Annotated in this window: 57 protein-coding genes and 4 tRNA genes (2 of these 61 running past the window's edge); 23 read left to right on the plus strand and 38 right to left on the minus strand. The window is 62.3% G+C overall.

Going from position 1 to position 54,907, the window contains the following annotated elements; translation table 11 throughout:
* From MRUB_RS05805 to MRUB_RS05820, 4 genes are all read left to right on the plus strand, one after another.
* Positions 1–282: the final stretch of an ABC transporter ATP-binding protein gene (locus tag MRUB_RS05805; RefSeq protein ID WP_013013428.1), read on the plus strand. Its footprint begins 747 nt before the window's first position; the window shows 282 of its 1,029 coding nt (coding positions 748–1,029); its start codon lies off the left edge, out of view; its stop codon occupies positions 280–282.
* Positions 279–1,289 carry an ABC transporter ATP-binding protein gene (locus MRUB_RS05810; RefSeq protein WP_013013429.1) on the plus strand — a complete coding sequence of 337 codons (1,011 nt, stop codon included), beginning with the start codon at positions 279–281 and terminating at the stop codon, positions 1,287–1,289. Before MRUB_RS05805 ends, MRUB_RS05810 begins: the two co-directional genes overlap by 4 nt.
* 104 nt (positions 1,290–1,393) lie before the next feature.
* Positions 1,394–2,620, plus strand: coding sequence for a DUF4139 domain-containing protein (locus MRUB_RS05815; protein WP_013013430.1), 1,227 nt, complete (start codon positions 1,394–1,396; stop codon positions 2,618–2,620).
* 54 nt (positions 2,621–2,674) lie between these two features.
* The gene (locus MRUB_RS05820; protein ID WP_015586505.1) at positions 2,675–4,525 is read left to right on the plus strand and encodes a S9 family peptidase; all 1,851 of its coding nucleotides are present in this window, start codon (positions 2,675–2,677) and stop codon (positions 4,523–4,525) included.
* Positions 4,526–4,717: 192 nt separating this feature from the next.
* On the opposite strand, the gene MRUB_RS05825 is transcribed toward MRUB_RS05820, so the two are convergent.
* The 7 genes from MRUB_RS05825 to MRUB_RS05855 all read right to left on the minus strand — a co-directional run bounded on the left by MRUB_RS05825 (position 4,718) and on the right by MRUB_RS05855 (position 9,962).
* Positions 4,718–5,011 carry a DUF3467 domain-containing protein gene (locus tag MRUB_RS05825; protein ID WP_013013432.1) on the minus strand — a complete coding sequence of 98 codons (294 nt, stop codon included), beginning with the start codon at positions 5,009–5,011 and terminating at the stop codon, positions 4,718–4,720.
* Entirely contained in the window at positions 5,008–5,361 is a 354-nt protein-coding gene (locus MRUB_RS05830) for a roadblock/LC7 domain-containing protein (RefSeq protein ID WP_013013433.1), read from the minus strand. The genes MRUB_RS05825 and MRUB_RS05830 overlap by 4 nt, the downstream gene beginning before the upstream one ends.
* Before the next feature lie 10 nt (positions 5,362–5,371).
* Entirely contained in the window at positions 5,372–5,704 is a 333-nt protein-coding gene (locus tag MRUB_RS05835; RefSeq protein WP_013013434.1) for a roadblock/LC7 domain-containing protein, read from the minus strand.
* Positions 5,705–5,820: 116 nt separating this feature from the next.
* Positions 5,821–6,408, minus strand: a complete 588-nt coding sequence (gene recR / locus MRUB_RS05840; protein WP_013013435.1) for a recombination mediator RecR — start codon at positions 6,406–6,408, stop codon at positions 5,821–5,823.
* A gap of 51 nt (positions 6,409–6,459) precedes the next feature.
* Positions 6,460–6,774 carry a YbaB/EbfC family nucleoid-associated protein gene (locus tag MRUB_RS05845; protein WP_013013436.1) on the minus strand — a complete coding sequence of 105 codons (315 nt, stop codon included), beginning with the start codon at positions 6,772–6,774 and terminating at the stop codon, positions 6,460–6,462.
* A 74-nt stretch (positions 6,775–6,848) separates the two neighbouring features.
* Positions 6,849–8,048 carry an MFS transporter gene (locus MRUB_RS05850; protein ID WP_013013437.1) on the minus strand — a complete coding sequence of 400 codons (1,200 nt, stop codon included), beginning with the start codon at positions 8,046–8,048 and terminating at the stop codon, positions 6,849–6,851.
* Positions 8,049–8,165: 117 nt separating this feature from the next.
* Positions 8,166–9,962 (minus strand): hypothetical protein, encoded by a 1,797-nt coding sequence (locus MRUB_RS05855; RefSeq protein WP_013013438.1) that lies wholly within the window; start codon positions 9,960–9,962, stop codon positions 8,166–8,168.
* A gap of 22 nt (positions 9,963–9,984) precedes the next feature.
* On the opposite strand from MRUB_RS05855, the gene MRUB_RS05860 reads away from it, so the two are divergent.
* The 5 genes from MRUB_RS05860 to MRUB_RS05880 all read left to right on the plus strand — a co-directional run bounded on the left by MRUB_RS05860 (position 9,985) and on the right by MRUB_RS05880 (position 15,384).
* Entirely contained in the window at positions 9,985–10,743 is a 759-nt protein-coding gene (locus MRUB_RS05860; RefSeq protein ID WP_013013439.1) for a PP2C family protein-serine/threonine phosphatase, read from the plus strand.
* Positions 10,740–12,758 carry a protein kinase domain-containing protein gene (locus tag MRUB_RS05865; protein WP_015586507.1) on the plus strand — a complete coding sequence of 673 codons (2,019 nt, stop codon included), beginning with the start codon at positions 10,740–10,742 and terminating at the stop codon, positions 12,756–12,758. Before MRUB_RS05860 ends, MRUB_RS05865 begins: the two co-directional genes overlap by 4 nt.
* A gap of 64 nt (positions 12,759–12,822) precedes the next feature.
* Positions 12,823–13,359 (plus strand): peroxiredoxin, encoded by a 537-nt coding sequence (locus MRUB_RS05870; protein WP_013013441.1) that lies wholly within the window; start codon positions 12,823–12,825, stop codon positions 13,357–13,359.
* 2 nt (positions 13,360–13,361) lie between these two features.
* Positions 13,362–13,859, plus strand: coding sequence for a peroxiredoxin (locus MRUB_RS05875; RefSeq protein ID WP_013013442.1), 498 nt, complete (start codon positions 13,362–13,364; stop codon positions 13,857–13,859).
* Positions 13,860–13,881: 22 nt separating this feature from the next.
* Positions 13,882–15,384 carry a phytoene desaturase family protein gene (locus tag MRUB_RS05880; RefSeq protein ID WP_013013443.1) on the plus strand — a complete coding sequence of 501 codons (1,503 nt, stop codon included), beginning with the start codon at positions 13,882–13,884 and terminating at the stop codon, positions 15,382–15,384.
* A gap of 27 nt (positions 15,385–15,411) precedes the next feature.
* Here MRUB_RS05880 and MRUB_RS05885 read toward each other — a convergent pair whose 3' ends face one another.
* The 5 genes from MRUB_RS05885 to bshA all read right to left on the minus strand — a co-directional run bounded on the left by MRUB_RS05885 (position 15,412) and on the right by bshA (position 20,347).
* A complete protein-coding gene (locus tag MRUB_RS05885) occupies positions 15,412–17,169 on the minus strand; it encodes a penicillin-binding transpeptidase domain-containing protein (RefSeq protein WP_013013444.1) in 1,758 nt (585 codons plus the stop codon).
* Positions 17,170–17,178: 9 nt separating this feature from the next.
* Complete coding sequence (mreD, locus tag MRUB_RS05890) at positions 17,179–17,655, minus strand: rod shape-determining protein MreD (protein ID WP_013013445.1); 477 nt, start codon at positions 17,653–17,655, stop codon at positions 17,179–17,181.
* Positions 17,656–17,701: 46 nt separating this feature from the next.
* Positions 17,702–18,493 (minus strand): rod shape-determining protein MreC, encoded by a 792-nt coding sequence (mreC, locus tag MRUB_RS05895; RefSeq protein ID WP_013013446.1) that lies wholly within the window; start codon positions 18,491–18,493, stop codon positions 17,702–17,704.
* A gap of 296 nt (positions 18,494–18,789) precedes the next feature.
* Positions 18,790–19,158, minus strand: a complete 369-nt coding sequence (mscL, locus tag MRUB_RS05900) for a large conductance mechanosensitive channel protein MscL (protein WP_013013447.1) — start codon at positions 19,156–19,158, stop codon at positions 18,790–18,792.
* 76 nt (positions 19,159–19,234) lie between these two features.
* Complete coding sequence (gene bshA / locus MRUB_RS05905) at positions 19,235–20,347, minus strand: N-acetyl-alpha-D-glucosaminyl L-malate synthase BshA (RefSeq protein ID WP_013013448.1); 1,113 nt, start codon at positions 20,345–20,347, stop codon at positions 19,235–19,237.
* A 97-nt stretch (positions 20,348–20,444) separates the two neighbouring features.
* Between bshA and MRUB_RS05910 the strand changes: the two genes are divergently transcribed.
* The 3 genes from MRUB_RS05910 to hisH are packed head-to-tail and all read left to right on the plus strand — an operon-like array spanning position 20,445 to position 22,691.
* The gene (locus MRUB_RS05910; RefSeq protein WP_013013449.1) at positions 20,445–21,503 is read left to right on the plus strand and encodes a pyridoxal phosphate-dependent aminotransferase; all 1,059 of its coding nucleotides are present in this window, start codon (positions 20,445–20,447) and stop codon (positions 21,501–21,503) included.
* A complete protein-coding gene (gene hisB / locus MRUB_RS05915; RefSeq protein WP_013013450.1) occupies positions 21,496–22,080 on the plus strand; it encodes an imidazoleglycerol-phosphate dehydratase HisB in 585 nt (194 codons plus the stop codon). The genes MRUB_RS05910 and hisB overlap by 8 nt, the downstream gene beginning before the upstream one ends.
* An 11-nt stretch (positions 22,081–22,091) precedes the next feature.
* A complete protein-coding gene (hisH, locus tag MRUB_RS05920) occupies positions 22,092–22,691 on the plus strand; it encodes an imidazole glycerol phosphate synthase subunit HisH (RefSeq protein ID WP_013013451.1) in 600 nt (199 codons plus the stop codon).
* Positions 22,692–22,802: 111 nt separating this feature from the next.
* Here hisH and MRUB_RS05925 read toward each other — a convergent pair whose 3' ends face one another.
* The 4 genes from MRUB_RS05925 to MRUB_RS05940 all read right to left on the minus strand — a co-directional run bounded on the left by MRUB_RS05925 (position 22,803) and on the right by MRUB_RS05940 (position 26,102).
* Positions 22,803–23,720, minus strand: a complete 918-nt coding sequence (locus MRUB_RS05925; protein WP_013013452.1) for a carbohydrate kinase family protein — start codon at positions 23,718–23,720, stop codon at positions 22,803–22,805.
* A gap of 115 nt (positions 23,721–23,835) precedes the next feature.
* Positions 23,836–24,666: a 16S rRNA (adenine(1518)-N(6)/adenine(1519)-N(6))-dimethyltransferase RsmA gene (gene rsmA / locus MRUB_RS05930; protein ID WP_013013453.1), complete on the minus strand. Its 831-nt coding sequence runs from the start codon at positions 24,664–24,666 to the stop codon at positions 23,836–23,838.
* A 22-nt stretch (positions 24,667–24,688) separates the two neighbouring features.
* Entirely contained in the window at positions 24,689–25,450 is a 762-nt protein-coding gene (locus tag MRUB_RS05935; RefSeq protein ID WP_036198401.1) for a metallophosphoesterase, read from the minus strand.
* 16 nt (positions 25,451–25,466) lie between these two features.
* Positions 25,467–26,102 (minus strand): Rad52/Rad22 family DNA repair protein, encoded by a 636-nt coding sequence (locus MRUB_RS05940; RefSeq protein ID WP_013013455.1) that lies wholly within the window; start codon positions 26,100–26,102, stop codon positions 25,467–25,469.
* 291 nt (positions 26,103–26,393) lie between these two features.
* On the opposite strand from MRUB_RS05940, the gene rplJ reads away from it, so the two are divergent.
* Both rplJ and rplL read left to right on the plus strand, forming a co-directional pair.
* Positions 26,394–26,918, plus strand: a complete 525-nt coding sequence (gene rplJ, locus MRUB_RS05945) for a 50S ribosomal protein L10 (RefSeq protein ID WP_013013456.1) — start codon at positions 26,394–26,396, stop codon at positions 26,916–26,918.
* A gap of 40 nt (positions 26,919–26,958) precedes the next feature.
* Positions 26,959–27,339: a 50S ribosomal protein L7/L12 gene (gene rplL / locus MRUB_RS05950; protein WP_013013457.1), complete on the plus strand. Its 381-nt coding sequence runs from the start codon at positions 26,959–26,961 to the stop codon at positions 27,337–27,339.
* 49 nt (positions 27,340–27,388) lie between these two features.
* Here rplL and MRUB_RS05955 read toward each other — a convergent pair whose 3' ends face one another.
* Positions 27,389–28,456: a lipocalin-like domain-containing protein gene (locus MRUB_RS05955; RefSeq protein WP_013013458.1), complete on the minus strand. Its 1,068-nt coding sequence runs from the start codon at positions 28,454–28,456 to the stop codon at positions 27,389–27,391.
* 74 nt (positions 28,457–28,530) lie between these two features.
* Between MRUB_RS05955 and MRUB_RS05960 the strand changes: the two genes are divergently transcribed.
* Entirely contained in the window at positions 28,531–29,301 is a 771-nt protein-coding gene (locus MRUB_RS05960; protein WP_013013459.1) for a TatD family hydrolase, read from the plus strand.
* On the opposite strand, the gene MRUB_RS05965 is transcribed toward MRUB_RS05960, so the two are convergent.
* The 11 genes from MRUB_RS05965 to MRUB_RS06015 all read right to left on the minus strand — a co-directional run bounded on the left by MRUB_RS05965 (position 29,288) and on the right by MRUB_RS06015 (position 34,401).
* Positions 29,288–30,190, minus strand: a complete 903-nt coding sequence (locus MRUB_RS05965; RefSeq protein ID WP_013013460.1) for a cation diffusion facilitator family transporter — start codon at positions 30,188–30,190, stop codon at positions 29,288–29,290. The genes MRUB_RS05960 and MRUB_RS05965 overlap by 14 nt on opposite strands.
* Before the next feature lie 168 nt (positions 30,191–30,358).
* Positions 30,359–31,060, minus strand: a complete 702-nt coding sequence (rplA, locus tag MRUB_RS05970) for a 50S ribosomal protein L1 (protein ID WP_013013461.1) — start codon at positions 31,058–31,060, stop codon at positions 30,359–30,361.
* On the minus strand, positions 31,053–31,487 hold the full coding sequence (rplK, locus tag MRUB_RS05975; protein WP_013013462.1) for a 50S ribosomal protein L11: 435 nt from the start codon (positions 31,485–31,487) through the stop codon (positions 31,053–31,055). The genes rplA and rplK overlap by 8 nt, the downstream gene beginning before the upstream one ends.
* Positions 31,488–31,636: 149 nt before the next feature.
* The gene (nusG, locus tag MRUB_RS05980) at positions 31,637–32,194 is read right to left on the minus strand and encodes a transcription termination/antitermination protein NusG (RefSeq protein WP_013013463.1); all 558 of its coding nucleotides are present in this window, start codon (positions 32,192–32,194) and stop codon (positions 31,637–31,639) included.
* Between the two features lie 16 nt (positions 32,195–32,210).
* Positions 32,211–32,429: a preprotein translocase subunit SecE gene (secE, locus tag MRUB_RS05985; protein ID WP_013013464.1), complete on the minus strand. Its 219-nt coding sequence runs from the start codon at positions 32,427–32,429 to the stop codon at positions 32,211–32,213.
* Between the two features lie 9 nt (positions 32,430–32,438).
* On the minus strand, positions 32,439–32,603 hold the full coding sequence (gene rpmG, locus MRUB_RS05990; protein ID WP_013013465.1) for a 50S ribosomal protein L33: 165 nt from the start codon (positions 32,601–32,603) through the stop codon (positions 32,439–32,441).
* A gap of 77 nt (positions 32,604–32,680) precedes the next feature.
* Entirely contained in the window at positions 32,681–33,898 is a 1,218-nt protein-coding gene (gene tuf / locus MRUB_RS05995; RefSeq protein WP_013013466.1) for an elongation factor Tu, read from the minus strand.
* Between the two features lie 85 nt (positions 33,899–33,983).
* Positions 33,984–34,059: transfer RNA gene (locus MRUB_RS06000), tRNA-Thr, on the minus strand.
* Between the two features lie 29 nt (positions 34,060–34,088).
* Positions 34,089–34,164: transfer RNA gene (locus MRUB_RS06005), tRNA-Gly, on the minus strand.
* 72 nt (positions 34,165–34,236) lie between these two features.
* Positions 34,237–34,322, minus strand: a tRNA-Tyr gene (locus MRUB_RS06010).
* A 3-nt stretch (positions 34,323–34,325) separates the two neighbouring features.
* Positions 34,326–34,401: transfer RNA gene (locus MRUB_RS06015), tRNA-Thr, on the minus strand.
* 148 nt (positions 34,402–34,549) lie between these two features.
* Here MRUB_RS06015 and MRUB_RS06020 point away from each other — a divergent pair.
* The 3 genes from MRUB_RS06020 (at position 34,550) to MRUB_RS06030 (ending at position 38,366) form a co-directional block, all read left to right on the plus strand.
* On the plus strand, positions 34,550–35,893 hold the full coding sequence (locus MRUB_RS06020; RefSeq protein ID WP_013013467.1) for an MBL fold metallo-hydrolase: 1,344 nt from the start codon (positions 34,550–34,552) through the stop codon (positions 35,891–35,893).
* A 22-nt stretch (positions 35,894–35,915) separates the two neighbouring features.
* A complete protein-coding gene (locus MRUB_RS06025; RefSeq protein ID WP_013013468.1) occupies positions 35,916–36,773 on the plus strand; it encodes a hypothetical protein in 858 nt (285 codons plus the stop codon).
* Between the two features lie 102 nt (positions 36,774–36,875).
* On the plus strand, positions 36,876–38,366 hold the full coding sequence (locus tag MRUB_RS06030) for a leucyl aminopeptidase (RefSeq protein WP_013013469.1): 1,491 nt from the start codon (positions 36,876–36,878) through the stop codon (positions 38,364–38,366).
* A gap of 98 nt (positions 38,367–38,464) precedes the next feature.
* Here MRUB_RS06030 and MRUB_RS06035 read toward each other — a convergent pair whose 3' ends face one another.
* A complete protein-coding gene (locus MRUB_RS06035; RefSeq protein ID WP_013013470.1) occupies positions 38,465–38,905 on the minus strand; it encodes a Fur family transcriptional regulator in 441 nt (146 codons plus the stop codon).
* Positions 38,906–39,209: 304 nt separating this feature from the next.
* Here MRUB_RS06035 and MRUB_RS06040 point away from each other — a divergent pair, with 304 nt between their 5' ends.
* From MRUB_RS06040 to MRUB_RS06050, 3 genes are all read left to right on the plus strand, one after another.
* A complete protein-coding gene (locus tag MRUB_RS06040) occupies positions 39,210–39,434 on the plus strand; it encodes a hypothetical protein (protein WP_131455676.1) in 225 nt (74 codons plus the stop codon).
* Between the two features lie 76 nt (positions 39,435–39,510).
* Entirely contained in the window at positions 39,511–39,801 is a 291-nt protein-coding gene (locus MRUB_RS06045; protein WP_013013472.1) for a hypothetical protein, read from the plus strand.
* A 373-nt stretch (positions 39,802–40,174) separates the two neighbouring features.
* Positions 40,175–40,567, plus strand: coding sequence for an inorganic diphosphatase (locus MRUB_RS06050; protein WP_015586517.1), 393 nt, complete (start codon positions 40,175–40,177; stop codon positions 40,565–40,567).
* Between the two features lie 36 nt (positions 40,568–40,603).
* Here MRUB_RS06050 and thrS read toward each other — a convergent pair whose 3' ends face one another.
* From thrS to MRUB_RS06065, 3 genes are all read right to left on the minus strand, one after another.
* Positions 40,604–42,562, minus strand: a complete 1,959-nt coding sequence (gene thrS / locus MRUB_RS06055) for a threonine--tRNA ligase (RefSeq protein ID WP_013013474.1) — start codon at positions 42,560–42,562, stop codon at positions 40,604–40,606.
* A 632-nt stretch (positions 42,563–43,194) separates the two neighbouring features.
* Positions 43,195–44,433, minus strand: coding sequence for an MFS transporter (locus MRUB_RS06060; RefSeq protein WP_013013475.1), 1,239 nt, complete (start codon positions 44,431–44,433; stop codon positions 43,195–43,197).
* Between the two features lie 69 nt (positions 44,434–44,502).
* Positions 44,503–45,720 (minus strand): MFS transporter, encoded by a 1,218-nt coding sequence (locus MRUB_RS06065; protein WP_013013476.1) that lies wholly within the window; start codon positions 45,718–45,720, stop codon positions 44,503–44,505.
* Between MRUB_RS06065 and MRUB_RS06070 the strand changes: the two genes are divergently transcribed.
* A complete protein-coding gene (locus MRUB_RS06070) occupies positions 45,704–46,690 on the plus strand; it encodes a tetratricopeptide repeat protein (protein ID WP_235438172.1) in 987 nt (328 codons plus the stop codon). The genes MRUB_RS06065 and MRUB_RS06070 overlap by 17 nt on opposite strands.
* 107 nt (positions 46,691–46,797) lie before the next feature.
* On the opposite strand, the gene sixA is transcribed toward MRUB_RS06070, so the two are convergent.
* Positions 46,798–47,271: a phosphohistidine phosphatase SixA gene (gene sixA, locus MRUB_RS06075; protein WP_013013478.1), complete on the minus strand. Its 474-nt coding sequence runs from the start codon at positions 47,269–47,271 to the stop codon at positions 46,798–46,800.
* 2 nt (positions 47,272–47,273) lie between these two features.
* Positions 47,274–48,782 carry a Ppx/GppA phosphatase family protein gene (locus MRUB_RS06080; RefSeq protein ID WP_013013479.1) on the minus strand — a complete coding sequence of 503 codons (1,509 nt, stop codon included), beginning with the start codon at positions 48,780–48,782 and terminating at the stop codon, positions 47,274–47,276.
* A gap of 254 nt (positions 48,783–49,036) precedes the next feature.
* Between MRUB_RS06080 and MRUB_RS06085 the strand changes: the two genes are divergently transcribed.
* The gene (locus tag MRUB_RS06085) at positions 49,037–50,923 is read left to right on the plus strand and encodes a polyphosphate kinase (protein ID WP_013013480.1); all 1,887 of its coding nucleotides are present in this window, start codon (positions 49,037–49,039) and stop codon (positions 50,921–50,923) included.
* 4 nt (positions 50,924–50,927) lie between these two features.
* Here the strand turns inward: MRUB_RS06085 and MRUB_RS06090 are convergent, their stop codons facing one another.
* The 4 genes from MRUB_RS06090 to MRUB_RS06105 all read right to left on the minus strand — a co-directional run.
* A complete protein-coding gene (locus MRUB_RS06090) occupies positions 50,928–51,905 on the minus strand; it encodes an ABC transporter ATP-binding protein (RefSeq protein WP_013013481.1) in 978 nt (325 codons plus the stop codon).
* Between the two features lie 39 nt (positions 51,906–51,944).
* Positions 51,945–53,426, minus strand: a complete 1,482-nt coding sequence (locus MRUB_RS06095; RefSeq protein WP_013013482.1) for an ABC transporter permease — start codon at positions 53,424–53,426, stop codon at positions 51,945–51,947.
* A 253-nt stretch (positions 53,427–53,679) separates the two neighbouring features.
* Positions 53,680–54,642: an ABC transporter substrate-binding protein gene (locus tag MRUB_RS06100; RefSeq protein ID WP_013013483.1), complete on the minus strand. Its 963-nt coding sequence runs from the start codon at positions 54,640–54,642 to the stop codon at positions 53,680–53,682.
* Between the two features lie 103 nt (positions 54,643–54,745).
* Positions 54,746–54,907: the 3' portion of a glycosyltransferase family 2 protein gene (locus MRUB_RS06105; RefSeq protein ID WP_013013484.1), read on the minus strand. It continues 558 nt past the right edge of the window; only the last 162 of its 720 coding nucleotides appear in the window; the start codon falls outside the window, past its right edge — the gene reads right to left on this strand; it ends in the stop codon at positions 54,746–54,748.

Consider the following 54,907-nt stretch of genomic DNA (forward strand, 5'->3'; position numbering starts at 1 on the left):
ACCTTCAAGAAGCCCCTGCACCCCTACACCATGGGCCTCTTGAACTCGGTGCCCCGGCTTGACCTGGCAGCCACGCACCAGCAGCGCTTGGAAGCCATCCCAGGCAACGTACCCAACCCACTCAACCTGCCCCCGGGCTGTGCCTTCCACCCGCGTTGCAAGTTCTTCAAACCGGGGTTGTGCGATGCCGATATCCCCGTGCTACAGGACGCCGGGGAGGGGCACATGGTGCGCTGCGTGCGCTGGGCTGAGATTCAAAAAGGTGAGGCGGTGGGAGCATGAGCGTGGCTACACCTGAAACCACTAGGGCCAACCTGATCGAGGTCAAAAACCTTAAGAAGTGGTTCCCCATCCGGGGCGGGATTCTGTCTCGAGTGGTTGCAAATGTAAAAGCCGTCAACGATGTGAGCTTTGCGGTGAAGAAGGGCGAGGTGGTGGGGCTGGTGGGCGAGTCCGGTTCGGGCAAGACCACCGTGGGCCGCACCATTCTGCGCCTGATTGAACCCACCGAAGGCAGCATCTACTTCGACGGGCAGGACATCACCCACCTACCCAAAAACCAACTACGGGCCTACCGGCGCAAGATGCAGATCATCTTCCAGGATCCCTTCGCCTCGCTCAACCCGCGCATGACCGTGGGGGACATCATCGCCGAGCCACTGGTGATCCACAACCTGGAAGGCTCGGCCCAGGCCCGCAGTGAACGCGTGGCCGAGCTTTTGCAGCTCGTGGGCCTTAACCCCGACCACGTGCGGCGCTACCCGCACGAGTTCTCCGGCGGGCAGCGGCAGCGCATCGGCATCGCCCGGGCCCTGGCGGTGCGCCCCGAGTTCATCGTGGCCGACGAGCCGGTCTCGGCGCTGGACGTTTCCATTCAGGCCCAGGTGGTCAACCTGCTGCAAGACCTCAAGGAGCAGCTTGGCCTGACCATCCTGTTTATCGCGCACGACCTGGCGGTGGTGGAGTACATCTCCGACCGGGTGGCGGTGATGTACCTGGGCAAGATCATGGAGCTGGCCCCCTCCCGCGACCTCTACCTCAAGCCGCGCCACCCCTACACCGAGGCCCTGCTCTCGGCCATCCCCACCCCCGACCCCACCATCAAGCGGGAACGCATTGTGCTGCAGGGCGATATCCCCAGCCCCATCAACCCTCCTTCGGGCTGTGTTTTCCGCACCCGCTGCCGCTACGCCATCGCCGAGTGCGCCAACACCGTGCCGGAGCTCAAGGAGGTCGCTCCCGGCCACTTCAAGGCCTGCATCCGCGACGATATCCCCGGCCTGAGCTAAGCGCCACTGGCGAAAAGAGCGCCCCATTGGGGCGCTCTTTTCACTTGAAGGCTTGATAAGCTTCCTCTCATCCCGCTGGGCGAGGGGAATGCTTTACTAGGCCCATGCGCAAACAACTGCTGATAGGAACGATGGCGCTGCTGGGTGTGGTGCAGGCACAGGAAGCCCTGGTGTACAGGGGTTTTGCCGAGCTGCGGCAGCCGCAAACCCTACCGCCCAACGAATGGGTCTGGGAGCCCGGCGAGGCTTTGTTTCAGAGTTTGGTGCCGGGCACCCTGCGCTTGATTGGGGTGGTCGAACAGTCGCGGCGTGTGCAGGTGGCGGCCCAGCCGAACCCCCTGCAGGCCTACGTGGGCAAGGAGGTGCAGTTTTACTGGGAGGGCCAGTGGCGCAGGGCCACTTTGGTGAGCGCCGAGCGGAATCTGTACCTGTATGAGGGCCGCTACCTGGTGGGGCTGCCCGGTACGGTGGCCTACCCTGATCCCAGTGGGTTTAGCGCGGCGCCGGGCCCCAGGGTTACCTTCCGCTACCAGGGGGTAGGGGCGGCCACGCTGGCCTACCTGACTCGAGCCCTCACCTGGAGCCTGCGCTACACCCTCGAGGACGGCGAACTCACGGGCTGGGCCACCCTGAACAACGCGCTGGGCCACTCCGTGCGCTTGGGCCGAACCGAGCTGGTGGCCGGGAGCGTGCCCTTGCTGGAGGGGGGGTTCAGCGTACCGGCCTCCCGCCCCGAGGCCCGGATGCTGCAGGCCGCCCCTGCCATGGCCGACGCTACAGAAGCAGAGTTTGTGGGAGAGGCGGCCGGCACCTACCGCTACCGCCTGCCCGGGGAGGTGGCCCTCGAGCCCGGCCTGACCGAGCTGCCCTTTATCCGGGCCAGAGTACAGCCGGTGTATTTGTGGCGCTTGCAAACGGGTTTTAGCACCGAGCGGGAGCTGGCTTTCATGCGGGGTTTCCGCTTCGTGGCACCAGAAAACCTGGCTGCCGGGGTGGTGAGCATCCGCGAGCAGGGGGTGTTTGTGGGGCAGGCCGGCACCAGCGATACCGCCAAAGGCAACAACGTGACCTTGATGCTGGGCCCCGATCCCGAGGGCCGGGCCACCCGGCAGGTGGAGCAGCAGGCCCGCAACCGCTTCCGTGTGACCACCAGCGTGCGCAACCCCAAGCCGTATCCGGTGGAGGTCGAAATTCAAGAGGCGATGCCCCAGCCCTTTACGCTGGAAGGGGAAGGCCTCGAGCGCACCCCCGAGGGCTACCGCATCCGCTTTACCCTGGCCCCAGGCCAGAGCCGCTCGTATGTCTATACCCTCACCCTGCAACAGCGTTAGGTGTTTTAAGGGTATGTACTTCGCACTGACCCGCGGGTCAGGTAGAGTATGGGGGTGACAACCGACCTGCTCTATCAACTCCGTTTTCTGTCCGATCTGACCGAAGGCCCTGCTGGCAAGCCGCTTTTTGTCTACACCGACATCGAGCGGCCCGAAAAAGACCCGCCCCGCTACCGCAGCCGCCTGGCTACCTGGGATGGGGGGCTGCGTTTTTTAACCCAGGGCGAGGCCAAAGCGCCCTTCTGGCGTGGTGAGTACATCTACTTCACCCGCAAGGTGGACAAGGCCAGCCAGCTTTTTCGCCTGCCCCTGTCGGGCGGTGAGGCCGAGCAGGTGACCCAGCTCAAGGCCGGCATCGAGGGCTATAAGGTAAGCCCGGATGGCCGCCGAATCGCTTTGCTGACCCGGGGGGAGTACGAGCCCCCCAAACCCGATGCACCCCGCATCTACGAGACCTGGCCGGTGAAGTTTGATGGCAGGGGCCTGCTGCCGGGGCAGCCCAGGGAGCTCTGGCTGTGGGAGGATGGGCAGGCCAAACCCTTGGTCAAACTGGCCCAGGATGTGGAAGATGTGGCGTGGAGCCCGGCGGGCGACGGGCTGTATTTTACGGCCTCGAGCGCGCCGCAGGAGCGCTGGGGCTGGATCCAGCGGGCCTACCACGTGGGTCTGGACGGCCAGGTTAACGAGCTGTTCGGGGGTGTGGGGCCCATCGTCGGTCTGGAGCCCACCCCCGACGGCGGCCTGGTCTACCTGGCCCACGCCTGGGAGCGGGGGGGTGGCACGGAACACAAGCTGCACTACCGCAGCGCGGATGGACAGGTGCGTGTGCTGGCCCAGGGTTCTTTTTTGAACTCGGTTAACTCGGATGTGCGCATCGGCGCGGGAACCCAGACCCCCAGGATGGGGCCCGATGGGCGGATTTATGTGGTGGTCACCCAGGAGGGCTCGGCCCGTCTCTTGGCGGTGACGCTCGAGGGCCAGGCTGAGTGGGTGAGCCCGGCCACGCTCAACACCCTGGGCTTTGCCTTCTGCGACCACAGGCTCTACACCCTTTCGGAAGACCATACCCACGGGGCCCGCCTCACCTGTGGGGACGAGGTGCTTTATGACCCCAACGCCGAGGCGCTGCCCAGCCTGCCCACCCCCCTCGAGGTGCGCTACAAGGCCCCGGAAGGCCATACCGTGCAGGGCTGGGTGCTGCTTCCGGAAGGGCCCGGCCCCCATCCGGTGATTCTGTACATCCACGGGGGCCCCCACACGGCCTTCGGCAACGCACTGATGCTCCAGCTCCAGCTCTTCCGCGCCGCCGGTTTCGCAGTGGCCTACTGCAACCCCCGGGGTTCCACCGGCTACGGGCAGGACTACACCGACCTGGGCCGGCGCTGGGGGGATATTGACGAGCAAGACCTGCTGGGCTTTTTAGACCACGTGCTGGGCCGGTTTCCCCTGGATGCTAACCGTGTTGCAGTGGCCGGGGGGTCGTATGGGGGTTACATGACCAACTGGCTCACCGCCCGCCACCCCGAGCGCTTCAGGGCCGCCGTTACCGACCGGAGCATCTGCAACTGGACGAGCTTTTATGGCGCCGCCGATATTGGGCCGCGCTTCACCTACCTTCAGCTTGGGGCCAGGCCCTGGGAGAACCCCGAGGTGTTGTGGCAAAAAAGCCCGCTCTCGCTGGCCCATCGGGTACAAACTCCTACTCTGGTGGTGCACTCCGAGCAAGACCACCGCTGCCCCATCGACCAGGGTGAGACCTGGTATACGGTGCTTCTGCAAAGGGGTGTGCCCACCCGGTTCTTTAGGGTGCCCGAGGAGGGGCATGAACTGAGCCGCTCCGGACGGCCCGACCGCCGCATAGCCCGGCTGGAGGCTTACCTGGAGTGGTTTAAGAAGTATCTGTGAGCTAAAGGGCTTGAAGGGCCGGCTGAGGCCGGCCCCGGTTATTTTCTGGGATGGCTGCACCTCAAAAAGCAAAGATCGCTTCCGCTGTTTCCGGCGGCCTCGCAAATCGACCCCGCAAGGCCTCTTGAGCAGAGCACCGACCTATCCAAAAAGAAAAAAGGCGGGCTGGCCCGCCTTTCAAGCGCTTTGCGATTAGGCTTTAGAGGTATCCATGGCCTCGGGGATGACCCCGTAGGTCTCTTCGTAGCGCTGGATGTTTTCGGCCAGGCTACGCAGCAGGGCCTTGGCGTGCTGGGGGCTGGTGATAATCCGGCTGGTCACCACCGCCACCACCTGATTGGGCTGTCCGCCGGGCTGCATCAGGGCAAAGTCGAGGTAGAACTCGTTTTTCTGATGGGAGAAGATGGCAAAGTTGGCGTATTTGCCAAGGGCGGTTTCGCGGTCAATGTCTACGCGCAGCTCGGGTACCTGTGAAACTTCACTCACGATAAAGCCTCCTGGAGGCGTGGAATACTTTTCTTGAGCTGGAAGCGCACCCGACCCAGGCTTTGCATGGAGTCTATCAGCACGACCAGCAGGTATCCACCCTCGAGCGGAACCAGCAACACTGGCCCCTCGGGGTACTCTACCATGACTTCCTCCACCTCGCCGCGCTCGAGCTCCTGTGACAGAGCTCGAGCCGAGGCCAGCGCGGTGGAGGCTGCACTGCCGAGGAAGTCGATGTCCGGGGCCTGCTCGGCGCGCAGACTCTCTACCACAAAGCCGTCCTCAGCGACCAATGCCGATGCCACGACCCCCTTGGTGGCCTGGAGTTCTCCGATTACCTCTTGAATCATAGCTTGACCCCTAAATTGTTTGCGATAAACGCGTAGCCAGGCGTGATAGCTCGGCACCGATGTTTTTGCGGTCGGCCCCCCGCTCGACGATAGCGCCTAGGCAGTAACCGTTAAAAACCACCACCAACACCTCGCGGTGCTCGGTAGCGATGGTGAAGCGCTTGAGTTCGCCGCCCAGGCTTTGGGCCAGGACGCGGCTGGCCCTGGCCAAGGTTGCCAGTTCGGCGGCCAGCAGTTCGGGCTCCGGTGTGTTCTTGCCGACGCTTTCGATCACCAGGCCGTCCTGGCTTACCAGAACAGCCTGGCGTGCGCCCAGCGGTACCAGGCTCTCGAGCATTTTCATGCCAGCCCCCCGCTATCATTCCAGACCATACGGCACCTAGCCTAACATAGTCCCAGCCGGGCTTCTGCGCAATTGCACATACGCATGAAAAGAAGCCCATCGAACGCGGCTCAGAACTATAGGTAGCCCCGGCGGTTTTCCAGCGCCCGGGCCAGGGTCACTTCGTCGGCGTACTCGAGGCTGCCCCCTACCGGGAGGCCATAGGCCAGCCGGGTTGGGCGGATGTTGTGCTGGCTCAGGCGTTCGGCCAGATAGCCTGCGGTGGCCTCGCCCTCGACGGTCATGCCGGTGGCCAGGATCACTTCGTTGACCCCCTCGAGCCGGGCAAAGAGCTTTTCCAGGTAAAGCTGCTCTGGCCCAATTCCCTCCAGGGGGTTGAGCGCGCCCCCCAGCACATGGTAAAGGCCGCTGTACTCCCCGCTGCGCTCGATGGCCATCAGATCCGAGATGGTCTCGACCACGCAGATGACCGTCCTGTCCCGCTCGGGGTCGGCGCAGATCGGGCACAACTCGTCTTCGGCCAGGTTGCCGCAGACCGGGCAAGGGTGCAGGGCTTGTGCGGCCTGTAGGCTGCTTAAAAGCTCTGCGGACGCATCGGGGTTTTGCACCAGGTATAGGCCCAGTTTTTGCGCACTCTTAGGCCCTACCCCCGGCAGACCTGCTAGGGCGCGAACGAGCTTGAGGAGTCTTTCGGGGTAGCGCATAGGTGTCTGCCGTTGAAAACCGTCTGGTGCTGGCGCAGGCTGGCGGCAAGTTTAGAACATGTTGCCGAGCATACTGCCGATCCCGCCCAGCTCGCGGCTCATCTCTTTTTCCGAAAGGTCGTGGGCTTTTTTCTGGGCGTCCTGAATGGCAACCAGGAGGAGATCCTCGAGGGCCTCGAGGTCGTCTTTATCGAGGGCCTCGGGCTTCAGCTTGACAGCCTGAATCTGGCCGTGACCGTTGGAGGTCACCTCTACCAGGCCTCCGCCTGCGCTGCCCACCACCGTCATCTGACCCAGGCGCTCCTGAACTTCTGCAGCTTTCCTCTGGGCTTTTTGGGCCTCCTTCATGAGTTTTTGTATGTTCATCTAGTTCCTCCAAACAACCCCCCCATTATCGCACCTAAAGGGGCCTTGGTGTAGCTGGGTTGGGGTGTGGGCTTTTAGCTGGACTGCGGCTCGATCTTCGGTTGAGGGATTCCCCCCCGCAGCATCACGGTAAAGGCCACCACAAACACCGTAAAGCCCGACAAGCACAAGACGGCCAGCACCCCCAGGCGCGGCTCCAACAGCCCGGCCAGCAGCGTGCCCATCAGCACGGCGCTTTGCATGGTGGCACCAAAAGCGGCCATGATGCGCCCGCGCAGCTCGGCGGGGGCTGAAAGCTGGATAATCGAGCGGGCCGGGACGATGAACATGGTATTGAGCAGACCCATCAGCACCATGACCACACCGGCCCAGATGGGGTTGGGGAAGAGGCCCAGGGAAGCAAACACAAGCCCCCACAGGGCCAGGCTTCTAACAAACACCACCTCCCGCGTCCAGCGCTTAATCAGCGGCATGGTCACCCACAGCCCCAGCACAGCCCCGGCGGCCATCAGGGCCTCGAGGACGCCAAAGCCCTGCACGCCAATCTTCAGGGCCTCCACCGCATACACAATGCCCAGGGCGCCCTCTACCGAGCCAAACGCAGCGGCCAGGGCCAAAGTGCCGATGGTTCGGCTAAGAACGGGGTTTTGCCACAACGGGCGCAGGCCTTCGGCCACGGCCTGAAAATAATTGCTCCTGCCGGCCTTACCCGCCAGGGAGGGAAGCAGGGCCAGCAACCCCGCGGCCAGCAGGTGCGAAGCGGTGTTGATCCAGAAGGCCGGCGCCGGGCCCACACCGGCCACCAGCACGCCCGCTAATGCCACAAAGGCGATCTCAGAGAAGCGCTGCACGAACATCATCAGCCCGTTGGCGCTATCGAGCGCCGGCTCGGGCACCATCTCGGGAATTGCGCTGTTGCTGGCGGAGTAGTAAATGGCCTCAAAGGCGGCCAGCAAAAAAGAAATTACCATCAACGCCGGCATCGAGTTGATGGCAAATAGGGGAATGCACGCGACCAGGGCGGCTCGAGCCAGGTTGGAAATCACCATGAGGCTGCGCCGGTCGTAGCGGTCGACCAGGGGCCCCATCAACGGGCCCAGCACAGCGCTGGCCAGGAACTGGGCTCCCAGTATGAGCGAGACCCAGACTGCGTTCTGGGTTTCCTGGTAGGCCACAAACAGCAGGGCGATGCGGTGAATTTTGCTTCCAGCCAGCGAAAACAAAGTAGAAAGAAAAAGCCATCTGAATGCCGGGTACTGTAATGCGTTCCACATAGGTGGACTTATAATAATGTGTCAAGAACAAGTGGTAAAGTTAGACCGGATTGATTTAAAGGTGGCGCTGGCTATTGCGTACCATAGGTATTCGGGTAGAGAGCGGCCTGCCCGGACTCAGGGCGTGCTTCTTGAGATGGGGTGGATGGAGACCAGTTCGTACGCGACCCGTGCGCCTTCGCGCGCCAGCACCAGCCCACCTTCGGGCACCATCCAGACCAGCAGGTCTTGTAGCTTGCGGGGTATCAGCCCGGTGGACGAAACATAGACCTGGCCGTCCTGGTACCGCAGCGAAAGCACCGTGCTACCGGCCTTGATGGTGCTGGGGCTATCGCCTACGGTGGTGGAGTTCAGATCCCCCAGGGTATCGCGGGAAGGTGGGCTAAACCCCAGCCACTCGTTGAGCTCGCGGTGTATTACCTGGGCATAGGGCTCGAGCCCCAGGGCCTTCGCAACCTCGCTCAGGCGGGCTGCCCATTGCGGGGAGCGCTCGATGCGGCCCCGGACGACCTCGAGGCCCTTGCGGGCGAAGTCCTGGAGGTTGTCTATCGGTGCCTCGCTGTATTTACTGGCCGAATCCGCAGCAAACTGGGCGTGGTTGATCTCGCCTTTCAACCGGGCCGAAAGGGCACGCAGCAGGCGCAGGTAAGCGTAGTGATTCTCCGGCCACATCAGGTACGACAGCATGCGACCTTCGGCCAGCAGGCTGGATATGCTGGCGGCTTCACGGGGCCCAATGCGCAGGTGGAGGTAGTCCTTATAACGCACGACGTGCAGCTCGGCATCCGGTAGGGTGAGGCTGAAGGCTGCATCCTCCTCGATGATGCGCTCCTGCTCGGCGACGCCGATGCCAAAAACCCTGCCCGCCTGCGAAATCCTTATTTCGTGGTTCCAGAAGTAGAAGCGCTGGGGCATAAGGCGCAGGTTGAGCGCTTTGGCATCGTGCGGAATGGCCTCCAGCGCGTAGTTGGGGTTCTGGCTACCCAGAATTTTGGGCGGCACATGCGGCCAGGTGGCCTCGCCCATGGGGCTGGGCAGGTAGCGGGAGAGCAGGGTGGCGAGGCGTTCTATGGCGGCTGAGAACCGGGCCCGATCCTCTTCTATAACCAAGGACAGGCGCCGTTCCTCAGCGGCAGCAGCATGCAAGCGTTCCTCCAGCGCCCGTATCTCCCCAATGCTGAGGTTCTGGCGGTGGGCCTCCTCGAGGGCCCGGCGCAGGGTCTCTAGGGTGGGCCCCCGCGTGCTGCTGCGCAGCGCGCCTTCACTTTCCAGCACCCGCCGGGCAAACCGCCGGATATAGGGCACGGTTTCTTCGGGTGGGAGCTTGAGTTTGCTGGGAAGGGTAAAGGCCTCACGAAACAGTTCCAGCAAAAGATTTTTAGCAACCGAGGGATCCTCGAGGTGAACCCGGGGGTCTGAAACGCCGGGGATGGGGTGAGAAAGCGTGAAGCGCGAGAGGTTGTAGTCCTGAGAAAAAAGGGGGTTTTTAGAGTAGGTCTCGAGGTTCTGCAGGATGGCATAGGCCATGCGCAGCTCGTCGCGCTTGCCGTGGTTGAGGGTTTTGGCGATGCGGAGTAGGTCGCGATCGAGTCGGCTCCAGTACACGGCCTCGGTTAGCCTGTCCAGGGCTTCCCGCTCAGGGCTGGAGGCAACCCCGTCGTCTTCGACCAAAATCGCGCTCAAATCGGGGGCACTGCCCTCGTCCACAGCGGTTTTGTAGCCGGGGCGGTGGGCCTTAAAGCGCCCATCAATATCGCGAAACTTTTTGGCTAGAGGGCCGGACAGGTTGGATTGAATTAAGGCTTGACGCAAACGGGCAAGGCCGGCCATACCCCCTTTGGGTTCGTTGCCTGCAACAAGGTCGTCTACCTTGTACTCATAGAGCTCGAGTAATTCAACCAGGCCTATCTTCATTCAGACGGTATTATAAGGTGTCATGCGATTGGCGCGGCTCGAAATTGCCACAGAATCCAACATCGGTCGGCGTCGTCGGAACAACGAGGACTTTCACCGCGTAGCCATACATCCGACCCCGGCTGGCAACCTGGTGTTGCTGGCTGTGGCCGATGGTATGGGGGGGGCTGAGGCCGGTGAGCTAGCCAGCAAACTGGCCATTGAAGGGGTTAGCTCAGCGGTCAGGTCGTACGCTGAGCACGCTGCCACGGGCCGGCCTGGGGTGGGGCTTAGCCTGGTTATGGATAAGGCTTTTAAGCTCTCCCAAAGGCGAATTTTGCAGGAAGGTGAGCGGGTGCCCTCGCGCAAGGGTATGGGTACGACCCTGACGGCGGTGATGCTTACCGAATGGAACCGCCAGGCGGTGATCGGACATGTGGGGGATACCCGGGCTTACCGATACTCCTCGGGCCGCTGGACCCTTCTCACCCAGGATCACTCCTGGGTGGCCCAGCAGGTGCGCCAGGGGGTGCTGAGCGCTGAGCAGGCCGAAGAGCACCCCTGGAAGCATATGCTCACCCAGGCCTTGGGGCTTTCCGATGTTAAGCACGATATTTTCTCGGTCAATTTTGCGCCGGGTGAGGTGCTGGTGCTGGCGACCGATGGTTTATATGGTCTGGTACCCCCCGAAGAGTGGAGCATTACGGGCGATCTGCAATCGGCCCTCGAGAGCTGGGTGGCTAAGGCGCTGATGCGGGGGGGGACGGACAACATCACGGTGGTGGCGGCGAGGTTCAGATGAGTTACCTGCTGGCTTTACTCTTGGTCGCTATTTCCACGGCCCTGATGCTGCGCCTTGGGCGAACCTGGCCCATGCTGGTCTTGCTCATTCTGATGCTCGGGGGTTTGGCGGCCCTGGGCGTTGAGCCTTTGGTGCTGGTGGTGGCCCTGTTGTTGGGCCTGGGGGCGATGTGGGTTCCCAGCTCGCGTTCCAGCTTCAGACCCCGGCCTAAACCAGCCCCTCGAGCTGCTAAAACCAAGAACAACCCAAAGATCTCGACAGGTAACAGCGTGACCGGCCTCGAGGCTTTGTACGAGATCCAGGAGAAGGTTGGCATAGGGGGGATGGCCACCGTTTACAAGGCCCGGAGTAAAAGAGATGGCCGCCTGGTGGCCCTCAAAATTCCCCAGGAGAAATACGTGGGCGACCCCCGGTTTGTGCGGCGCTTCCACCGCGAGGCCGAGCTGCTGGCCCACCTCGATCACCCCGGTATTGTTAAGGTTTACGACCACGGCAACCAGGGCGATACCCACTACATCGCTATGGAGTTTCTCGATGGTGAGGGGCTAGATCGGCTCATCGAAAATAAGCGCCTTTCCACCAAGAGCGTTGTGCAGATCATGAGCCGGGTGGCTGAGGCCCTTCAGCACATCCACGCCCAGGGCATCATTCACCGCGATATCAAGCCCGGCAACATCATGGTGCTCAGGAACGCGCTGCGCGATGATGGTAGTGTGGACCCTCGAGGGGTGCGCCTGATGGATTTTGGCATTGCGGCCGGTAAGGTCTTGACCCGCCTAACCATTACCGGTGCGCGCATCGGAACCCCGGTGTACATGAGCCCTGAGCAGGCTAAAGGTCAGCGGATAGATCACAAGTCCGACATTTACAGCCTGGGGGTGGTCTTCTACGAGGCCCTGTGCGGCCAGCCGCCCTTTCAGGGTGCGTATGAGGCGGTCATCCACCAGCAGATCACCCAGATGCCGGCTCCTCCCAAGCAGGTTAATCCCGAGATTCCCCAGGTGCTCTCCGACCTGGTTCACCGTATGCTGGAAAAAGACCCGGAGAAACGCCCCGGTCTGGAGGCGGTGCTCGACGTATTGCGCGGGAACTGGGACGAAGATCCCGGCCTCACCGCACCCATCTACCTCGCCCTGGCGGTTGAGACCAAGAAGGGCACCCTGCGGCTGATGGATTTGAATGGCACCCTGATGCGGATGTGGAGCGGGGTGGGCAGTGGGCGGGGTATGTTCCCCTCCCCACCCCTGGCCCTGGCCGTGGACCAGCAGGGGGGGGTCTGGATTAGCTTATTCGAGTATGGCGGCGGGGCTGTGCGGCTGCTGCACCGCTTCGATGTGGAGGGTGAGATCACCCACTCGGTGGGGCCTTATGGCATGAAGCTGGGGGAGCTGCTCTACCCGATCTCGCTGGCGACCTTGCCGGACGGGCTTTTGGTGCTGGATGGCGAGGCCTGCACCATTACCCGTTTTGACCTCGAGGGCAACCCCGTGGCCCGCTTTGGCGGGGCGGGGCCGGGTCGGGGCACCTACGAGTCGCCCAGGGCTATTTTGGCTAGCCAGAATTACATTTTCGTCCTTGATTACGGCAACCGTCAGATACAGCGCCTCGACCACAAAGGGCAGTACATCTCACGCTACGCCTTCCGCAAGAGCCGCGAGTCGCAAGAGCTGCGCCTGCTGGGTGGACTGGGCCTGACCCCACAAGAGGAGCTTTTGATCTACGATGTCGACAGCCAAAAAATCCGCAAGCTCTCCCTCGAGGGCGAGGTGCTGCTCTCACTGCCGCTGCCGCTCGCCGAGGGCGAAGACGCCAACAGCCAGGTGGAGATGGTGGTGTTGGACGAGACCATCTACGCCATTCGCCGGGGCGGCACTAAAATCCACCGCATCAAGCTGGGGGGTCAGGCCCTGCCCAGCCTCGAGGTCTACGCACCGCTGCGGGGCATTGCCATCTGGCACAACACCCTACACGCCCCCACCGGAGCGCCCGTGAGCCGCTCGGTTCGCGGGGTGTAGTTTTTGGGGGCGATTGGGGTCAGCCCCACAGCCAGCGTGGGGCTTGGAACCGATACTAAATTACATGAAGCTGAAACCGGGTGATCCCGCCCCCCTCCTTCAAGTACAGGACGCGCTGGGGCGAACCGTGGACCTGGCTGAGTTGGTGCAACAAGGGCGCTACATCGTGCTGTGGTTTTATCCCAAATCCAACTCCCCCGGCTGTACGGCCCAGGGCCGGCAGTATGCCATGCTGCGCGAGGAATTCCAGCAGCTTGGGGCCGAGGTGTTCGGTGTAAGCGCCGATCCTGCCTCGGAGCAGTGCGCTTTTATGGATAAGCTGGCGCTCGAGGGCGGCCTGATCCCCGACCCCTCGGGCCGGCTGGGGAAAGCCTTTGGGGTGGGGGGCTTATGGGGTGTGGGGGCTTTGCTGGGCCTGTACAGCCGCGATACCATCCTGATCAATCCACAGGGCAAGGTTGAGCAGGTCTGGCGCAACGTCAACCCTTTTCGCGATGCCCAGGTGGTGCTGGACTACCTCAAGCAGGCGAGCGGTAGGGGAGACCCCCTCGAGGTGAAGCCTGGCTTACAGCCGACAGAGGACGCTACCGGCAAACTTTAACCATGCGGCGCTTCTGGTGGATACTCCTGGTACTGGCCCCGGTGCTGGCCCTCTCGCCCGGTGACCCGGTGGATTTGCCCAGGGTGCGCGACTCCTACGGCAAGCCCATCGATCTGGCGGCCACGGCCAGGGCGGGCAAGTATCTGCTGTTTTGGTTTTACCCCAAGGCCAGCTCGCCCGGCTGTACCGCTCAGGGCAAGCGCTACGCTGAACTGTATGGCGAGTTTGAAAAGCTCGGCGTGGAAATTTTCGGCGTAAGCGCCGATCCCGCGGCTGATCAGTGTGCGTTCATCGAACAGATGGCCCTTAAGGGCGCCATGCTGCCTGACCAGGACGGCCGCCTGGCCCGGCTCTTCAAAGTTGGGGGGCTCTTTGGCTTTTACAACCGCGATACCATACTGGTCAACCCCCAGGGCCGTGTCGAGCGTATATGGCGCAACGTGAACGCCTTCCGCGATGCCGATGTGGTGCTGGCCTACGTGCGCCAGCTAAAGAGGTAGACCAAAAACCGCCTGGGTTTTTATGCGGGTTGTGGTTATTGGGGCCGGGGTGGGGGGCCTGACAACAGCGGCCTTGCTGGCCCAGGCGGGCCTCGAGGTTACCGTTCTGGAGCACCACACCTACCCTGGGGGCTCGGCCGGCACCTTCTGGCATGGGGGTTTTCGCTTCGATGCCGGAGCCACCCTTTTAGCCGGCTTCGACGAAGAGGGGGTTTTTACCCGTCTGGAACGGCGGCTGGGGGTGCATTTTCCGGTGCGCCGCCTCGCGCCCGGCGAAGCCCTGATGGAGGTCTGGCTGCCCGACGGGGGGGTGGTGGTTCGCCCGGTGGGCCGGGCCAGCGAACTGGAAGCCCAGCGGGCCGTGTTTGGCCGGGTTGTGGAGGGTTTCTGGCGATGGCAGGAAAAGCGGGCCCTGGCCTTATGGAAGCTGGCCCCGGGCCTGCCCTTTCCGCCCGTCGATCGAAAGGAACTGTCCAGCCTGGCCCAGCGAGGGCTGTCCTGGGCACTGGCGCATCGGGCCGATCTGCTGGGCCTCCTGGCCGACCTGGTGCGGCCCATTTTGGCGCACGCCCCGGCCCATGAGGGCTTCCGGCGCTTCCTGGACGCCCAGCTACTGATTGCCTCCCAGGCCGATGCGGGGCGCACCTACGCCCTGTTTGGCGCCGCCGCGCTGGACCTGCCCCACCGCGGGCCGGTCATGCCTTTGGGCGGTATGGGGGTTATTGCCGAGACCCTGGCCCAGGCAGTGGGGCGGTATGGGGGGCGGGTGCTGTACCGGCACCGCGCGGAGCGGTTGCACGTCAGAAATGGGCGGGTGGAAGCGGTCGAGGTGGTCTTGGGCGGACGCCGGCGGGGGGAGCGGGAAAGGCTCGAGGCCGACCTTTTCGTAGCCAACCTTACCCCCGGCGACCTGATGGCCTTGCTGCCCGGCGCCGCCCAGCAGGCCCCGCCCGCCGATGGCTGGGGGGCTTTTATGCTGCACGCCGCCATTCCCGAAGCGGTGGTTCCACCAGGGGCGCTTTACCGGCAGTGGGCCGGTGAGGGCGAGTGGGTATTCCTGAGCTTATCTGACCCGGGCGATGCCCTGCGGGGCCCACCCGGCGTACGGGTGCTCTCGGCCTCGGCGCATACCCGGCTGGCTGAATGGCGGGGGCTTTCCAAAGAAGATTACCGCCTGCGGAAAAGGGCCTGGCAGGAGCGGATGGTGCGCCAGGTAGAGCAACTGCTGCCTGGATTCAGGGAGTCGGCGTTGTGCCTGCTGGGTGCTACCCCGCGCACCTACCATTTCTACACCCGACGCCAGGACGGCTGGGTGGGCGGCTATCCCCAGGTGCACCCCTTCCGCACCTCCAGCCCGAAAACACCCTTTCCCAACCTTTGGCGGGTAGGGGAGAGCATATTTCCAGGCCAGTCGGTGCCGGCCGTGGCCATGGGCGGTGAACGGGTGGCCGCGCTGGTGCTACACCGGTTGGGTCTTGCTCAGCTCGAGGCCAGGCAGCCATCCACACCAGGCGGCAACCGCTAAAAGTGAAGCCAGCCCCGTGGATGGGCGCTACTGATCGGTCAGGGGTTGCCCCACCTTCCAGTAAGCGGCCATCACCTTCTGGGCTGCTGGAAGCGCCACCCCACTGCCCTCGCCACCGTTTTCGAAGAAAGCCACCACCACCAGCGGGGGGCGGGGGTCGGATGGGTCTACCGGCCCGTAGCCCATATACCAGGCGTGCTCGAGGCCCGGGGTCAGGGTTTCGTTCTGGGCAGTGCCGGTTTTGCCGGCGGTGGCTACCGGAAAATTGCCCAGCACGTGCCGTGCGGTGCCCCAGGTTACGGTCTTGCGCATTCCTTCCTGAAGCTCGCGCCAGTAGCGCCCGGAGACCCGGCTGCTGGGGCGGCGAATTTCCTGATTGCCAATGCGGCGCACCAGGTGCAGCTCGGGCTGCTGGCCGTTCTGGGCAATGGTGGCTAGCATCCGGGCGATCTGTACCGGTGTGGCTTTATTGTAGCCCTGCCCGATTATGATGGAGAGGGTCTCGCCGGGCCACCAGCGCGGGTCTTTGGGGAGGTTCTGCTTTTTCCAGGCGATGGAGGGCACAATACCGTTTTGCTCGCCGATTTCCAGGCCTGTGGGCCGGCCCACACCGAGCTCGAGGGCCCGCTTGTGCAGCTTGTCCACCATGCCGATGGGGTCGAGCATGGCCACCTGGTAGTACCAGGTGTTGCAGCTCTGGGCAATGGCCTCCTGAACGGTCATCATGCCCATATCGACACGAGCCCAGTTGCGCCGAATCCCGCCAAAAACGATGTAGGGGCTGCAGCGAAAGGTCGTGCTGGCCGTAACATAGCCGCTTTCTAGAGCCATGCTCGAGCTCACCAATTTATAGGTGGAGCCAGGTGGGTAAGCGTTCACCGCGCGGTTGAGCGTAGGGCGATCCTTATCGCTGAACAGTTCGCGGATTTTATCGTTCGGGCGTGGCCTGCGACCGAAGAGGTTGGGATCGAAGGCTGGCGCTGTGGCCATAGCCAAAACCTCGCCGTTGCGCGGGTCAACCGCCACAATGGCGCCCTTGGCTTGCTTGACCAAAGGCAGGCCGTTGCGCTGACGGATGCGGTTAATATCAACCACGGCTTCCCGTAAGGCCCGTTCGGCTACCTGCTGCAGGCTCAGATCCAGGGTGAGGTAGACATCGGTGCCGGCCTGGGGTTCCCGGATCTCCTCGAAGCGCACCCGCTGGCCCCGGGCGTTGACCTCGGCCAGCACCACCCCTTTGATGCCCCTTAGCTGCTGCTCCAGGGCGGCCTCGAGGCCCGCGGCGCCCACCAGCTCTTCTGGGTCGTAACCTTCCTTGAGCTGTTCCTGGCTGGGCAGGGCCGTATAACCGATGACCGGCCCGGCGATCGGATTGGGGTAGACGCGCTCAATGCGCTCGAGCAGCTTCAGATTGGGCTCGCCTGCGACCAGCTCGGCCAGGGTGGGCACCAGCGCCTCGGGTATGTTGACCATCAGTTCCACGGGTTCATGCCCCACCTTGGGCAGCGCCTTGAGCCCGGTCAGGGCCAGGATTCGATCCTTGAACAACACCTCGCCCCCCAGGTACAGCAAATCCACCGCCAGCCGGTTGGTTGCGATAACCCGGCCGTTCCGGTCGAGGATGCGACCCCTTGGGGCCAGGGTGGTTTCGGTGCGCAGGTAGTTGCCCTGGCTGCGGGTGGCGTACTGCTCGTACTGCATTACCTGGAGCTGCCATAGCCGGGCTGCAAACAGCACCAGCAAAAGGTAAAAAAAAACCAGCAGAATCCAGATACGGCTGTTCACACCACCCCCCTACTTGCTATGGCCTGCAAAAAGCTGCTGATAAACACGAAGTACCAAAGGCGCAATGAGCAGGGTCAGCAGCATCTCCGGTACGATAACCGACCAAAGGGTGAGAGGGTTGAACCCCCCCATCCGCAACCACAGCGCCACCAGCAGGATCCCCAGCCACTTAGCCACAAAGCTGCCGCCAAGAATGACCACCTGTCCGGCCAGCTCGTCCCAGTGCACCAGGCGCGAGAGCCGGTAGTAGGCGTACGCGGCCAGCAACAGCCCCACCGCGTGCAGCCCAGGGTAGCCCGCCGAGAGCAGGTCTTGCAACAGCCCCACCGAGAAGGCCAGCGGCAGCCCCAGGAAGGGCGAGACCGAGGCGGCCATCAGTAGTGTGGCCAGGTAAACCAGGTCGGGCGGCGGGATGCCCTCACCCAATAACCCGGATACAAAGCCTTGCAGCAAGAAAGCGATGACGATGAGCAGAACCAGTCGCATATGAGGTCAAGAGGGCCGGGGCGGGGTATGCAGGCCAGCCCCTTCATCACAGCGGTCGCAGCACCTGCACTTCTTCCAGAAGCGATAGCTGAACGGCGGGCCGTACCATCAACACCTTTTTGAGCGCCCCGGGGGCCAGCGGGAGTACTTGCTCAACGGTGCCCACGGTAATGCCAGCAGGGTAAAGGCCCTGGATGGCCCCAGAGACCACGGTGTCACCGGGTTTGACGCTGGCCTCGGGCGCGATCTCAACCCGCAGCATGCGGGGCGGGGCCCCGTAGGCAATCCCCCGGCCTGGGGCGTTGGCGAGCCGAACCCCCACCCTTGACTCGGGGTCGAGGATGGTGCGCACAACGGCCTGGTGGGGGGTGACCTCGGTGATGACCCCTACCAGCCCGTTGGCGGTGGTGACGGGCATACCCACCCGGAGCCCCTGGGCCGATCCAGCCCCCAGGAATAATCTCTGGTATAACCCCGAGGGGTCTTCGTCGATGACCGGGGCGACCGCCACCACCCCCAGGCCCTGAACCGCCTGCACCCGCAGGGTGGCCTGGAGGCGCCGGTTTTCCAGGGTTAGACGCTGGTTTTCCTGTCGCAGTTGTTGTAGCTCGGCCTGCATGCGGCGCAGCTCAGCCCGCAGGTCGCGTCGGTCAAAAATGGCGGCCAGGCTGGCCCGGGTGTTCTGGCCCAGCCGAAAGGAAAAGCCAAACACTGGTGCGATGCGCGCGGCAAACTCCCCCGGCAGGGTGGGGGCCGACTGCCGGGTAACAGTGGCCAAAAGCAGGCCCAGTACGACCAGCCCCAGCAATAAACCCCGGCGCAGTATTGTGACGCTCACAGCCTACCGACCTCGAGCCTGCGGACGGTGCTTTTTTGACAGGACACGCGACCTTTCAACAGCCTAACCTCTTATAGCCTTTCAAAACCGTGTGTTATGGTGACCCGCCTATTCGGCCCAACCACACTATATTACTCAGTTATATGAAGATGTAACCAACTGCGCTTCGGATGGCTGTCCCGGGTAAAGACCAGCCCCTGGTGCCAGGGCTGCTTTGATGAGGCGTGTCGTTGCACAAAATGGCCCGACAAGACGGTTTTGCACCCTGGCACCGTTGGGAATGGCCGAGGACTGCCTTACCTCTTCAACGCATCACGAATCTCCCGCAGCAGGATAATCTCTTCGGGTGGGCTGGCAGGGGTTACCTCTGGCTCTTTTTTCCTGGAGATCTCTTGCAGTTTGTTCATAGGCGTGACCACGAAGAAATACAACGCAAAACCCACCATCAAGAAACTCACCACGGCGTTGATAAACTTGCCAACGTTCAGGGCGCCCAGCTTGAGGCCCGAGAAGTCCGGAGTCCCAAAGATCATGCCGATAAGGGGGGTAAGGATATCAGCTACCAGCGAGTTAACGATGGCTCCAAAGGCGCTGCCGATAATCACGCCCACGGCCAGGTCGATCACGTTCCCACGGAAGATAAATTTCTTGAATCCCTCCAACATACCAGCCTCCTTCTGAACAGCTTGAACCCGGGTAGTTAGAGAGTATACCTGCTGTGTGCGAATTGTGGGGCGGGCTTCAAGCCGGTGATGCGGCCTCGAGGTCGCGCTGGTGGGCCCGGCGATAAAGCGCTTCGTACTGATCGGTGATCAGCTCCGGGTTGAAGTGGGCCTGGGCGTGGTTGCGGGCGGCTAGGCGCATCTGCTCGAGCTGGGGCGAGGTGAGCAGCTCTACCACCGCCTGTGCAAAGGCCTCCAGATCGCCAAACTCCACCAACCGGCCCACCTCGGGGGTGAGCCATTCGGGAACCCCGCCCACCCGGGTGGCGACCACCGGTACCCCGCAGGCCAGGGCCTCGAGGCCCGACTGGCCGAACCCCTCGTATTCTGAAGCCAGCAAGAACACATCGGCCGCACCGATGATGGCCTCGGGGTTTTTGGCGGTGGCCAGCGAGGTTACGCTGTCGTCCACCCTCAGGCTGTGGGCAATGGAGAGGGCCTCGGCCCGTTCCGGCCCGGTGCCCACCAAGACCAGCCGGGCTTTGAGTTTCTGGCGAATTTTGGCGAAGACGTGCACGATATCGCCCACCCGCTTAACCGCCCGGAAGTTGGAGGCGTGCACCAGCAGAAACTCGTCCGGGGCTGCGTAATAGCGCCGGGCCTCGAGGTTGGGCCGGAAGCGTTCGGTGTCTACGGCGTTGTAGATAACCTGCGGACTCACCCCAAAAGCGCGCTGGGCCTGCTGGGCCAGGTTCTGGGAAACGGCGGTGACGGCAGCGGCTTTCTGCAAGGCCCGGGCGGTAAGGGTCTGGTAGGCGGGGTCTATGCCCAGAAGGGTGACGTCGGTGCCGTGCAGGGTATGCACCAGCGGAATGCGCCCCTCGGCGGCCAGCTCAGCGGCTACCGCGTGGGGGATGGCGTAGTGGGTGTGGATAAGCTCCAGGCTTTCCTCTCGGATGGCCCGCTCGAGCGCCCCCGCCAGCGCGAGCGTGTAAAGCGGGGCTGGAAACACCGGGTAATTGGGCAGCTCTACCGGCATAAACTGCACCGGACTCCCTTCCGGCAAGCGCATGGGCAGCTCGGTAGCAAATAGGTACACCCGGTGCCCCCGGCGGGCCAGCCGGTCGGCCAGCTCCGAGGCCACAATGCCACTCCCGCCCAGGCCCGGATAACACACCATTCCGATTCGCATGGCCTTAGCCTAAAGAAACCAGCCGACCGGCATTGGCGCTGGGTGCACGGTTGCGCCCACCCTTGACGTTCAGCCTGCGAGTTCCGACAATCGGGGGGTGAAGGCCTTTAAGCCCCACCTCCAGGGACTGCCCAGCTACCCCTATAAAAAGGTAGAAGCCCCCATCAAACTCGACCAGAACGAGAGCCCCTACGACCTACCCGCCGAGCTCAAGCAGCGGGTTTTGGTGCGCTTGCAGGGCCTGGACTTTAATCGCTATCCGTACCTCCACGCCGAGGACGTGCGGGAGAGGCTGGCCGCCTGGCTGGGCTGGCCCATGGAGGGGTTGGTGGTCGCTCCGGGCTCCAACCTGCTCATCCAAGCCCTGGCACAGGCTTCCAACGCTGTACTGGATACCGCGCCTTCGTTTCCGCACTATGCCTTTTCTGCCAAAATATCGGCCACGCCCTACCGAGCAATTGCACTGGGGAGCGGTTTCTCCCTGCCGACTGAGGCTCTGCTCGAGGCCATGGAGGCTCCTCCAGGGGTGCTGTTTCTGCCCAACCCCCACGCCCCCACGGCCCGGCTGTTTGCCGAAGCAGACATCCATCGTCTGGCCGACAAAGCTGCCCGGACGGGCTGGCTGCTGGTAATAGACGAGGCCTACCACCAGTTTTCAGGTACGGATTATGCGCCGCTGGCTCGAGCCAACCCCAGCGTAGCCCTTCTGCGCACCTTCTCCAAGGCCTGGGGCCTGGGGGGGGTTCGGGCCGGCTACCTGCTGGCCTCACCGGAGGTGTGCAACGTGGTGCAGAACTTTGTCCCGCCCTTTGGCCTGCCGGCCCACACCGCCCAGATTCTTCTGGCGGTGCTGGAGTCGCCCGGCTATGTCCAGGGAATTGTGCAGACCCTGGTGGCCGAGCGGGAAAAGCTCTTCCAGGCCCTGCAAAAGCACCCCACCTGGCGGGTGTACGAAAGCCAGACCAACTTCCTCCTGGTGCGCACCCCCGATGCGGCGGCGGCCTACCAGGGGCTGCTGCGCCAGGGCATCCTGGTGCGGCGGCAGGATCACTACCCCGGCCTCGAGGGGTGCATCCGGGTCTCTGTGGGCACGCCCCAGGAAAACCAGCGCTTGCTGGAAGCCGCCTTTTCCCTGGCCGAGGTGCCCCATGCGTAGCGCCACCATCCAACGCAACACCGCCGAGACCCAGATCCGCCTCAGCCTGAACCTCGATGCGGCCCCGGGCGGGCATATCTCGACCGGGCTGGGCTTTCTGGATCACATGCTTTTGGCTTTGCAGCGGCACGGGCGCTTGGGGCTCGAGGTCGAAGCCACCGGCGACCTGGCCGTGGATGTGCACCACCTGGTGGAGGATGTGGGTATCGTGCTGGGGATGGCCCTGCGGCAAGCGGTGGGGGAGGGCCGGGGGATCGAACGCTACGGCGAGGCCACCGTGCCCATGGATGAAACCCTGGTGCAGGTGGTGCTGGATCTGTCCGGACGCAGCCACCTGGCCTTTGCGCCCGAGGAACTGGGCATCGAAGGGAGCGCCGGGGGCCTCAACGCCTACCACCTGCGGGAGTTTTTACGCGGGCTGTGCAACCACGCCGGCCTCACCCTGCACCTGCGGCTCCTGGCTGGCCGGGAAGCCCACCACGTGCTCGAGGCCGCCTTCAAGGCCCTGGCCCGGGCCCTCTACCAGGCCACCCGCCTCACCCGGCCCGACCTGCCCAGCACCAAGGAAGTCTTGTAGGGGCCAGCGCCATGAAGACCCTGCTGATCGACTACGGTTCGGGCAACCTGCACAGCGCCGCCAAGGCCCTGCAAGCCACGGGCTACCGGGTCACGATCTCGGATGACCCCCGTCAGGTGGGCGCCCACGACCTGCTGGTGCTGCCGGGGCAGGGCCATTTTGGGCAGGTTATGCGCTCATTTCAGGCCTCGGGCTTCGAGGAGGGGGTGCGGGCGCACATTGCCTTGGGCAAGCCTTTTTTGGGTATCTGTGTGGGCATGCAAATCCTGTTCGAAGGCTCCGAGGAGGCCCCCGAAACCGCCGGGCTGGGCCTGGTGCGGGGCCGGCTGACCCGTTTCCGGGCGGCGCGGGTGCCGCAGATGGGGTGGAACACCGTGGAGTACAGCGCCCACTTTCAGCACCTGTCGGGCCGCTACTTCTACTTTGTGCACTCCTATTTCGCCCCGCTGGTGGAGGGGAGCGTGGGCGTCACCGAGTACAGCGGAACCCGCTTTACCGCGCTTTATGCCCAGGGCAACGTAGTGGCCCCCCAGTTCCACCCGGAAAAAAGCGGGGCGGTGGGGCTGGCTTTGCTCGAGGCCATCCGGCGGTATTTCGCGTCCGGCCTGTAATACCGTTTCCGCTTGAATCCTTCACCACCATCTAAGGTGAAGGATTCAAGCCGACCGGCATAAGCCCGTTTCATTGGGGTGAAATAGCCGGCAAAACCCTGTATTGAAAGCCTACCGGGCCTGTAAAAGATCCTCCTCGGTAATGAGGCGACCCTGCCCGCCAATGGCGGTGGCGGCCAGGGAACCGGCCAGGTTGCCTAGGCGGGCGGCGGTAAACGGGTCTTTGCCTTGCATGATGGCGTGGGCGAAGGTGGCGGTAAAAGCATCCCCCGAGCCGGTGGTATCCACCACCTCCTCGAGGGGATAGGGTTCAATCAGCTCTTGACGGGTGGGGGTAATCACAATAGAGCCCATGGCCCCCACCTTGACCACCACCGTCTCGAGGCCCCAGGTTTTGAGCACGTTCACCCCGTAACTGATGGATGTAGCCCCTGTCAGGGCTAGCAGCTCTACCTGGTTCATCAGCAGATAGGGAACCCCGCGCAAAATATCCAGCAGCTCTTTACCAGCAGCCCGCACCGCACCGGTGCCCAGGTCGGCAAAGATGGGTATCTCACGCTTGCGTGCAGCATCCAGCACGTTAATTGCGTACTGGCGCTGCGGCCCGCCTACAAAGGCGTAAGCTGAGAAAACCACCGCGTCGATCGAGTCGAGCATTCGGGGTTTAAACTCGGCGGCATCCAGGTAGCGGCTGGCGCCCCCTGCCGAGACCATGGAGCGTTCGCCGCCGGGAATTAGCAGAATCAGAATTGAAGAGGTGGTCTGCTCGGGGTCGGTTTGCAGGTATTTGAGATCAACCTTGACTTTTTCAAGCTGCGATAGGGCCACGCTGCGAAAAGGGTCATCGCCCACCCGGCTGGCCAGATAAACTTTGTTGCCCAGGCTGGCCAGGTGGGCTGCCAGGGTGCCCCCGGCCCCCCCAGGTTTCATCAAGGCCCGCTGTGCCGGTACTTCCTCTCCCGGCTCGGGGATTCGCTCAAGAAAGTAGATTAGGTCAACTGATACGTCACCTACGACAAAAAACCGCATCACGGCCTCCCAGCCTTTGGCTCCCAATTACAGGATTTACCACAGTCTAACGGCATCCTGAACCGATGTGTAGTAGCTTAAGCGAAACCTATGAGAAATCGCTAACAAACATAGATTACACCACGTAAGCCAGCATTTGTTCAAATTGCGGCAAACCAAGGGCCTCGGCGCGCACATTGTCGGGAAGGCCCATGGCCTCGAGCCCGCGTTTCACCCGTTCGGGGGGGTAGCCCGCGGCCTTGAGGGCGTTGACCAGGGTTTTTCGCCGTTGCGCAAAGGCTGCCTCAATCAAGCGGAAGAGCCCTGGGTGATCGGGCCTGTTATTGGGCTGTAAGCAGATGACCGAGCTCGTTACCTTGGGTGGTGGGAAGAAAGCACCCGGGGGTACATCCACTATGCGCCGGGCCGCCGCGTGGTACTGAACCCGTAAGGAGAGCAGGCCGTAGGCGGGGGTGGCGGGCCGGGCTACCATGCGCAAGGCCACTTCCTTTTGCACCAAGGCCACAATCCGGCGAAATCGGTTTGATAGCAGCAGTTGGGTGATGAGGGGGGTGGCGATGTTATAGGGCAGGTTGCCTGCGAACAGACTCTGGGGCGGTAGGCTGCTCCAGTCGAAGCTGAGGGCGTCTGCCCAGATGATCTGCACCGGCAGCCCGGCCAGGGTTTCGGCGTAGACGGCCTCGAGCCGACGATCCATCTCGATGCTCACCACCCTGGCGCCGGCCTCGGCCAGGGCCCGCGTCAGGGTGCCCAGGCCCGGCCCAACCTCAACCACCGTTTGGCCCGGCGTTAGCCCTACAGCCTCTACGATCTGCTGCAGATAAGAGCGTTCCACCAAAAAATTCTGCCCAAATCGCTTATCGGCCTTCAGTCCGTAGCGTTCCAGCAAATCCCGCACAACCTTGGGTGATGTCAGATTCACGTTTGCAAGTAAGGGGCATTGCATTGCCCGTTTATATACAGCACGGCTAGTAGAGCTGCGTTCCAGCCGGTGGGATCTCCACTATCTCCCAGTCCAGCCTGTCCTCGTCGAGAATCAGCTCGAGGTACTGGTTGTGATCGAGCGCGTCGATTAAGGCCAATTTATCCTTAATGAGGATGCCGTTTTTCATCACGGTGTGCCCGTATACGCCAAAGCGGTAGCCCATTCGCTCGACGTAGTCGGCGTTGCTCAACCACCATTCCTTGGCCTCACGCCCGTTGTAGAACATCTCGTCGTAGGTCTGTAGCCAGGGTACCGGCCCTACGTGGGCGAAATTGACCCCATAGAGGGTAATTTGAGTGGGGAAGGACTGGATCCAGTGCTTGAGTTCCTCCGGAAGCTCCACGCCCCCCAGCTCGGGGTGAAACTCCCTGTGCTCGAGGTGGGCATTGCCCAGCACCAGATCGCCCGTGACCGCTGCGTGGTCGTGGTTGCCCAGCAGAATGGTGATGTGATCGGGGGCGGCCTCCTGGAAACGCTTGATGCGCATCAGCTCTCGAATCTGCGCTTTGGCCGCCGTGCGCAGGTGGTCGGGGTTGCTGGGATCGTAGTCCTCCAGGCCGGTCAGCCGCCGGTAGTCGGCCAGGAGCTTTGGGTGTACCAGATCACCCATCAGCACCACGCGGTAGGTACCCCGCAGCAGAGGGTCAGAAGGTAGCCAGTCTTCACCGACGGCATAAGAATTCCGCAAGGCCCGCCACAACTTAGGAAAGTCGGCGTGCAAGTCTCCTATCGCTATAACCTTGATCACAGCAACCCTTTGTTCATGAAGCCTGACTTTTTAGCAAAGCCCGGAGCTCGCCGTAAAGTTTACGGGTTTCCTCGGGGTGTTTGCCATACCCCCCGTACTTCACCACGATTTGTGCAGCCTGTTTGCCCAGACCAGCTTGCTTGAGGCGCTCGAGCAGGCGATCGATCAGCTCTTGTGGTTCGGGCTTACCCTCGCTGGCGGATGCGCGCTCGTGTTGGCCTGGTTGAGGTGGCTGGGAGGGGGTCTCTGTGCCGGGCGGGTTGAATTGTCCGGTGCCGGCATCGTAATCAACCCACTGTTGTTCAAGTTGCATATGGCGCCGGCCTACGCCAAATTTAGCGGCTGCTCGCACCAACGCCTCGGCAAAAGCAGCCTTGAGGCTATCGCCCTCGCCCAGGTCTTCTTTGGAAGTATTCAGGATGGTTAAGCGGCACTTAACTGCATACAGGTTCGGTTGGGCTTGAAGCACCTCATAGCTATCCTGCCAGCCTTGAGGGCCCAGCACCTCATCGAGGCGATCCAGCAGGGCTGAGTGGCTTACAAAGGGCGCTACCAGGGCCTTGCGCTTGTCTTTAGATAAGGCCTCCACCCGCCACTGCATCTCCTCTGGCGGGAAGGGCTCAAGCAGCATATCCCAGACGTCGTTCATTGGGCCTCATTCTAACAGTTTGGCGGGCCTGGGCTTTGCGGTGTTTCGTCCAAAACACCCCTTGCCGTGAAGGGGCTACTTATGTATACTTCCTCTTTGGTGCTCTTCCTTGGTCTCATAGACCGTGGAGGCAGCCAAAGACAGCGACGGGCAAGGCCTTAATCATGTCGCCGAGGCGCTCTTAGGGAAGCGTTTTCGTGGTAAAGCGTTGGGATTTCCCTAGTCCCAAAGTCAAGCCTGGGGTGTGCGTGGGCGGTCTGCCGCCTGGCAATGCCCCGACCAGGAGGAACTTTGCCTAGCAAGCGCAACATCGAAAACCTCGAGGCGCTCACCGCTGCTTTAAAGGGCGCGGGTGGCTCGTTCTTCGTGGTGAACTACCAAGGGCTTGAGGCAGGGCCGACCGGTAAGCTTCGTAAGGCGGTACGGGAAAAGGGTGGCGAGATGATCGTCGCCAAAAACACCCTGATCCGCAAAGCCATCCGCGATCTGGGTCTGCCGGAGGTCGATGGCCTAAGCGGCCCCTCAGCGGTGGTGGTTTTCTCTGACCCTGCTGCGGTGGCCAAGGCCCTCAAGGAGTTCGCCAAGACGAACGATAAAGGCATTCCCGTGCTCAAAGCGGGGGTGCTCTCGGGGCAGGCCCTCACGGGCCAGCAGGTAGAGGCCCTGGCCGATCTGCCCAGCCAAAAGGAATTGCAAGCCGAGCTGGTCGGCGTGCTGTCCGCCACGATGTCCAACTTCGTGGGCGTGCTGGGGGCGAAGGCCCAGGAATTCGTTGGCATCTTGGATGCCCAGGTACAGAAACTAGAGGCCGCGTAGGCCACCGGGTCGTTTTCGGCCCATAAGCAGGAGGAGAAAAATGGCACTCGATATCGCTGCAATCAAGGCTCAACTTTCCAGCGCAACCGTACTGGAGCTCAAGCAACTCATCGACGAACTCAAGGAAGAGTGGGGTGTAACCGCGGCTGCACCGGTGGCCGTGGCCGTGCCTGGGGCTGCGGCTGGGGCGGCTGCACCCGCTGCTGAAGAAAAGACCGAATTTGATGTGATCCTTAAGGATGCCGGTGCCCAGAAGCTCAACGTGATTAAGGAGCTGCGGGCCATTACCGGTCTGGGCCTTAAGGAAGCCAAAGACCTGGCCGAGCAGGGCGGCCCCGTCAAGGAAGGCGTTTCCAAAGAGGAGGCCGAGAAGATCAAGAAGCAGCTCGAGGACGCCGGCGCCAAGGTCGAACTCAAATAGCTTTCTGTGCGTGCAGGCCCCCAGCCGCGGCTGGGGGTTTTCTTTCGCCCTAGCGCCCTGGGAAGGGCCCAAAGAGCTCGTCCGGAGGATTGTAGGGGCCAGCCACAAACTCACCCATGCCTGTAGCCAAAACACCCTGCCCTTGCCAGGTGCCGCTACCGGCCACCGGGCCCTCCCAGTAGGCCACCCGGGTTGAGGCTGTGAGGAGCTCCTGGTCTTTGCGCAAGGCCTCGAGGCGGAGGTTTAAGCCGTCGGCTTCGACCTGCCAGACCAGGCTGTAGCTGCGCCCGCTGGGCGAGACCCAGTTTTCCAGAGGGGTCATCCGCAGGTTGTTGAGTGCGCGCGCCTCTCCCTGTGCATCAACCGCGGTGGCCGCGAGCTGAACCACCTCCTCTCTGGCATTCTTTACGCGGTACAGCATCAAATCGACCCCATTGGAAAGATGCAGACCAAACCAGTCCCACAGGGCCCCCAAGCCGGTAGGGCTGCTACCCTGGCTGCCGATCTGGTCGCCCCATTGGTGATCCATCCAGGCTTCGCCGCGCACGGCCCGGCCAGCGATAGCGCCTTCCAGGGCCATGCGGGTAAACGACACGTAGTACATCCGCCCGGTTTCGGGGGTGCCCGAGTAGCCCGGCGGGTGCACCACGGCGGGTTTGAGCGGGGTCAGGCGCACCTGGATGGGCCCGGCCGAGAGATGGTAGGTCGAGCCTTGCTGCACCAGCCTCCAGTCGCCCTGCTCGAGCCGCAGGGGTGGAAACTGCACGAGGCTATCCCCCTGGGGCCGGTCGGTGCGGAAGTCGAAGCGTTCATCGAAGAATTTTTGATGGCTACGGAGGTCGGTAATAGCGAGGTGCGCGGCGTGGTATGGGCCGGGGAAAAAGATGGCCGGCTTAATAGGGCCGACCTGCCAGTTTTGCGGTACATAGGCCTTAAAGAACGCCCAGTGAAAGGCCAGACCTTCCTCGGGTAGGTAGCCGGAGACATACCACCATTCCAGGGGTGTGTTGTTGGGGCCCCAATTATCGGCTGTGAGCAAGCGGTCGGGGTCGAAGGCCTGCAGGGAGGGTAAACAACCAGCCAGGGCCAGCACTGCAACCATCAGCCACCAGCGCATAGGGCTAGTTTAGACAGCGCATGGCTTCTTGGGCTGTAGTCCAGGGCGTAAACTGAACTTCGGCGGGACAGAACATGACCGATACCCATTGCCACCTAGACTACATGGAGCCCCAAGAGACCCAGGCGGCCCTCGAGGCCTCGAGCGACTTCAGGGCCATCCTTACCATAGGTACGAACCCCGAGCGCAACCGCAAGGCGCTGGCCTTGGCCGAGGCCCATCCCCATATCTGGGCCGCTGTGGGCCTGCACCCTACCGAGGCCCAGCTTCTTTCACCGGAGCTCGAGGCCGACCTGCAAGATCTGGCCCAGCATCCAAAGGTGCGGGCCATCGGTGAGACCGGCCTGGACTTCTACTGGAAGCCAGAGACCCGCCAGGCCCAGTATCGCGCCCTGGATTTTCAGCACCGACTGGCGGCTGCGCGGGGCTTGCCGCTGATCTTTCACGTGCGCAGCCGGGAAGACGGCCTGGCCGAGCAGGAGCTGGCCGACTGGCTGCTGTACAACCGTCCGTTGAGGTTTGTCCTGCACGCTTTCTCGGGGCATCCGCGCCTCCTTGAGGTGGGCCTGGAACTCGGGGCCTATTTTGGCTTGGCGGGGCCCTTGACCTATAAGAAAAACACGGCCTTGCGCGAGGCAGCCCGGCAAATTCCCCTCGAGCGCCTGCTCGTCGAAACCGATGCACCCTTTCTACCCCCCGAGCCATATCGGGGCCGGCGCAACCACCCCGCGCTCGTCCGGTTTACACTGGCTAAACTGGCCGAGGTTCGAGCGCTGAGCCTCGAGCAGATGGAGCAAGTAACCGATCGGAATGCGCAGGCTTGCTTTGGGTTTAACCGATTCTGAAGGTTGTGTGCTTGGCCTTGTGGTCGGGCTCCACGTGGATGGTGGTGGTTATGCCATCGAGGCTGGCCTGCAAGGCGCCCTCGAGCCGGTCGCATATCTGATGGGCCTGCTCCACCGAGGTCTGGCCCGGTACAACCAGGTGAAATTCCACAAAAGTACGCGGCCCGGCCCGCCGGGTGCGCAGGTCGTGAATCTCCAACACCTTGCCTTCGGCGGCCAGCCCCTCGAGGGCTTTGTGCAACGCGCTGCGGATACTGCTAAGCTCGAGTTCCGAAACCGACTCATCCATCAGACCCCCAACGGAGTCGCGCACCAGCCGCCAACCCACCCACAGAATGTTGATCGCTACGGCCATGGCCAGCAAGGGATCCAAGACCCACCAGCCGCTCAACCAGGCCAGCCCAACCCCCAGCAGCACCCCCACCGAGGTCAGCACATCGGCCAGGATGTGCCGCCCATCGGCCACAACCGCTGGTGAACGGGCTTTGCGGCCGCTGCTAACCAGGAACCAGCCCAGCGCGGCGTTAATCCCTGAGGCCCCCAAAGAAACCAGCAGCCCTGTGCCCAGGCTTTCAACCGGCTGTGGCATAAACAGTTTGGGCCCGGCTTCCCGCACAATGGCCAGCGCCGCTAGTACAATCAACACCCCCTCCAAGACCGCCGAGAAGTACTCGGCCTTGGTGTGACCAAAAGGGTGATTGCTATCAGCAGGGCGGCGCGAAACCAGCACAGCCACCAGGGCGGTTCCGGCCGCCACGATGTTGACGATAGACTCCAGTGCATCGGAGTACAGGGCTACAGAACCGGTGATTGCATAAGCCAGCCATTTCAGACCAAATACCACCCCTGCAACCACGAGGCTCAACGAGAGGGCACGCACGGGGGTCATAGGGCTTGGCGTAGGGGTTTGGTGGGACGGGTTGCCTTGAGTGGATGCATACAGACTCTTCAAAGATAGTAGCCCTTGAGGCTTATGTACAGTGTATGGGCTCTGCGCTCTCGTCTGAACCACAAAAGAAAAGCCCCCTTGACAGGGAGCTTTTGGTTGTTGGCGGCCTTAGGACTGGTGGGCTGTGCTGGTGCTCACCTTGATGCTGGGCCCCATGGTGGTGGTGAGGTAGATCGAGCGCAGATAGGTGCCCTTGGCCCCGTCGGGTTTAGCACTCTCAACGGCTTTGATAAAAGCCCGCACGTTCTCGGCAATTTTCTCGGGTGCAAAGCTGGCTTTGCCTACCGGGCCGTGCACCACGCCGGTTTTGTCGTTGCGGAACTCGATCCGGCCCGCCTTAATTTCGCGCACCATTTCACCGATATTAAAACCCACCGTACCGGCTTTGGGGTTGGGTAGCAGGCCCTTGGGGCCCAGAATACGCCCCAGTTTGGAGCCGACCGCGCCCATCACATCAGGGGTAGCCACCACCGCATCGAAGTCGGAGCGGCCGTCCAGGATTTCCTGGATAATTTCCTCCCCGGCAGCGATGTCGGCACCGGCAGCCTGGGCCTCAGCAATCTTCTCGCCCTTGGCAATGGCCAGCACCCGCACGCTGCGGCCGGTACCATGCGGCAGAGCCACAGTGGAGCGCACGTTTTGATCCGACTTTTTGGGGTCGATGCCCAGCTTGACGTGCACCTCCACAGTCTCGTCGAACTTGGCGCTCTTGATCTGCGGGATCAGGGCGGCGGCTTCCTCAATGGAGTACACCTTGTTCAGGTCTACTTTTTCCAGTAGGGCCCGGTAACGTTTTCCGCGCTTAGGCATTGGGCACCCCCGTCACTTCCACACCCATCGAGCGGGCCGAGCCAGCAATTTGACGGGCCGCGGATTCCAGATCCAAAGCGTTCATGTCCGGCATCTTCTGCTTGGCAATCTGCAGGCACTGCTCCCAGGTAAGCTTGCCCACCTTTTCGCGCCCGCTCTTGCCAGACCCCTTTTCAAGGCCTGCGGCTTTGCGGATCAGGTAGGAGGCCGGAGGGGTCTTGGTGATGAAGGTGAATGAGCGGTCGGAGAAGATGGTGATCTCAACGGGCACAATCGCATCGCCCATGCTGGCGCTGGCCGCGTTGAACTGCTTGACGAACTCCATGATGTTGGCGCCGTGCTGACCAAGCGCCGGGCCCACCGGGGGCGCCGGTGTGGCCTTGCCGGCTGGGAGCTGTAGCTTGACCACAGCGGTAATCTTTTTCATTGTTCTTCCTCCTTTGCACTGGCCCGCAGTCTGCGGGATGGCTCCCACGAACTTCGTGGTGGTATCGCCTGAGCGCTTTCGCGCTGCTCACAGCGGGTAGCAGAGGTTTCTTGCTAGCCGCGATAAGCCGTTGGCATTAGCGTTCGCACCTAAGCGCGAACGACCTGCGAAAACTCCAGCTCGACTGGGGTTTCGCGTCCAAAAATAGAGACCAGAACCTTGACCTTCTGGCGCTCGAGGTTGACCTCGCTTACTACACCGGTAAATTCGGCAAAAGGGCCCGAAACCACGCGCACCACATCGCCTTCTTTGAAGGTAACCTGGGGCTTGGGGGTTTCTTTTTTCCCAGCCAAACCAGCAATCTCCAGGAGGTGCTGTACCTCATCTGGGGTGAGGGGCACCGGATGGGTGGCGGTGCCAACAAAACCCGTGACGCCGGGGGTGTTGCGCACCACTTCCCAGGCCTCGTTGACCTCACCGGGGGTATCGCCTAGATCCACCAGCACGTAGATGTAGCCTGGGTAAAGTTTACGGCGCACCACTTCTTTCTTACCGCCCTCGCGGTGCTCCACAACCTCCTCGGTGGGGATCAAGACCTGGAAGATCTTGTCCTGCATACCGAGAACCTTCACCCGTTGCTCGAGGTTTTGCTTGACCTTTTCCTCGTGGCCAACATAGGTGTGGACGGCATACCATTCAATGCTCATAGCTGGCACCAACGCGTTAGGGTAAGCGCACCGTGATGAAGCGGAAGATGGTATCGATTAAGCCCAGCACAACCATTGCCACGACGGCGAACACCAAGATGACCTGCGTGGACTCGATAACCTCTTGACGGCTAGGCCAGGTGACACGGGTAAGCTCGGCGCGGGCTTCGCGGAAGTAGTTGATAATCCGCGCACCAAGTGGGCGCCGGGGGGCGGCATTCTGCTCTTGAGCCATACGACCGCCTTAGACCTTTACTTCCTTGTGGGGCAGGTGCTTGTTGCACCAAGGGCAAAACTTCTTGAGCTCGAGCTTGGCCGTGGTGTTGCGACGGTTTTTCTCCGTCGCATAGTTGCGCCGCTTGCACTCGGTGCATTCCAAGAGCAGCTTGATTCGTACGTCACTCGCCATGTTGATCCTCTTTCAGCCTTCGGCCCAGCCAGACCCTCGAGGGCCTGACCGGGCCAGCAAGCTACCAGTTTACCACGCTACTCGATGATTTTTGCCACCACACCGGCGCCCACGGTACGGCCGCCTTCACGGATGGCGAAGCGCAGGCCTTCTTCCATGGCGATGGGCTTGATGAGTTCGACGGTGAAGGTGACGTTGTCGCCGGGCATCACCATCTCCACCCCTTTGGGCAGTTCCACCACCCCGGTCACATCGGTGGTGCGGAAGTAGAACTGCGGGCGGTAGTTGGTGAAGAAGCCGGTGTGCCGTCCCCCTTCTTCCTTCTTCAGGATGTAGACCGAGGCCTCGAACTTGGTGTGGGGGGTGACGCTCCCCGGCTTGGCCAGCACCTGGCCCCGCTCCACATCTTCGCGGCTCACGCCCCGCAAGAGCAGCCCCACGTTGTCCCCAGCAATCCCTTCGCTCAGGGTCTTGCGGTGCATCTCCACCCCGGTCACCACGGTCTTCTGGGTCTCCCGCAGCCCCACAATCTCCACTTCCTCACCGGTCTTGATCTTCCCGCGCTCAATCCGCCCGGTGGCCACGGTACCACGCCCGGTGATGGTGAACACGTCCTCCACCGGCATCAGGAAGGGCTTGTCCACGTCCCGCTGGGGGGTGGGAATGTAGGAGTCGATGGCATCCAGCAGCTCCCAGATCTTATCCACCCACTCGTTCTCGCCCCGCTGGGTCTTGGGGTGGGCCATCATGTGCTCCAGCGCCTTCAGGCCCGAGCCCCGGATGATGGGGGTGTCGTCGCCGGGGAACTCGTACTGGTTCAGCAGGTCGCGGATCTCCATCTCCACCAGATCCAACAGTTCGGGGTCGTCCACCATGTCGATCTTGTTCAGGAAGACGATGATGTACGGCACCCCCACCTGGCGCGAGAGCAGGATGTGCTCGCGGGTCTGGGGCATGGGGCCGTCGGTACCCGAAACCACCAGAATGGCCCCGTCCATCTGGGCCGCACCGGTGATCATGTTCTTGACGTAGTCGGCGTGGCCCGGGCAGTCCACGTGCGAGTAGTGCCGTTTCTCGGTCTCGTACTCCACGTGGGCCGTGTTGATGGTAATCCCACGGGCCTTCTCCTCGGGCGCCTTATCGATCTGGTCGTAGGCCTGTACCTCCACGTTGGGGTTGGCCGCCGCCGCCACAAAGGTAATCGCCGCCGTCAGGGTGGTCTTCCCGTGGTCCACGTGTCCGATCGTCCCTACGTTCACGTGGGGTTTGGTGCGCTCAAATACGCCTTTCGCCATGTGTATTGCCTCCTTTTGGCTTCCGCTAGGATTCTTCCTTTTTCAGGAACACACCGCCCGCAGCGGTGGACGGGCGGTGTGGGTTTGGAGCTCGGGATCGGGCTTGAACCGACGACCTCACCCTTACCAAGGGTGTGCTCTACCAGCTGAGCTACCCGAGCACCGGAAGCATTCGCGCACGAAGCGCTTGTGGAGCGGGAAACGGGACTCGAACCCGCGACCCTCTGCTTGGGAAGCAGATGCTCTACCAACTGAGCTATTCCCGCGTTTGGCGCTGCCGCGCCGACCATAGCAGGCTGAGTAGAAGCTCACTGCTATGGGCACACCCGATGGGTGCTTGGTGGGCAGGGGTGGATTCGAACCACCGTACTCCGAAGAGAACAGATTTACAGTCTGTCGCCTTTAACCACTCGGCCACCTGCCCTTGTGGAGCCACCCATCGGAATTGAACCGACAACCTTCCGATTACAAGTCGGGTGCTCTACCAGTTGAGCTAGGGTGGCCCGGCTTGCTCTTATTCCGATGGCAGCTTGGACAAAGGGGTTGAACCTCGTCCAAGTCGTAAGGTTACACCACAGCCAAAAGACTGTCAAGCCGAACAAAAGCGCAGGGTAAGCCAAAAGCCTGGGTTGAGTCTGGTACAGTACGTGCATGCGAATAACCCCATTTGGCGCAGCGCAGACGGTGACCGGAAGTTGCCACCTGGTGGAGCACCAGAATTACCGATTGCTGCTGGACTGTGGCGCTTATCAGGGTGCCGATGAAGAACGCAACGAAGAGCCTTTTGGTTTTGATCCCAGAACCGTTGACGCGGTGCTGATCTCCCATGCCCACAACGATCACATCGGCCGCCTACCCATGCTAATACGCCAGGGATTTGCGGGCCGGGTGTACGTTACAGAACCAACCCGGTTGATACTGCCGGTGATCCTCGAGGATGCCCTAAAGCTTATGCAAGAAGAGCGCGAGCGCTTGGTGCGCAAGGGCCGTGAGGCGCCCCCATTGCCCTGGAACGAAAGCGATCTGGCCGAACTTTATACCCGTCTGGAGGTGGTCACCTACTACCAGACGCAGAGCCTGGGGCCGTTCAGCTACCGCCTGCGCGACGCGGGGCATCTTCCCGGCAGCGCCTTTATTCAGCTCGAGGCCGCCGGCAGATCCCTGATTTTTAGCGGTGACCTGGGCCACCGACGGAAAGATGTGTTGGTGGATCCCGACTATCCGGCCATGGTTGACCTGGTTTTGTGTGAAGGGACTTATGGAGACCGTGCGCATCGTCCATTTGCTGCAACCCTGGAAGAGTTTTCCGGTATTTTGAGGAGCGTGCTGAGCCAGAATGGCAAGGTCTTCATCCCGTCGTTTGCCCTCGAGCGTACCCAGGAGGTGCTGTTTTACATCCGCGAGCTCGAGCAGCGCGGGGCCATTCCCAGCGTTCCGGTGTTTGTGGACTCGCCCATGGCCTCCAAAATCAGCGAGATTTATCCTAAAGTGCGCGACTTTTTCAGCAGCGAGGTTCAGCGCCTTTATGCCCAGGGTCTCGACCCTTTCCGCCCCCAGCGGCTCGAGTACACCCACAGCGTGGAGGAGTCCAAGGCCCTTAATCTGATGCAGGGCCCTATGGTTGTTATCGCTGGCAACGGAATGCTTTCCGGGGGGCGTATACTACACCACCTGCGCCATGGTCTGCCCGATAGCAAAAACGCTGTGATTATCACGGGCTACCAGCCCCGGGGTGGCCTGGGAGAATTGCTGATCAATGGTGCTGAAACGGTACGGATGTTCGGCGAAACCGTACAAGTACGGGCCAGAACCCATACCCTGGGTGGTTTCTCGGGCCACGCAGGCCGTGATGAATTGCTCGACTGGTTGGACGGCGAGCAGCGCGTAGCCCTGGTGCATGGTGAAGTGGAAAAACTGCAGGCGCTGGGACAGGCCTTGCGGGAGCGCGGCAAGGTAGTGTTTCTGGGAGAGTGGGGCAAGGCCATCGAGGTCTAGAGCAGCCACAGAGGGGAGGGTTATGCAAAAAGGGTTGGTAGGGGCTGGGATGCTTGGGGCACTGATGGTTGCGGCGCAGGCTGCTGTGGGTTCGGTGCCCTGGGCTGTTGGAGGGGTACAGGAGCCGGCGCTTTTGCAGGTGGGCGAACTGAGGCGGCTGCTTGAGCCCAAAGGGGTGCGCTTCACCGAGACCGGAATTCTGGGACGGTATCTGCTCGAGGTCAAATTCCCGCAGACCACCAACAGCCTATACCTGCGCATGGTTAGCCAGAACAACACCTCCTATGCAGTTTTTGACGATCTATTCATCAACCTGGCCCAGGTGGATTTGGGCATCAATACCCCTGTTCGGGTGGAGGGCTGGGCCAATCCTCTCATTACCATCGGCCCGACCGTGTTCCGACTGGGCACCCAGCGTAACCCGGTAAATCCCTACCTGGGTTACATGTACCTGGTGCGCAAGCGGCTCATTGACCGCGATGATGCCCCCCCTTACCTGGCCAAACTGCTCGATGAAGATCCCAGGGCCCGGCGCTGTATACACGAGCTGCCGGTGACCGACCCTGCCGGAACCGTTTATGCAGTAGCCAGCTGGCTCTGGGCTGAGGCCAACCTCAAAGCCCCTTACGACAGAATCCCCGACTTTACCAGGCCGGCTGCATTCCATGTGGGGGCTGTACAGAATGGACGCATTCGTTTGTTGTTACCTAGGGAATCAGCCAATTACGCCAGTAATCTGGAAGAATGGGCAAAAGCTCGAGATAAAGAAACACTCATTTTGATCAGACTGACCGGATGGATTAAGGGCTTGAACGCCGAGGTTCAGGTGATCCGGCCACCTCGAGGGCGCAGCCAGGCTGTGCGCTGTGGGCCGAACTAGCAAGCCGGCGCCAGGGCTGGTGGCCTTGAAGGTCTGGGACGGTTTTTAAGGTTCTGACCGGCTGGTCAACGGTGTGCAATTTTGTGTTATAGTTCGCACGTCATGGAACTTACACTAAAGTCGGCACGACGCTATGTTGACGAGATCCCTGCGCCCCTGGCGGTGGTGGGGGTCTGGGGCGGTGAGCTTGGCGAGGAAGGCAATCGGCTGGACGCTAAATACCAAAAAACACTCTCCAAAGTTATGGGAGAGTTGCACTTCAAGGGTGATTTTGGTGAAACCCTACTGATCAATCTGGCTCAGACAAAGGGCGAAGGCCCTGGGTTTGCGCTGCTTTTTGGTTTGGGCAAGAAGCGGGGCGTGAGTCTTGAGACCGTTCGTAGGGCCGGGGCCAGACTGGTGCAGGAAATTGCCCGCCTGGGGTTCAAAGAGGCGGTGACGGAGGTTTTTCTCTCAGAAAAGTTCGGCAAAAAAGAAGCCAGCCATGCCCTGGCTGAAGGTGCGCTCCTGGGTGGATACACCTGGAACAAGTACAAAACCAGCGGCGCACCCGGTAAGCGGGGTGAAAAACTGCGCTTATGGCTGGCTCGAGCCTCCGGGCCGGCGGTCGACCGGGCTAGGATCATAGGCGAGGCAGTCAACTATGCGCGTGATCTGGTTAATGAGCCCCCCAATGTGCTGACCCCTTCTGAGCTGGCCCACCGGGCCGCTGCGATGGCCGAAGAACTTGGGCTCGAGGTGGCCGTCTGGGACGAGGAGCAGATCAAGCAAGCGGGTATGGGCGCTTTTTACGGTGTGGCTCAAGGTTCCGCCAACCCGCCTCGCTTTATTCAGCTTACCTATAAACCCCCGCAACCTGCCGATCGGGTGGTGGCTATGGTGGGCAAAGGCCTCACCTTTGATACGGGAGGGTACTCCTTAAAGCCATCCGAAAGCCAGATCACCATGAAGTGCGACATGGCCGGTGCAGCGGCCGTGCTGGGTGCTATGCGGGCTGTTGCGATGCTAAAGCCTGCAGTGGAAGTACGCGCCTATGTGGCGGCGGCCGAGAACATGATCTCGGGTACGGCCTACCGGGTCTCCGATGTGCTGACGAGCCTATCGGGTAAGACCATTGAGGTGCTGAACACCGATGCGGAGGGGCGGCTTACCCTGGCCGATGCCATAACCTACGCCGACCGGCAGGGGGCCGATCTGATCGTGGAGCTTTCTACCCTGACCGGGGCCTGTGTGGTGGCACTGGGCGAGAAGGTGGCGGGTCTATTTGCCAACGACGCCCGCTGGGGCCGCCAAGTACAGGAGGCAGCCGAGCGCGCCGGTGAAAAGGTGTGGCCCCTGCCGTTGGAAGAGGAGTACCTCGAGGCCCTCAAGTCCAGCACCGCTGATATCAAGAACACCCACGGGCGCAGCCGCTCAGGGGGTGCCATTACGGCGGCGCTCTTCCTGGCAGAGTTTACCGACAAACCGCTGGTGCACCTCGATATCGCCGGCCCTGCCTATACCGAGAAAAACCACCCGCTGGGCCCGGCCGGCGGTACGGGGTTTGGGGTGCGGACGCTGGTGGAGCTGCTTTGTGAATCCAGCGGCAACTAGTGTTTGAGCATCCTCGAGGTCGGTTCGTCGCGGTTTGGGCGAACCGACCTGAAGGTGAGGCGGGTTCCGCTCAAGATTGCTGAGAGGAATCCCCGGCCTTACTGGCATGCCGGGCAAACGCCGCGAAGCTCGAGCCGGGCCTCTTCTACAAACCAGCCGTTTTTGGCCTCGATGGCTTTTTTGATGGGGGTGGTGTCAAAGGTGGGCAGGTCTTTGTCCAGCACATCCTCGATGCTCCCGCATTGCAAGCAGAAAAGATGGTGGTGACGCTCGTTGAAACCATCGTAGCGGGTGTTGCCTTTCTGGTCTTTGAACTCCCACAGTAGCCCGGCCTCGCGCAACACCTGAAGGTTTAGGTATATGGTTGAAAGGCCGATGTTGAATCCCTTTTTTTTGAGGCCTAGGTAGAGCTCTTCGGGCGTGGGGTGGGTGTTTTTGTTATCGAGATAGGCCAGTATTCGTTCTCTGGGTAGGGTATGACGCAGCCCCATCGCTTTGAGCTTTGACCGATAGCTATCCCGCTCTTTGGCTTTTGCCATCTTTACCCCCGTGTACAAGTTACCGTATTATAAAACATTTTCAGAAAAAGAACACTATTGTGATGCTTTCAGGGTATATCTCGATTTTGATTGGGCTGGAGGAAGACCAAAGATGTGGGCGCTGCTGGACACCGGCGCATCGCCCGTGTTGAGTTCGGCACAGCATGGTGAAGCGTGAGTTTTTCCTGTGAAAATATCACCTAGACGCAAGACAGGAAGGTGATATACTGACTTTACTGTGGAGAAGCCAATTTACCGATTATTGCATTTGATATTTGCGTTGGGAACACTACATATTTTGCTGTTGATAACCTTGGAGGTTCAGCGCAATGTGCAGCTCCGCAATCAAATTGCGCAGGCCGAGGTTCGCCTGGTGCAGCTCGAGCGGCGCAACCAGAAGCTGATCGAAGAACTTCAGCTTGCTGCTGACCCCCGCTACCGGGAAGGCCTGGTTCGGCAGATGGGTTATGTGCACAAAGACGAGCTGCTCTTGCTGAACACCCCTGCGGGCCGTTCCCCCTCCAACTGAGCCGAACCTTTACTGGCGCGTGGTGTTTTGTGGATATTCAAATTCGATGCGCTTCGGCATAGTATAGAGGCCGCGTATGTATGAACGGCTGACGGAACTGCTGCTCGAGGATGAAGCCCTAACCGATGGGCTTTCTGACGAGGATGCCAGCGAGTTGATAGGCTGGCTGATCGGTATTGTGGAAGACCTCGAGGACGAGTCGGAGGAAATACCCCAGCAGTATCTAAGCCAGTTGAAGCGCGTAGGGCACGAAATTGCACGGATAGCCCGCCGCTATGGAGTTCCAGTGCAGGAGCTGATCGACCTGGTTGAGCAAGTCTGGGAAGATCCCAGTGGAGATTCGTCGCCCAGGCCTATGCAGGCATAGCTAGCTTGGCCCGCCACCGCCCAATTCGACCTGGCTATGGCCGAACATTAAGGATATTTAATGTTTTTTGGTGCAAAAGTAACGCGCTTGTAACGATTGATGGCTTAACCTACAAGCATGAGTAGGGAGCTTATATTACAGATTGCATTTGGGAATGCCCGACCCATTCGGGCCCGTCCTCATCCGATGGGAGGGGTGCGTACCTCGCTGCGCAACTGGCTTCTCCCCGCCCCCATTGAGTTTAGCGGCTGTGTGATGCGGCGTACTCAGGTAGCCCGGTTGCGCTGGAGACACCTCGCCTAGAACTGTGCCCCCCTGGCAACTGCCCCCGCGCCTCCCGGTGGCAGTTGGTTTTTTTGTAGAATGGCCGCCGATGCGAGCCAAAATGCTGGTGGAGTGGAGCCTGGGAACGGCCGAAAGGTATAGCTGGGACGGGGAGCGCCTGGTTCCGAAGGAGCCCCCCTGGCGGCCGGAATGGGGCCTGGCACCGGTCAACTACGGTCTGATACCGGGCTATCACAACCCTGCCGACCACGACACCCTCGATGCCATCTGGGCGGGCAGGGAGCCGGTGCCGGTCGGAAGCTGGCTCGAGGGTGAGGTGCTGGGCATGATCTGGGTCTCCGACGGCGACCACAAGATAATCCTGGGCCATCCCCAAAACCTCTCCGACCTCGACCTGGGGGTTCTCTGGCAGTGGTTCAGGAAGCGCCAGCCCCGCCTGGCCAGCGCTGAAGAGGCCGAGGCGTTTGTTCGTTCCCTGTAGACCCCTCTAAGTTGATGGGAGCGGGCTTGGACGATCTTATTTTCTTGCCTCTACTCGAGCCTTCATCTCCTCGATGAGGGCCGCCACGGCCAGCGTGCGCTGTTCTTTTACGTGACGCTCGCGCACATTAACCGTGCCCGCCTCGGCTTCTTTGTCCCCTACCACCAGGATCAGGGGGATTTTTTGCAGCTCGGCGTCGCGGATTTTGGCGTTCATGCGCTCGCTGCGGTCGTCAATCTCCACGCGGAGCCTGTTTTTGCGCATCTCGGCGGCTACCTTCTGGGCGTACTCCAGATGCCGGTCGGCAATCGGCACAATCACGGCCTGGATGGGGGAGAGCCACAGCGGGAAGTCGCCGGCGGTGTGCTCCAGGTAAAACGCAAAGAAGCGGTCGAAGCTGCCCATGATGGCGCGGTGGATCACCACCGGGGTTTCTTTTTCACCTTTTTCGTTGGTGAACTCGAGGCCAAAGCGCTCGGGCACGATAAAGTCGAGCTGGTTGGTGGCGATGGTCTCTTCTTTGCCCAGCACGCTCCTGATCTGCACGTCGAGCTTGGGGCCGTAGAAGGTGGCCTCGCCGATGCCTTCCACATACTTGGCCCCGGTCTCTTCCAGGGCCGCCCGGATGGCCTTGATGGAGTCGCGCCAGTTGTCGTTTTCCTCGCCGAACTTTTCGGGGTTGTTTTCGAAGTCGGGCAGGGAGAGGCGGAACCAGTAGTCCGAGATGCCGAAGTCCTTGTAGACCTCGTCAAAAAGCTGAATGACCCGGATAAACTCCTCGGTGACCTGGGCCCTCGAGCAGTAGATGTGCGCGTCGTTCTGGGTGAAGCCCCGCGCCCGCGTGAGGCCCGAGAGGGTGCCCGAAAGCTCGAAGCGGTAGACCGTGCCGAACTCGGCCAGCCTGAGCGGCAGGTCGCGGTAGCTCTTGGGCCGGGCCTTGTAGATCATGTGGTGGTGCGGGCAGTTCATGGGCTTGAGGTAGTACTCTTCCCCCTCAATCTCGATGGGGGCGTACATGTCGTCTTTGTAGTAGGGCAGGTGGCCCGAGGTGTAGTAAAGCCGGGCGTTGGCGATGTGTGGCGTGTACACATAGTGGTAGCCGTGCTCCTGCTCTTTTTGGTACATGTAGTCTTCCATTTGACGCCGGATAAAAGCGCCTCGAGGCAGCCAGAGCGGCAGGCCCTTGCCCACCTCCTCGCTGATGGTAAAGAGCTCGAGGGCCTGCCCCAGCCGGCGGTGGTCGCGGCGCTTGGCTTCCTCCTGCTGCCAGAGGTAGTGCTCGAGCTCCTCCTTGGTGCGGAAGGCAACCCCGTAAATGCGCTGGAGCATGGGGCGGCTCGAGTCGCCGCGCCAGTAGGCCCCGGCAATGCCGGTGAGCTTGAAGTGAGGGGGAATGCGGCCCGTGCTGGGCACGTGCGGGCCCCGGCACAGGTCGGTGAAGCCATAGGTATCGTCGCCTTGCGCGTAGAAGCTCAGCTCCTCGGATTCGGGTAGGTCTTGGATTAGCTCGGTTTTGTAGGGGTCAATGCCCGCGTAGCGTTTGAGGGCTTCCTCGCGCGGGAGTACAAAGCGCTTCAGGGGCAGGTTGGCCGCCACAATCCGGCGCATCTTCTCCTCGATGATGGGCAGGTCTTCTTCACGGATGGGCTCAGGAGCGTCCATGTCGTAATAGAAGCCGTTTTCGATCACCGGGCCAATGGCCAGCTTGACCTCTTCGGGCCTGTAACCCCGCTCGGTGTACAGCTCGCGCACCGCCTGGGCCATCACGTGGGCCAGGGTGTGGCGGAAGAGCTGGGCGTACTCGGGATCCTTTTCGGTCAGGATGCGCAGCTCGGCATGGGGTGGCAAGGGCTTGAGCAGGTCGTACAGCTCTCCATTGACAATAGCCCCAATGGCGGCCTTGGCCAGACCAGGGCCAATGGCTTGAGCGGCATCGGCAGCGGTGGCGCCGGGCTTGAGCTCCAGGTTTCGTCCGTCGGGAAGCACTGCGTTCATACTCACCTCAAAAAAAATCCCGGCCCTTCAACTACGAGCCGGGAGAACCTCTGCCGCCTTGCGGCTAGAAGTTCTCCCCAGGCCTGGTAGTTGGCCGAGACCTCATCTTGCGTAGAAGTGTACGACTGCAACGGAACGGCGTCAAATCTTTGTGGGCCGGTAGAGGGGGGGTGGGGCCGCAGAAACTTAATCAAGCGAGGTGATGCGGCAATATAAACTCGGTATAAATATCCGAGAGTGCATCTCAAATAAAAGCGCACCAGCAAGGGGTTTTAATCCAGGAAAGTTTACTTGTACCAGGTAAAGACCTGAGTCATAAGTTTGTGAAGCATAAACTTGACATTTTGTCAATAGGTTTACAACCATAACGCTCTGCGATATCGTTACGTCAGGAGGAAAAGCCATGAAAAAGGTAGCTGCTCGAATCCTCATCTGGAACGACTAAAACGTCCGTTTTTTTGAAATTGGGCTTTTGGCTGGGGGCGTTACGCCCTCAGAATGTTTATTGCTGGTTGTTCGCTGTTATGTGGTGGGTGGCCTGATCCACCGATGCGTAGCCCGCCTACCACGCCGCGCCGTGCTCGGCTGAGGGCTGGACGTACCCCGGCGGGCCTGGCCGCTTATGGGGCCGCTCAGGCCTTCATTGCTTCTGGCAGGCCCTTCAGGCTGCGGATGGGGGAGAAGAACAGCCAGCTAAAGGAAAACATGGCGATGAGCCCGGCAATTAAGGTGGCCTCGCGGATGCCCAGCCACTCGGCCAGCAGCCCTCCTACAATGCCGCCCAGCGAGCCCAGTCCGATGCCCACAAACTGGCTGGTTCCCCCCACCCGCCCCAGAAGGTGTTGGGGGGTTCGGGCCTGGCGAATGCTGACCACGTTCACGTTGCGTATCACCGTAGAGGCCGCTTTTACAAACAGAATGAGGCCAACCAGGGTGGCCGCTACCACTGGAGGGGCCTGCACCAGCGCGAAGGCCACCCCGGCAAGGGAGGAGATTAGCTGCATGCGGATGACCACCCCTCCGATGCCCAGCCACCCGGTAAACCGTGCAGCGGTTAGCGCACCCACCAGCGCGCCCAGCCCCACCACAGCAAAAATGACGCCAATCCAGGCTGGGGGTATTTCCAGCACCCGGCTAAGGAATAAAACCTGAAGGCCGGCCAGCATGCCGATGTGCAAATTGAAGGTGGCGCTCGAGAGCACCAGGGCGCGAAGGTAAGCGTCCGAAAAGACCAGGCGCAGACCTTCGCCCACCTCGCTCAGCAAGAGCTTAGGGCTGCGCACCTGCTGCGACTCGCTGCTGGGAATGCGCTGAATCAAAAAGGCCGAGATCCAATACAAAAAGGCATTGAGCAGAACCGTGAGGGGTGCTCCAATCGTCTGCACCAGCAGGCCGGCCACCCCCGGCCCGGCCACCGTGGCAACCTGGCGGCTGCTCTCGAGCTGGCTGTTGGCGGCTACCAACTGTGTTCGCTCGACAACGCTGGGCACAAAGGCGCTCACCGACAGCTCGAAGAAGACCCGCAGCAGCCCATAGGCAAAGGCCACCACCCACAACCACTCGATGCTGAGCCAGCCCAGCCACCCGGCCAGGGGGATGCTGAGCAGCAAGAGACCCCGCCCGTAGTTGGCCCAGGTCATAATGCGCCTGGGGTTGCCACGATCGATCCACACCCCGGCGAACAAGGTAATGACCAGCCAGGGTAGGGTTTGCAAGGTGGCCAGCAGGCCCATCTGGGTAGGACTGGCCTGCAAGGTGACGGCGGCTAGAAGGGGTAAGGCCACTTCCAGCACCACGGCCCCAAAGGTGACGCTGCTCTGCCCCCATAGAAGGTAGCGAAACTTGGCCGGAATACCTGGTTTGAATGCCATGTGACCTGGCAATCATATGCCAAACCGGGGCTTTATCCAAGGCGAACCCCCAGGGGGTGGCCGAGGGGACTAGACGGGCTCGAGCAGCTTCAAACGCCGGCCCGCATATAGGGCCCAGGCATAGCAGATGGTGGCGACCACCATAGGCCCCACGTATCCCACGCGGTCGGCCAGCAAGCCGCCCAGCACCGGCGAGAAGGCCAGCAGCCCCACGATGGTGTTGGACAGGCCGATGTACGAGCTGCGCGCATCGGTGGGGGCCAGGTTCACCAGGTAGGTGGCGGTGCCCACCCCGATGGAAGAAAGGTAGGCGCCTTGAAGGGCAAAGACCAGCCAGAATGCGGTTTTGGGTAGTAGCAGGGCCAGCACCGGGGTTACCGCGCCCAGCGCGGCGCCGATCAGGATCAGGCTGCGGGAGCCGTAGCGCCTCGAGACCTGCACCCACAGCAGGTTGGAGAGCACCGAGGAGAGCGTGTAGACCATAAGATAGGTGCCAATCTCGCTTTTGTGTCCCAGCACCCGCACGGCATAAGCTGCGAAAAAAGGCTCGACCATACTGGCAATTGCCAGCAGCACACGCACCCGCAGGAACCGCCGGAAATAGAAGTCGCGAAACGGCAGGCTGAGTGAGATGCGCTCGGTGCGGGTGTGGGTGTCGGGGGGTTCGTCTATCAGGCCGAACAGGTGCCAGCCGTAGGCAAAGGCCAGGGTGCCCAGGGTGAACAGGATGGCGTATGGGTAGGGGAAGGCCAAGGGTAGTTCGAGGATCAGGCGCACCAAAAAGCCAGCCCCAAAGGCCAGCAACCCTCCCACCAGGTTGCGCAGCGAGAACAGCCCACTGCGGCGCTCCATGGGGATGGTTTTGCCGATGGTTTCCCAGAAAGGCAGGCTCGAGAACCCGGTAAAAAGCCCGTTGAGGGCTAGGCCTGCCACAAACACCCACAAAAGCAGGTCGGGGCGATGGCCCAGAAAGAACCCGCCCAGGGCCACGATGCCCAGGCTGGCCACCCGCAGCAGGGCCATGCGACGGTACAGCGTGACCTTAATCGGCAGCCGGGCCACGTAAGGGGCCACGAAGACCTGCGGCACCATCGAACCGGCGTTGAGCAGGGCCGGCATCAGCCCGATGGCCCAGTTGGCCGCGCCCAGCTTGGCGGCAAAGGAGGCCAGCACAATGGAACCGTTAAAGAAAGCGTCGCCCAACAGCACAAACCAACCATTGAGCATCGCCAGACGGTAGTTGCGGTCTTTGAGGTCTAGAATATCGGTTGTGTCGTTTTTGGTCATTCCTACGCTGGGCCCCTTTCATCTGTTGCACCCGCGCTACAACGGGGTGACGCTGCTGGAGCTGATTCGAGCCCATCAGCCCGAGCGGATTGTTCTGGCCTCGTACAGCCCGGAAGAGCTGGCAGCGCAAACTTGGCGCGACCAGAACGAGATCTCATTGTTTCATGTTTTGCCCTGGGCTGAAAGTATGGGCGTTGCGCTGGAGGCGCTCGACCCCCAGGCCCCGCTCAGGTTCGAGGCCGAGCGGTTTCGCGAGGCCCTGCGCCAGTACCCCAAAGGGCAGCAGATTTTGCGCCAGGTGGAGCCGCTCGAGAACAACCTTAAATGGGTGCTGACCAACCCCCGCACCCCGGAGGATTTCGCCCAGGGGCCGGTGCTCGAGGCCCTGCGGGCCTACCACCAGGGCTATGGGGAGGTGTTTGGCGAAGGGCCCGCCACCGGCTTTCGGCGGGAGCGCATGGCCCAGGTGGCCGGGCGCCTGGCTGCCCTCGAGGGTTCCGTGGCGGTGCTGGTGGATGTGCTCGAGTATCCCTGGCTGCTTTGGGCCCTTCCAGCGGAGCGGGTGGTGCTTCCCGGCCACCACACCCCTACCGAGCTGGAGCGCCAGCGCAGCGTGCTGGATCGGGCCTGGCAACTGAACGAGTCGGACGACTGGGGGGTTCTATTGCAACAACTGCAGGAGGTGGAAGGCCCCGAGGCCCTGTACTGCGCGGCTCAGATTTATCTGGCGGCGGGCCAGCCCGAGGCGGCTTACCAGCTCATGGAGCAGCTCGTTCACACCGACTTCCAGCACCCCGCCTACCTACCGGGCTACGCCCTGGCCCGCTACGGGCAGCTCGCCGACTGGATGGGCCGGCGCGACCAGGCCCTGCGCGCCTATAAGGCCGTGCTGGGGCTTTCCTGGGCACCCCAGGAAGCCCGGGAAATCGCCCTGGCCGGGCAGAAGACCCCTTTCAGGCTCGAGCGATAAGCACCCCACGGGAAGCTTTGTCTGGTTTATGGCAGGTTGAATTGCTGGAGGCCAAACCGAGGGGGTCTTGGGGCGCGCTTACGGCGGGGCCTTGGGCTTTCTGTTGCTCACGCCCCCAGCCGGCGCCAAAGCCTAGGGGCCCAGAACCCCCGCAGCCACATCTGGCCCGGTTGGGGCAGGCCCTCCAGCAGGGCCACCCCGCCTTTTTTGAAGGGAAAGGCGCGGCCCTCCTGGCGGCCAGTGACCAGCCAGGCGCATAGCTCGCCGATCCAGGGTTCGTGCCCTACCAGGGCCACCGACGACCCTTGCAGGGTCTCGAGGAGCGCCATACTGGGCTCGGCGGCCAGGTAGGGGGTGACCTCGGTCTGGCCTTCCAGCAGCGGCACCAGCAGTTCGGCGGTCTGCACGGCCCGCAGCTTGGGGCTGTGGTAGAGGCGATCAAGTCGAACCCCCAGGCGCTTCAAGCCGCGCACCACCTCGGTAAACTTCTGGATGCCTTCCTCGGAGAGCGGGCGCTCGTCGTCGGTCTGGCCGGGCGCGGCCTCGAGCGCGATGGCATGGCGGATCAGGTAGAGCTTCATGGCTAGCCTCGAGGCCCCCATTCTACCAGCAGCTCGAGGCCGAAGGCTTGCCGGAAGAGTTTGGCTTGCTTGCGGGTCTCGGTGAGCTCGACCCAGGGCTCTTCCTGGGCCAGCAGGGTCAGGCGCACCTGCTGGCTGCCGATCTCCACTTCCAGCCCCTCCACCCGCCCGACCCGGCTGCGCTCGAGGTACTCGCTGATGCGTAGGATGGCGGCCAGCCGCAGCAAGCGTTTGGTATCGCCATCCTGCAACACCGATTTGTAGGCCCCAGGCCGGGGTTCACCCTTGCGGTGGTAGCGCACCAGCAACCCCAGCAAGACCTGCTCGCGGTGGGTGAGGCCGGGGATGGCCGCGCTCATCACCAGGTACTCGCCGTGCTTGTGGTGGTCGTAATAGCCGATGCTCATACCGATGTCGTGCAGCAGGGCGGCCTCGTCCAGGAGCTGCTCCTCGCTGGGGCCGTAGCCATGCAAAGGGGCCAGCAGCCGGAAGAGCAGGCGGCAGAAGTGGCGCACCCGGGCGGTGTGGCTAAAATCCTGGGGGTAGCGGGCAAACAGGTTGCGCACGTAGAACCCGCGCACATCGCTCAGCAGATGCGGAGCAGGTAGGAACTCCCGGTAGAAAGCCCCCTCCCGCACACCCTGGCCGGAGATCCACAGGCCGTCCAGGCCGGCTTCGCGCAGCACGGTGCGGTAGACCAGGGCTCCAGCCACAATCACATCGGCGCGGTCGGACTGCAGGCCCTCGAGCTGCCGCCGCTGCTCGAGGGTGCGCTGGGCCAGGATCTCCACCGCCTCCTCGAGCGCCTCGCGGGACAGAAAGTAGCCGTGCACCAGATCCAGCGGGTAGTCCCCCCGCCGCTGGGCCAGCTTGGCCAGGTTGCGCACCGTGCCGCCCATGGCGACCAGCGGCAGGGGGTTCTGGCGCACCTGGGCCAGCACCTCCTTCATCTCTTTGCGCACAAAACGCTCGAGGTCTTCGATCTCCCCCTTTTTGGGCGGGTTCGACCCCAGAAACATCTCGGTCAGGCGCACCGCGCCCAGCGGATAGGCCCGTCCTTCGCGGTAGGCCCTAGCCTCCATAAGTGAAAGCTGGGCGCTGCCTCCGCCCAGATCCATCACCCAGGCATCCTGGAAGTTGAACGAGTTGGCCACTGCCAGCACCCCGTAGCGGGCCTCGTCTTCGCCGGAAAGCACCTGCACCTGAAGCCCCAGCTTGCGCACCTCGCGCAGGAACTCCGGGCCATTCTCGGCGTCGCGGCTGGCGCTGGTAGCGATCACCCGCAGCTGGTCGAGGTCGGTGGCCTGGGCGAAATCGGCATAGAGTTTGAGGGCCGACAACGCCCGTTGCATTCCGCCTTCGCTCAGGCGGCCCTGGCGGGCCAGCCCCTCGCCCAGCCGGACGCTCTCGCGGATCTCGTCGATCAACCGGTAATGTTTACCCGGTTCGTAGGCGTACACCACCAGCCGCGCGGTTCCCGATCCCAGATCTACAATGCCCAGTCGTTGCACCGTCCCATCGTAGGGCCTGCGCGCCGCGGGCTCAAGCTGGGCGGGGTGCACGCCCGTAGTTGACCCCAGCCCCGTCAGGATAGCATCAGCCCTGGCCGTGACCGTTGGTCGTGGTTGTTTTTATTCCGGTGAGCCGCCCTTACTTCTTTTCAGCCCTCTTTGCGGGAGGATAAACTCAGGCCAGGGTGAAAAAAAATAAAAGCAAAAAGCAAGCCTTACCGTTTCCTGACAAAGTCCCCCAAGACTTGGACGGGATGTCCAAACCGCACAGCCCCCGCTACGTGGCCGCCCAGGTCAGCCAGGAGGCGAGCTGGCTTTCCTTCAACCGGCGGGTTTTGGAGCAGACCCGGCGGCCCGACTTCCCGCTGCTCGAGCGGCTGCGTTTTTTGGGAATATGGGCCTCGAACCTCGACGAGTTTTTCTCCGCCCGAATTTCACGGGCTTTTGCCGAGGAGCGAGGAACCCCGGGCTATCGAGAATTGATGAAAGAAGCCCTGGATCAGGCCGAAGAGGCTGGCCGGCTCTATCTGGAATTCCTTAAGGCGCTAGAAGGCCAGGGCATCCACATCCTCGAGCCCTCCCAGCTCACCAAGGCTGAAAAGCAGTATTTCGGGGCCTACTTAGCCGAGGAGGTGGCCCCCCTTACCGACCTGATCCGGCCCGAGGCCATCCCCGAGCTGGCCAGCCAGGCACTCTACTTTGCCGCTGGCGAGGGGTCGTTGCAGCACCTGATCCGACTACCCGAGAGCGTGCCCCGGCTGCTGGAAGTACCCGGACGCGAGGGGGGCTTCGTGCGCCTGGGTGCGCTGGTGCGTATGCGCAGCGACCTGTTTCTGCCCGCCAACCAAAAGCTGCCGCTTTTTGAGTTTCGCCTGATCCGGCTGGCCCAGCTGGCCCGTTCCCGCGCCGACTGGGACGAGCTGCCCGAGGCCCTCGAGGCCCGCCTGGACGGGCAGGTGAGCCACCTCGAGGTCGAGGAAGACTTTCCTGCGCAGTGGGCCGAGACCATCCGCGCAGCCCTGGCGCTGGAGCCCTGGGAGCTGTTCCGCCTGGCCCCGCCCCTCGACCTGAGCTTTGTGAGTATCATCGTTGCGCGAGGCCCGGCCAGCGAGAAGTTCAAACCCATTACCATCGAAAAACCCAAAGGTTTTGCCAAAGACCCCTTCGCTTACCTGAACCGCCGCGATCTGCTGCTCTATCATCCCTTCGAGGACTACGGCGCGGTGGAGGCTTTTGCGCAGATGGCCGCCCAGGACCCCAAGGTGGAGGCTGTGCGGGCCACCCTGTACCGCATTGGCGAGGAGAACGGCATCGCCCAGTCGCTCATTCAGGCGGCCCGGGCCGGGAAGGATGTGGCGGTGCTCCTGGAGGGCCGGGCCCGCTTCGACGAGCTGGCCAACCTCGAGTGGAGCCTGCGCTTTGCTGGGGCAGGGGTGCGGGTGCTGCCCCTGCCCAGCAAAAAGGTGCATGCCAAGGCCCTCTATGTGCGCCGGGCCGGGCAGGCCTATGTGCACCTGGGCACCGGCAACTACAACCCCCTCAACGGGCGACTCTACACCGACCTTTCGCTCTTTACCGCCCACCCCGAGCTAACCGCGGATGTGTGGGCCTTTTTCTCGGCCCTGGAGCAGCGCCAGGCCCCGGTGCTGACCACCCTGCGGACAGGCCCCGGTATCCGCGACCTGCTCCTGGAAAACATCCAGGCCGAAGCCCACAAGAAGGGTGAGATCATCCTGAAGTTCAACCACCTCACCGACCCCCCCATCCTCCAGGCCCTTGAGGAGGCGCTGAACCGCGGGGCCAAGGTGCACCTGATTGTCCGCAGCACCCTCACGGCCCTCTGGGAAGGGCTGGAAGTTAAGAGCCTGGTGGGTCGCTTTCTGGAGCACGCCCGCGTGGCCGCTTTCAAAAACAAGGGCAAGTGGCGGGTCTGGGCGGGTAGCGCTGACGCCATGCCACGCAACCTCGACCGCCGCTACGAGCTGTTTTTCCCCATCCTGGATGCCCGCGCCAAGCGCAAGGTGCTGGAGATTCTGCAGGCCCAGATTTTAGACGACCGCAACAGCTTTATCCTGACCCCCCGTGGGCAGGAGCGGCGCTGGGGAGGGAAGCGGGACGGGCAGCGGCTGGGTAAGCCCTAAAATTCTAGCGGTTGGTCTCGAATACCCTGAGTCGGCCCGTAGGCGATAGCCGAACCTCTTCCCCCGGCTCGGCTTGCAGCTTCACCACTGCTTCTCCTATGCCCAGGTTCACCCGGCACAGCCGCTCACCCCGGCCACCATACACCGCCAGCACCTTGGCCGGAAACCCTTCTGGCTCTGGCCTCAAGTCCTCGTAGCGGAAGGCCAGCAGGCCCGACCCGCTTTGCAGCCCCTCCACCGCCCAGGCCAGGCCGTTGAGCTGTACCCAACCGTTTTGAACCTGTACCGGCAGCAGGTTCAAGCGCCCGAAGGCCCGCGCCGCCGAGAGGGTCTGGGGCTGGGTGTACACCTGGGTAGGGGTATCCACCTGCACGATACGCCCCCCCTCCATCACCGCCACCCGGTCGGCCACTGCGAGGGCCTCGTCGGGGTCGTGGGTGACGTGCAGGGCGCTCACGTGCTCGGCCCGCAGCAGCGAGGCCACCTCGAGCCGCAACTCCTCGCGCAGCACCGGGTCGAGGGCCGAGTAGGGCTCGTCTAACAGCAGCAACCGCGGCTTGGCGGCCAGCGCTCGAGCCAGGGCCACCCGCTGCTTCTGCCCGCCGGAAAGCTGGTGCGGCTTGCGGGCGTCCAGCCCGGCCAGGCCCACCCGCTCGAGCAGGTGGTGGGCGGCTTCCCGGTTGGGCTTTTTCATAACCAGCAGCAGGTGTTCCAGCGCGCTCAGGTGCGGCCACAGGGCATGATCCTGAAACACATAGGCCAGGCCGCGCTGCTCCGGGGGGTGGTGGGTGACCTCCTCCGGGCCCAGAAAGATGCGGCCGGTGTCGGGCTTTAGCAGCCCTGCCACCAGGTTCAGCAGGGTGGTCTTGCCTGAGCCGGAAGCCCCCAGCACCGCCATAATCTCGCCGGGGGCGAGCTCGAGGGTGACCTCGAACACCCCCGCCTTGCCAAAGTTCTTGGATACGTGTTCTAGTCGCAGCATAGCATGGGCCCAGAGAATATCTGCACAGGGTCGGGGGGCTTACCCCACCACCCCCCGGCGCGGAACCAACAGCAGCAGCAGCGATAAGGCCATCAGCATCAGCCCGATGGCGGCGGCCTCGCGGAACAGCCCGCCGTTCAGGGCCGAGAGTACCGCCACCCCCAGGGTCTCGCTGCCGGGTGCATACAGCATGGCCGACAGGGTGAGTTCGGCCAGGCACAGGGGCAGCACCAAAAACACCCCTGCCGCCAGGTAGGGCCGCAACAGGGGGAAGCCAATCTTCCACCAGGCCCACCCGGGCCGCAGGCCAAACAGCCTGCCCACCCCCACCAGCCGCTCGATGCCCGCCTCCAGCCCCGCCTCGATGGCGCGCAGCATGAGTGCGGCGAAGTTGAGCAGATAGGCCAGCAGCAGAATCCAGGGGGTGGCATAGAGCGGGGTGGGGGCCAGCAGCAGGATGAGCCCAACGGCCAGCAGGGTTCCGGGCAGCAGGTAGTGCATATCCAGCACCTGCCGCAGGCGCTGCATGGCCCTGCGTTGGGGAGCCATCAGCAGCCCCAGCAACAGCAACAACCCTGTGGCCAGCAGGGCCAGCAGCACCGAGTTGGTCAACCCCTGTCGCACCAGGGGTAATTCCCAGGCTGTAGCAAAGGCCGGCTGGAATTCCCCCGTAAAAGTATTGAACAAAGCCCGGCGCAGCAGGCCCACCAGCGGGAAGACCACCGCCGCCAGCGCGAACAGTCCAAAGCCAATCCGGGCCGCCCATACCAGCCTGGGGCGCAGCGGCCGGGGGGAGGGCTCGCCGCTGGGCTGGCTCGAGAGCAGCAAGGCCGGAACTGCCAGCAGCCCCAACAGCAGCCCGATGGCCGCCGCCTCGCCCAGGGGGTCGGGGCTGGCGGGGGAGAAGAGCCGCGCATAGGCCAGGGTTGGCAGCGTGTAGACCTGTGCTGGCAGCCCCAGCACCGCCGGAACCCCAAAGTTGCCCAGCAAAGTCAGGTACAGCGCCCCGAAGGCGGCGATCAGGGCCGGGAACAAGGGGGGCACCAGCGCCCGCACCCGCTGCCAGCCCGTCACGCCATGCACCTCGCAGGCTACCAGTAGCGGGGCCAGCTTCGATTCCAGGGCCGGGCGCAACAGCAGATAGGCCACCGGTGCGTAGTGGGCCGTCCAGGCCAGCAGGATGCCGCCCACCCCGTAGGGTTGCAGGCCCACCAGCTGCAAAGCGTACAAAAAGCCCAGCGCCCCCACAAAAGGCGGTACCAGGTAGGCAGGCAGCAGCAACGCGTCCCAACCAGAATGCAGCCGTGCCCGGAAGGCCAGCCAGGCCAGCCCGCCCCCCACCCCCAGGCAAAGCAAACTTCCCAGCAAGGCCAGCAGCAACGAGACCCCGGCCAGGTCGAGCACCCTGGGCAGAATGGCCACATCCCCCAACCCCCGCCAGGCCAGCACCAGCAGGGGCAGCGCCACCCCCAACGATAGGAGCAGCCAGGGTGTGGCAGTGGCAAGGCGATGAGGACTCATCCGCAGGGTATAGTACCGCTACTGGTGGGGGTTTACACAGTTCCCGATATTCTCGTGTTCTTCACAGGTTCTACCCTGATGGCAACCGCCCTGTTTTGAGGGAGGGCCTTGACCCTTGGGTGATGCCATCTTGGCGAAGGGCGAGCTACCCGGACCGAATGCTTGCGTTATCGAAGCCAATGGATACGAGGCGTTCCCTTAGCATGCTGAAGAGAACGCTCCAGACCGCCGCCTTACCTTCACTACCCGGCACTCAGCGCAGGTTGAAGAGGGTGTTGAACTGGGTCAGTAGATTCTGCCGGTTGGCCTGAATGAAGTCGGCGGCCGAGGGTATCGAGAGCACCTCACCGCTCACCCCTATGGGGCGGGGGGCCGAGGCGATGACCGGGATGTAGCCTTGCTGGGCGAACAGGGCCTGGGCTTCGGGGGAGAGCAGGAAGCGCACAAAGCGCTCGGCCAGGGCAGGGTTGCGGCTGCCCGCCATCACACCGATGGGGGTTGGCACCAGAATTGCGCCGTCGCGGGGGTAGATGACCTTGAGAGGGGCCCCCTGGCGAATCAGGTCGCGGATGCCAAAATCGGTGATGATGGCAATTCCATACTGCCCCTCGGCCAGTTTTTGCTGGAGGATGGGGTTGGACTGCTCGACCTTGAGACCGTTGCGCTGGAGCTGCTCGAAGAAGCTAAAGCCAAAGCGCTGGCTGAAGGTGCCCAGCGTGGAGAGGGCTGCGCCCGAGAAATTGGGGTTGGGCATCCCTATCAGATCGCGGTAATCGGGTTTGAGCAGGTCGCGCCAGGTCTGGGGCTCGGGGAGGTTCCCCAGCTTGCGGGTGTTGATCGCAATGCCGTTGTAGAGCAGCCGCACTTCGTAGTAACGCCCGCCCTGGTAGGCAAACTTGACTGGAAAGCCGGGGGTGGTGGCCCGCACCGGACGCAAGCGGTTGGCAGCAGCCAGCTCGCGGAAAAAAGTCTCGTCGGCCACCCATAAGAGGTCGGCCTGGGGGTTGCCCGCTTCCAGTTCGGCCCGCAGGCGGGTGATCACTTCGCCGGTGCCGCTGCGGAAGACCTGCACGTTGACGCCCGGATTGGCCCGTTTGAAGAGCTCAATCATGGGGTTGACGTTGGTCAGCACCTCCGAGGTGTAGAGGGTGAGGGTTTGCGGCTGGGCGTAAGCCAGGCCACAAGCCAGCAAAGAAGCCAGAATGAGTCGTTGCATAAAGCCTCCGATACGGGTTCAACCCTGTTAGATTCTGTTCTGCCTATTGTCAACCTGGTGTCAGGGTGAATTTTGTTCTAGGTGGCAATCTACTCTGGGGGCTTCAGGCTGCACCGGCAATGATCCGATGATCCTTAAGGGTGATCCCGCTGAGGCCGTGTTTGGCGCAGAGCTTGTCGAGGTTTTGCTGGCGCTGTTGTGCTCGAGCCGCGTACGACATATTGGCCCCGTGCATCGCCACCGCCACACCCCGGCCCGGTAGCTG

It is taken from the genome of Meiothermus ruber DSM 1279, assembly GCF_000024425.1.
GTDB classification, from domain to species: Bacteria; Deinococcota; Deinococci; order Deinococcales; family Thermaceae; genus Meiothermus; species Meiothermus ruber.

Excerpts from the sequence above, each read along its gene's own strand:
- MRUB_RS05810 (WP_013013429.1), top strand. The coding sequence starts at position 279 with ATGAGCGTGGCTACACCTGAAACCACTAGGGCCAACCTGATCGAGGTC.
- MRUB_RS05815 (WP_013013430.1), top strand. The coding sequence starts at position 1,394 with ATGCGCAAACAACTGCTGATAGGAACGATGGCGCTGCTGGGTGTGGTG.
- MRUB_RS05830 (WP_013013433.1), bottom strand. The coding sequence starts at position 5,361 with ATGATTCAAGAGGTAATCGGAGAACTCCAGGCCACCAAGGGGGTCGTG.
- MRUB_RS05835 (WP_013013434.1), bottom strand. The coding sequence starts at position 5,704 with ATGAAAATGCTCGAGAGCCTGGTACCGCTGGGCGCACGCCAGGCTGTT.
- recR (WP_013013435.1), bottom strand. The coding sequence starts at position 6,408 with ATGCGCTACCCCGAAAGACTCCTCAAGCTCGTTCGCGCCCTAGCAGGT.
- MRUB_RS05845 (WP_013013436.1), bottom strand. The coding sequence starts at position 6,774 with ATGAACATACAAAAACTCATGAAGGAGGCCCAAAAAGCCCAGAGGAAA.
- MRUB_RS05850 (WP_013013437.1), bottom strand. The coding sequence starts at position 8,048 with ATGTGGAACGCATTACAGTACCCGGCATTCAGATGGCTTTTTCTTTCT.
- MRUB_RS05855 (WP_013013438.1), bottom strand. The coding sequence starts at position 9,962 with ATGAAGATAGGCCTGGTTGAATTACTCGAGCTCTATGAGTACAAGGTA.
- MRUB_RS05860 (WP_013013439.1), top strand. The coding sequence starts at position 9,985 with ATGCGATTGGCGCGGCTCGAAATTGCCACAGAATCCAACATCGGTCGG.
- MRUB_RS05865 (WP_015586507.1), top strand. The coding sequence starts at position 10,740 with ATGAGTTACCTGCTGGCTTTACTCTTGGTCGCTATTTCCACGGCCCTG.
- MRUB_RS05870 (WP_013013441.1), top strand. The coding sequence starts at position 12,823 with ATGAAGCTGAAACCGGGTGATCCCGCCCCCCTCCTTCAAGTACAGGAC.
- MRUB_RS05875 (WP_013013442.1), top strand. The coding sequence starts at position 13,362 with ATGCGGCGCTTCTGGTGGATACTCCTGGTACTGGCCCCGGTGCTGGCC.
- MRUB_RS05880 (WP_013013443.1), top strand. The coding sequence starts at position 13,882 with ATGCGGGTTGTGGTTATTGGGGCCGGGGTGGGGGGCCTGACAACAGCG.
- mreD (WP_013013445.1), bottom strand. The coding sequence starts at position 17,655 with ATGCGACTGGTTCTGCTCATCGTCATCGCTTTCTTGCTGCAAGGCTTT.
- mscL (WP_013013447.1), bottom strand. The coding sequence starts at position 19,158 with ATGTTGGAGGGATTCAAGAAATTTATCTTCCGTGGGAACGTGATCGAC.
- bshA (WP_013013448.1), bottom strand. The coding sequence starts at position 20,347 with ATGCGAATCGGAATGGTGTGTTATCCGGGCCTGGGCGGGAGTGGCATT.
- hisB (WP_013013450.1), top strand. The coding sequence starts at position 21,496 with ATGCGTAGCGCCACCATCCAACGCAACACCGCCGAGACCCAGATCCGC.
- hisH (WP_013013451.1), top strand. The coding sequence starts at position 22,092 with ATGAAGACCCTGCTGATCGACTACGGTTCGGGCAACCTGCACAGCGCC.
- MRUB_RS05925 (WP_013013452.1), bottom strand. The coding sequence starts at position 23,720 with ATGCGGTTTTTTGTCGTAGGTGACGTATCAGTTGACCTAATCTACTTT.
- rsmA (WP_013013453.1), bottom strand. The coding sequence starts at position 24,666 with ATGCAATGCCCCTTACTTGCAAACGTGAATCTGACATCACCCAAGGTT.
- MRUB_RS05940 (WP_013013455.1), bottom strand. The coding sequence starts at position 26,102 with ATGAACGACGTCTGGGATATGCTGCTTGAGCCCTTCCCGCCAGAGGAG.
- rplL (WP_013013457.1), top strand. The coding sequence starts at position 26,959 with ATGGCACTCGATATCGCTGCAATCAAGGCTCAACTTTCCAGCGCAACC.
- MRUB_RS05955 (WP_013013458.1), bottom strand. The coding sequence starts at position 28,456 with ATGCGCTGGTGGCTGATGGTTGCAGTGCTGGCCCTGGCTGGTTGTTTA.
- MRUB_RS05960 (WP_013013459.1), top strand. The coding sequence starts at position 28,531 with ATGACCGATACCCATTGCCACCTAGACTACATGGAGCCCCAAGAGACC.
- MRUB_RS05965 (WP_013013460.1), bottom strand. The coding sequence starts at position 30,190 with ATGACCCCCGTGCGTGCCCTCTCGTTGAGCCTCGTGGTTGCAGGGGTG.
- rplA (WP_013013461.1), bottom strand. The coding sequence starts at position 31,060 with ATGCCTAAGCGCGGAAAACGTTACCGGGCCCTACTGGAAAAAGTAGAC.
- rplK (WP_013013462.1), bottom strand. The coding sequence starts at position 31,487 with ATGAAAAAGATTACCGCTGTGGTCAAGCTACAGCTCCCAGCCGGCAAG.
- nusG (WP_013013463.1), bottom strand. The coding sequence starts at position 32,194 with ATGAGCATTGAATGGTATGCCGTCCACACCTATGTTGGCCACGAGGAA.
- secE (WP_013013464.1), bottom strand. The coding sequence starts at position 32,429 with ATGGCTCAAGAGCAGAATGCCGCCCCCCGGCGCCCACTTGGTGCGCGG.
- rpmG (WP_013013465.1), bottom strand. The coding sequence starts at position 32,603 with ATGGCGAGTGACGTACGAATCAAGCTGCTCTTGGAATGCACCGAGTGC.
- tuf (WP_013013466.1), bottom strand. The coding sequence starts at position 33,898 with ATGGCGAAAGGCGTATTTGAGCGCACCAAACCCCACGTGAACGTAGGG.
- MRUB_RS06020 (WP_013013467.1), top strand. The coding sequence starts at position 34,550 with ATGCGAATAACCCCATTTGGCGCAGCGCAGACGGTGACCGGAAGTTGC.
- MRUB_RS06025 (WP_013013468.1), top strand. The coding sequence starts at position 35,916 with ATGCAAAAAGGGTTGGTAGGGGCTGGGATGCTTGGGGCACTGATGGTT.
- MRUB_RS06030 (WP_013013469.1), top strand. The coding sequence starts at position 36,876 with ATGGAACTTACACTAAAGTCGGCACGACGCTATGTTGACGAGATCCCT.
- MRUB_RS06035 (WP_013013470.1), bottom strand. The coding sequence starts at position 38,905 with ATGGCAAAAGCCAAAGAGCGGGATAGCTATCGGTCAAAGCTCAAAGCG.
- MRUB_RS06045 (WP_013013472.1), top strand. The coding sequence starts at position 39,511 with ATGTATGAACGGCTGACGGAACTGCTGCTCGAGGATGAAGCCCTAACC.
- MRUB_RS06050 (WP_015586517.1), top strand. The coding sequence starts at position 40,175 with ATGCGAGCCAAAATGCTGGTGGAGTGGAGCCTGGGAACGGCCGAAAGG.
- thrS (WP_013013474.1), bottom strand. The coding sequence starts at position 42,562 with ATGAACGCAGTGCTTCCCGACGGACGAAACCTGGAGCTCAAGCCCGGC.
- MRUB_RS06060 (WP_013013475.1), bottom strand. The coding sequence starts at position 44,433 with ATGGCATTCAAACCAGGTATTCCGGCCAAGTTTCGCTACCTTCTATGG.
- MRUB_RS06065 (WP_013013476.1), bottom strand. The coding sequence starts at position 45,720 with ATGACCAAAAACGACACAACCGATATTCTAGACCTCAAAGACCGCAAC.
- sixA (WP_013013478.1), bottom strand. The coding sequence starts at position 47,271 with ATGAAGCTCTACCTGATCCGCCATGCCATCGCGCTCGAGGCCGCGCCC.
- MRUB_RS06085 (WP_013013480.1), top strand. The coding sequence starts at position 49,037 with ATGTCCAAACCGCACAGCCCCCGCTACGTGGCCGCCCAGGTCAGCCAG.
- MRUB_RS06090 (WP_013013481.1), bottom strand. The coding sequence starts at position 51,905 with ATGCTGCGACTAGAACACGTATCCAAGAACTTTGGCAAGGCGGGGGTG.
- MRUB_RS06095 (WP_013013482.1), bottom strand. The coding sequence starts at position 53,426 with ATGAGTCCTCATCGCCTTGCCACTGCCACACCCTGGCTGCTCCTATCG.
- MRUB_RS06100 (WP_013013483.1), bottom strand. The coding sequence starts at position 54,642 with ATGCAACGACTCATTCTGGCTTCTTTGCTGGCTTGTGGCCTGGCTTAC.